This is a genomic window from Ruegeria atlantica (genome assembly GCF_001458195.1).
Lineage (GTDB): Bacteria > Pseudomonadota > Alphaproteobacteria > Rhodobacterales > Rhodobacteraceae > Ruegeria > Ruegeria atlantica.
The window spans coordinates 1-56,230 of the sequence record NZ_CYPU01000019.1; the positions used below are offsets into that span (position 1 = coordinate 1).

The following is a 56,230-nucleotide window of genomic DNA, read 5'->3' on the forward strand; positions in this document are numbered from 1 at the left end:
AGGTGCTGTCAGACTAATTCGAACCAGTCTCAGTTTGCCGCGGAAACCGCGAACCTATCCGGAACAGAGTTGACGCCACTCGCTAAGAGCGGCGGCGCGGGTCAGCTTGAAGGTGCCTCGACTGGCTAGCGATCTTTCCTGGTTGAAGTGGTTGTAGACAGAGGAATGGACGGAGGCGAATTTCTGCAAACTTCGCATGCGCCTGAAACGCTGCATCGCGCGTTCGCGTCTTCGAAACGGCAGGTGCGAATTCTCGACGCGGTTGTTGAGCCACCTGCCCGTCCTTTGTTTTTCGAGAGCACCCAATTCTCTTAGAGCAGCCTTGTAGGAAGCGAAGCGGTCGGTGACGATCTTTTCGGCATTGCCGTGCCGCTTCATCAATTTCCTGAGGAATTTCAGTGCCGCAGCTTTGTTTCGGCGTTTGGTGACGACCGCTTCCAGCACCTCGCCTTCGTGATCCACAGCCCGCCAAAGATAATGCCGCTTACCATTTACCTTCACGAAAACCTCGTCAACGTGCCACTGCCATTTGGAGAACGAGCGCAGCTGCTGAACACGCTTCCGCCTTATCTCAGCAGCAAATATCGGGCCAAACCTGTTCCACCAATATCGGACAGTTTCGTGGCTCACGTCGATGCCTCGCTCATGCAGCAGATCTTCGACATTCCGAAGCGAGAGCGGGAAACGGATGTACAGCATCACTGCAAGGCGAATGATCTCAGGGCTGGTTTTGAAATACTTGAAAGAGGCAGGATTGGTCATGGGCAAAAGCTAAGCAACACCCCTGCCCCGCTCAACCCAAGTTCTTCTGACAGGACCTCTCCAACATTTGAAATCTTGTATCGGAATATGTTTTGAGCATTGATTCAGCAAGTCTATGCGAAAAAACGCCTCTCCCGGCTGATAGCTGCGCGAAAAGGTTGCCAAGTTAAATCCGGCTAGCCACATTGGGCAGAAAACACCCTTTAGCCAGGTGGGATACTTGGGAAAGTCAGATAAGCCAACTTACGCGGAAGACGTCGCCGGGGCGATCAGGGCTGTAGGCACGTCCAGTTTTATGCCGGAATTGTTGAACCTCATGCGCGAGGCAGCTTCGTTCAAGGGCGCGTTTGTCAGCCTTTTGACCCCGGGAAAAGCGCCCGAACATGTCTATGACAATGTGCGTTCGGAGCGCCGCTCGGTTGTTGTCGACCGATGGCTTGATCGCGCCTGGCTGCTGGACCCGTTTGTTGTTCGTTTCATTGGTGAACGCCACGAACCAGTGATGGTACTAAGAGACGTTGCACCGGACAGGTTTGCCAATTCCGACTACTTTCGGATCTACTACAAATCACTGTTTCTGACGGACGAGATCGGGGTGTTCGTGGCAATAGCAAACGGCACCTTGTTTCTTTCTCTCGGTCCTTCCGAGGGAAAAACCCGGTTCACGCGGCGGGATGTCGAACGGTTGACAGACCTGCACCCGATAATGTCGGCGCTTTGCGAGCAGCACTTCCATCGCAACTCCTCGTCAGGCCGACTCGACGCGAGTGAGGTCGATTTCGACGGGGTCATCGACAAGGTTTGCAAAGGTTTGACACAGCGGGAGATCGAGGTCGTGCAGTTCCTTTTGCGCGGGCACTCGACGCGATCCATTGCGCTTTTGCTGGATGTTTCCCCGGCGACGATCAAAGTGCATCGCAAGAACATCTATAGAAAGCTGCACATATCTTCCCAGTCTGCCCTGTTTTCAATGTTTCTGCTTTCGGCAAACGATTAGTCGTACCCTTTTGGGGGTACAAATCACACTGCCCTTTGGAGGTATTCACAGGGTAGGTCTCCCGGCTCTAAGCTGATTCTACAAATCAACAAGTGCGGGTGTCCGGATCAGACCATGATCGACGTAAAGAATGTGACAAAACGCTTTGGCGAAGGTCAGGCGGCCGTGACGGCTCTGGAGGACGTGTCGCTGACCATTCCCGAAGGAAGCTTTTTCACGCTTTTGGGCCCGTCAGGTTGTGGCAAGACAACACTACTGCGGCTGATCGCCGGGTTCGAGCTTCCAAGCGAAGGCGAAATAGCGCTGGACGGCGAGTCGATTGGCCATCTGGCACCCAACAATCGGCCCGTGAACACGGTGTTTCAGAACTACGCCCTGTTTCCGCACATGAGTGTGGCCCGCAATGTCGGGTTTGGCCTTGAGATGCTGAAAAGGCCGAAAGCCGAGATCGACAGCACCATCACCGAGATGCTGGACCTGGTGCAGCTGGGCGAGTTTGCGACGCGCCGGGTTGATCAATTGTCAGGCGGGCAACAGCAACGCGTGGCTTTGGCGCGCGCACTGGCGCCGCGCCCAAAGGTTCTGCTGCTGGACGAACCCCTTTCTGCTCTGGACCTGAAACTTCGCAAAGGAATGCAGAGCGAGTTGAAGCGACTGCAGCATGAGACAGGCATTACGTTTGTGTTTGTCACGCATGACCAGGGGGAAGCACTGGCGATGTCGGACCGGATCGCTGTGATGTCGGCAGGCTCGGTACGTCAGGTCGGCACACCGGAAGAGATTTACACAGCCCCGAAAAGCAGGTTCGTCGCGGATTTTATTGGGGACACCAACATCGTAAACGCTACGTTGCTTGGCTTTGACGGAGACGCGGCAAAAATCCGGTTTGGCGAAGGCAAACCACTCACGATTCACACTGCCAGCACCTTGCTCGAACCGGGCCCCGTACATGTCGCTCTGCGCCCCGAAACGATCCGTGTGGTCGAGGAGAGTGCCGAAACAGCGCTCTTGCGTGGCGAGGTCGTGGACAGCACCTACTTCGGAGCCGGGTCGCAAATGCTTGTGCGGCTGGAAGATGGTGTCAGTGTTCACGTCCAGGTTTCCACTCCGCGCCCCGTCGGATCGCGCGTCGGGCTCGAATGTGACACCTCCATGCTGCATGTGCTGGAAGACTGATGGCCGGCGTTGCACATATCCCGCAGCCGGACGCCGCGTCGAGATTGCTTGCGGCGCAGGCCGAGCGCGCGCGTCAAAGACGCAGAACGCGGCTTTTCCTGCTGGCCCCGGGGCTCGGGATTATCGGTATCTTTGGACTGTTCCCGCTCTCTATCGCCCTGGTTTACTCGTTCCTTGAACCCGGGACCTATGGCGGCGTTGAATGGACGTTCTCTTACGACGCCTATGTGCAGTTCCTGTTCGAGCGGGATATTTTTGATGACACGCTGACCTTTAACAGCGCCTATCTTCAGATCTTCGGGCGTTCCTTTGGTCTTGCCATCACCACTATGATTGGAACCCTGATCCTTGGGTTTCCTGTGGCTTACTTCATTGCGGCCCGTCCGCAGGAACAACGAAATTTCTGGCTGTTCGCCATCACTCTGCCGTTTTGGACGAACCTGTTGATCCGTACGTACTCGATGCTTCTGATCGTACGGGACGAGGGTTTTGTGAACCTGACGCTGATGAACATCGGCCTGATCAGCGAGCCGATCGAGATGTTGTACACCGATGGCGCGGTACTGGCCGGGCTGGTCTACAGCTACCTGCCTTTCATGATCCTCCCGATCTATGCCTCGCTGGAGAAGTTCGACTTTTCGCTGCTTGAGGCAGGGCATGATCTCTATGCCACACGCACGCAGGTGTTCCGGCACATCATTATACCGATTACCCGTCCAGGCATTGCCGCGGGCTGCGTTCTTGTGCTGATCCCGGCGCTTGGGGCCTACATCACGCCGGAACTGCTCGGCGGTGGAAAGAAACTGATGATCGGCAACCTGATTGCCCTGCAGTTCGGCTCGGGCCGCAACTGGCCCTTTGGCGCCGCTGCTGCACTGATCCTCATGGCAGTCGTGTTAATCGCGCTTCTTGTCAGCTTGCGGGCAGGTGCTTCGAAGGAGGGTGGACATGGCTAAACTGTCGTCACTCTTCCGGCCGTCGACAGACGCGCGCGAACTGCGCCGGCAACCCCTGTTCACCGGCATGTCCTGGCTGGTTCTGTTGTTCCTCTACGCACCGATTGCCGTCCTGGTCGTGTTCTCGTTCAACGATAACCGCTCCGTTGTGCGCTGGACCGAGTTCAGCTTGCGCTGGTACACGGCGGCCTTGGAAAACGATGACATCCGACGGTCGGCAATGATCTCGGTACAGGTCGCTCTCACCGCGACCATGTTTTCCACCATCATTGCCACAATGGCTGCACTGGCGACAACGCGCGGCAGTGTTTATCGCGGCCGTTCTGCGGCTACTGCGCTCATAAACCAGCCCCTGATGATCCCCGAGATCGTCACGGCGATTGCGACGCTGGCCTTCTTTTCGATCCTGCGCCAGCTCACGGGTGTTACCGGGATCGGCTGGCTGATCCTCGCCCACACAGTTTTCTGCGTGCCCTTTGCTTACATGCCGATCCGCGCACGTTTATCAGATATGTCCGTGACTTACGAAGCCGCCGCCGCCGATTTGTACGCGACGAACTGGCAGACATTCCGCTATGTGACGCTGCCTCTTTTGATGCCCGGTGTTATGGCCGGGGCGATGCTGGCCTTTGTAGTCTCTCTTGACGACGTCATCATCACGCTTCTGGTGGCCGGACCGGGTGAAACCACCTTGCCCATCTATATTCTGGGCCAAATCCGTCGCGGCGTAACGCCAGAGGTCAACGCCGTTTCGACCATCCTGATCGGAGTGACCATAGCCATGGTCGCCCTGACCTTCTTTCTGCAACGCAAACGAAAATAACAAGAAACCCGCGCTGCTGCGGGACGCCATCAATCTCAACGGAGGACAAAATGAAAAACACTCTTCTCAAAGCCGCAGCCATCTCGGCCCTGGCGCTCAGCGCGGCAGGAGCGCATGCCGAAGGCAAACTGAACATCTATAACTGGGGGAACTACACCAACCCCGAGATGATCGAGAAATTCGAAGCCCAATACGATATTGAGGTCACGCTGGACAGCTATGACAGCAATGAAACCATGCTGGCCAAGGTCAAAGAGGGCAACACCGGCTATGATGTTGTTGTTCCTGGCGACTACATGATCGCGATCATGGTCGGCGAAGGCTTACTGGCCGAGATCAACGCTTCCGAAATGGACAACTTCAAGAACATGGACCCGAACTGGGTCGATGTATACTGGGATCCGGGTCGCAAGTATTCGGTCCCATATCAGTGGGGTACGACCAGCTTTACGGTCGACAGCGCGGTCTACAGCGGTGACATAGACACGCTTGGCCTGATCTTCGATACGCCCGAAGAGCTTAAGGGCCGTATCAACATGCTGAATGACATGAATGATGTGATCAACGCCGGCCTGCGCTACCTCGGCTATCCGCGCTGCAACTCTAATCCCGATCAGATGAAAGAGCTGATGGCACTGCTCGAAAATGCCAAGGGTGACTGGCGCACCATGGATTATGCGGTAATCGAAAAGCTGACGTCGAAAGATGTGGACCTGTCGCAAAGCTGGAACGGCGCGGCCATGCGCGCCCGGGCGGATCGCCCGACATTGCAGTACGCCTATCCGAAGGAGGGGTTCACCGGATGGATGGATAACGTCGCGGTTCTTGCCGACGCGCCCAACATGGAAAACGCAAAGCTCTTCGTGAACTTCATGATGGACCCGGAAAACGCTGCAATGACTTCGAACTTTGCGCGTTATGCCAACGGGATCAAAGGTTCCGAGGCATTCATGGATGCCGAGATGCTCGACGCGCCTGAAATCGTGATGCCTGCAGGGGCACCGGTACCCGACTTTGTGAAGCCTTGCGACCAAGACGTTGTGGACCTGTACAACAAGGTTTGGACCCGCCTTAAGCAATAAACTTAAAAGTCACCTGTGGTCGGCCCATCTCTGGTCGAGCCGACCCCTTCCAAAGTTTTTTTTAACCTGACTGCGGCCCCTGTTTGGGTCGCCTTGCGGGAGCATGGAAAATGCAAAACAGCAAATCCGGCACCAGGCCCAAAACAGCGCGTGAGATCGGCATCATGCAGGGTTTCCCGCCCCCGCCTGAGAAACGCCCGTCTCTCGAGAACTGGGACCTCGCCCCGTTCAACCGCTGGACCTTCCAGAACATGCGTAGTCTGTTTCCTACGGTCGATGTTCGTCCGGGCCCGAATCCCCGGGAACTGATGCAGGCGCCCCGTGACCTGCTGGATACTGAGTTTCAGGCCTTTGACGACCGCCAACTATCGGTCGGGAACTGGCTGACTGAGAGCTACACGGATGGCTTCCTAGTGTTGAAAGGCAACCGGCTTTTAACCGAGATATATGCCAACGACTTTACTCCGGACACCGCACATTTGGGGCAATCTGTCTCCAAATCCCTGATCGGCTCTCTGGCCGGTGTGCTTCACCGTGAAGGCAAGCTGGACCTCTGGGAGCCGCTTGACAATATCGTGCCGGAACTTGCTGGGACCGGCTATGCCGGATGCACTGTGGATCAGGCGCTCGATATGCAATCCGGCGTGCGCTTTACCGAGGATTATGGCCTTCCGGACAGTGACATGACACGCGTTGATGTGGCGTCGGGCTGGCGCCCGGTTCGCAAGGGAGAAATCAAACCTACCATTCGGGATGTTATTCTAACTTTGCCCCGGGAAAGACCCCATGGGCAGGCGTTTTCTTACCGCTCGATTGAGACGGATGTCATCGCCTGGGCCTTGGAACGTGTGAGCGGCGAAGACCTTGCTTCGCTCTTGTCCAACCGGATCTGGCAAAAGATTGGCTGCGTGCATTCGGGCTTTTTCACCGTAGACGACGCCAAGACAGCACTCGCTGACGGCGGGTTCAACGCAACTCTTCGGGACTATGCCCGCTTTGGCCGTATGATGGCTGATGGTGGCAAGGTCGGTGACCGACAAGTAGTGCCGGAAAGCTGGGTTTCGGGGATTTGTTCGGGTGCGGACACTTCAAAGCACGGTGACCCGTATGACGTGCTGTCCCCTCAAGGGGCATACCGAAGGTTCTGGTGGGTTCACGACCCGAGGCGCGGCGTGTTCATGGCGCGCGGAGTTTTTGGTCAACTGATCTTCATTGACCTGACCGCGGACGTGGTTATCGTCAAGCTTTCCAGCTGGCCCGACTATCTGATCCAGTCCTTTAGCCACGATGCCGTGCGTGCCTGCGAAGCAATCATTCGCGCGCTTGAGTAGTTCAAACCATTACAGACACAAGAGGCCGCATGTCGCCAACACCTGATCTGATAATCCTCAACGGTTCTCTCCTGACCTTTGACGACGCCACGCCGAAGGCTTCGGCCCTGGCCATTCAGGGCGGCATAATTGTGGCTGTTGGAAACACCGACGACATCCGTACTCTGGCTGGGAATGGAACCAAAATCATCGACGCTGCGGGCGGCACCGTCATGCCAGGCTTTATTGATAGCCATGTCCACCTTTTCGGTGGAGCGGCCGAGTTGGGCATGCTGGACCTGCGCGAAACGACGGGCGCGAATGCTCTGACAAACGTATTGCGAGCCTTTGCGGCCGAGCACCCCGACGAACCTTTGCTTATGGGGGTCGCCGCCGATTACGAAATTCTTGGCCCCGGCGTCACAACGACACGGCAAGATCTGGATCGCATCCTGTCCGAGCGCCCCGTTGCGTTAATGTCGGCCGACCACCACACCGTCTGGGCAAACACAATTGCCTTTGAAAAGGCGGGCATTCTTCACGGCGGCGTCGTTCCCCCCGGTTCGGAAATCGTGATGGCTGGGGATGGTACCGCACAAGGTCAACTGAACGAAACCGGTGCTTTTGGCCCTGTCCTGCGCCTGTCGCAACTGGGAGGGCGCGATCTTCTGGGGTATGTTACAGGAGCGGACCCCGTGCCGCCCGCAACACCAGAGGAACGCGCCTTTGACAAGGAAGTCATACTGCGTGGCCTGAAGCACTGCGCATCCCACGGGATCACGGGGTTGCACAATATGGACGGCAACTTCTATCAACTTGAGCTGCTGAGTGAACTTGAGGCCGAGGGGCGCCTTCCGATCCGTGTTCAGGTGCCCATGCACCTCAAGAACACCGACCCTCTGGATCGGTTGGAAGAGGCCGATGAAATGCGCCGTCGCTTTGCGTCGGATATGGTTTGGTCAGGGCGCGTAAAGATGTTCATGGATGGCGTGCTGGACAGCTACACAGCACTGATGCTCGCGCCATATCCGGGCAAGCCGGAAAGCCTCGGCGATGCTGTATTCAGTGCCGAACACTTTAACGAAGCCTGCATTCGCGCCGATGCAATGGGGTTGCAACTCAGCACGCACGCAATTGGCGACGGTGCCGTTCGGCGCACGCTGGACGGTTACGAGGCAGCGCGCAGTGCCAACGGCGCACGGGATTCCAGACACCGGATCGAGCATATCGAGGTGATAGACCCCTTGGATCTGCCCCGGCTGGCAGCCCTCGACGTCGTTGCCTCTCTTCAACCATTGCATTCACCCGCAGGAGGATTGTTTTCTCCCTATTCGGCCGGAGACATTCTGACAACCGAGCAAATCCCTTTTGCGTTTGCGTGGAACAAAATACGCGAGAGTGGCACCAAGATTTGTTTTTCGACGGATTGGCCAGTCGTTCCCGTCGACACAATGATGACGATTGCCGGAGCGGTAAACTGCAATGAGCTGCCATCGCCCTGGCAGGACAACCGTCAAAGCCTTATGGCCACGCTTTCCGCTTATTCGCATGACAATGCTTGGCTGGAGTTCAACGAGGATCAAAAGGGCCGTCTGAAGTCGGGATATCTGGCCGACATTGCCATTCTCGAACAGGACCTGTTTTCGATTGAGGAAAACCAATTAGCAAATGCGCGCATTGCCGTGACCGTTTGTGGAGGCGCCGTTTCGCATACAGCTTGAAATGCTAAGCAGCGATTGTATCGGTGCTTAGAGAACTTCTTTTAGGCCGCGACGATTGTCGGCATTGCGCAGCAAAGCAGACCTTGGCCTCGAGCGCAGCGAATGACCACTTCCCGCCCATGCGGCCCTGACTCATCAACACCCGTCTTGTTTGGTGAAGCGCTCTCAAACGTGATTCAGGGTGCTGTCAGACTAATTCGAACCAGTCTCAGTTTGCCGCGGAAACCGCGAACCTATCCGGAACAAAGTTGACGCCACTCGGCAAGAGCGGCGGTGCGGGTCAGCTTGAAGGTGTCTCGACTGGCTAGCGATCTTTTCTGGTTGAAGTGGTTGTTGACGGAAGAATGAACAGCGGCGAACTTCTGCAGACTTCGCATCCGCCTGAACCGCTGCATCGCGCGTTCTCGTCGTCGGAATGGGAGGTGCGAGTTCTCAACTCGATTGTTGAGCCACCTTCCCGTCTGTTGTTTTTCGAGAGCACCCAAATCTCTGAGCGCTGCTTTGTAGGATGCAAAACGGTCGGTCGCGACCTCTTCGGCGCAACCGTGCCGTTTCATCAATTTCTTAAGGAATTTCAGGGTGCTGTCAGACGAATTCGAACCAGTCTCTGTTTACCCCTAAATGCCGGAACTTATGCTGAACAAAGTTGGCGCCACTCGGAGAGAGCAGCGGCGCGGTTGAGCTTGAAATTGTCTCTGCTGTAGAGGGCGCGTTCCTGATTGAAATGGTTGTGGACGGATGAATGAACTGCGGCGAACTTCTGCAAACATCGCATTTGCCTGAAGCGGAGCATCGCACATTCTCGTCGTCGAAATGGCAGATGGGAATTCTCGGCCCGATTGTTCAGCCAGCGGCCGGTCTCTTGCCGACTACCGTTCCCGACAACTCTCATCGCCGCGCCATAAGACCGCAGTTTTTCCGTCACGATGGATTCAGGTTGACCGTAGCGTTTCATTGATTTTCTGAGGAATTTCAACGCAGCTTTGCGGTCACGGCGCTTGGTCACATAACTTTCCAGCACCTCGCCTTCGTGATCCACAGCCCGCCACAGGTAGTGCGTCTCGCCATTGATCTTCACGAAGACCTCGTCCAGATGCCACTGCCAGTTCGAATAAGATCGCATCCGATTGACCCTGTTTCTGCGGATCTCTGCCGCGAATATCGGGCCAAATCTGTTCCACCAATAACGCACAGTTTCGTGGCTGATCTCGATGCCGCGCTCGTGCAAAAGATCTTCAACATTGCGAAGCGAAAGCGGAAACCGAACATACATCATGACGGCCAGACGGATGATCTCGGGGCTCGTCTTGAAGCAGCGAAAAGGGCTGCGTTTTGTCATCCTGCGACGCTAAGTGCTCGCCCTGCCCGCCTCAATAAGTTTCTTCTGACAGTGCCGACACAAGAGATTTAGTAGGCACATACCCGACCAAACATAAGAACTGCGTTTCCAGTTGCGGGCAGTCGGCGCGCACCGAATATTCTTGAGCTGTCGAATACCCTGGTCACGGATGAAGTCTTTGGTCGCCAAAGAGCAAGAACCGATACGCGCTGCATCAAGTCTATTCTGCTTCGGCCAAGCAAACCTGTCGAAGAACGCGTGCGACCGTGCTCATATATGTCTCATCATACCCTGCGTCGTTTTCCAGAACGCTGAGGAAAGCACAGGAAGTGCCTGTGACCGTATCCACCATCAGAAACTGCCCCCCGTAGCCGGCATGGCCGACAACCCGCCCGTCGGTCATGGTTTGGTTGGAGTACCGCAGCCAGTCTTTTGGCGGCGTCAACGCAGGTGCCGCGCGGGTCAGGGTCTGGCGCAGGAATGCCGCATTGCCCGGTGGGCTTCCGAACAGATCAGCCCCTTCCCTCGCCAGCAACAGGCCGAACCGGGCAAGGTCACGCGCGCTCAGGCAACCGCCGCCGGAGAAGGCCGGATAACCATCCTTGCTGAGACTAATATGAAACGCCCCTTCATACCCCACTGCATCTGCGATCTGCTCAATCAAAGCGGCAAGAGGAACCCGAGACACCGCTGCGGCGACTAGTGTCAGCACATCAGTGTTGGCCGATTTGTACTCCGCTTCGGTGCGCGCCTCTTTCTCCCGAAACCCCGTGACCCCGGCAACAAAATCCTTGAGCGTGATTTCATCCTGCCCCTGCGCGGGCAGACGCCAGCCCAGGGCAATCTCTTCATCGTAGCAATCCGCATGCGGGTCATCATAGTCTTCGGAAAAATCATTGCTCACCGCCATATCCAGGAGGGCCTGCACGGTAGCCTCTCGGTAGCCAGTGCCGATATCGGGCAGGTATTGCGCAACCTCGGCCTCAGGCAAGACCAACCCTTGGCCGATCAACTGCCCCATGATCAGATGAATGTGCAGTTTCGTGATGGATTGGATTGAATGCGGCTGGGTCGTCGAAAAATCCGGGGCGGCCTGCTCCATGATGACCTGCCCTCCGCGCAGGCAGCAAAACGCGGAGAAGGCGGGATGCGCCAAAAGGTCCGCCAGCGCCGGAACGGTTGCGGTCAGGTCCTGATCGGCCGTTTCAAGCATCAGCACGTTACGCGAGCGCACCATCAAGCTACGCCGAAACAGCCGGTGCGCGTTGTGAAATCCATGGCGGCGGTGGGCAGGCTGGTTCCAACGCTGCTTGTTGTCTGGACCCACGGTCAGGTCCGGGTTGGGGATTACCCTCAACCTGCTCATGCGCAATTCTCGTGGATCAGCGCGTCGACGGCGACAATGTGGTCGGCATAGACAAACATCGGGTTGATCTCAATTTCGCTGATCTTTTCGCGATCCTGCAGGAAGGCACAACAAAGGCCGTACAGCGCGTCGACTACCTTGTCCATATCAGCGCGCGGACGGCCCCGAAAACCCTCCAACAGTCGGAAAACCTTAAGCGATCTCAAAGCACAGAAGATATCGTCCTCGGTGGCGGGCAGAAGTAGCGTGGCGGCATCGCCAACCAGTTCCGTCAAAACGCCACCACTGCCCAGCACCAGTGCCGCGCCAAACTGCGGATCACTGCGCAGGGTCACGATCATCTCGGCTAAGGGCGTGGGCGACATCGCCTCAATCAGATAGCGGTCTGTTATGGCCTGCCCATCATGGGCGGCCACGGACCCGTTCATCTGATCAAGCGCATGCTTCAATCCCGAAGCATCAGCAATGCCCAAAGCGACCGCGCCCGCCTCGCTTTTGTGGGCAATCCGGGGGGACATCATCTTGAGGGCCACCGGATAGCCAACCTTGTGCGCGACCGCCTCTGCATATTGGGCCGTCGTTGTCTGTCCCCGCGGCACCATGAAACCGCGCTCTGCAAGCCACGCCTTGCCTGCGTCTTCGGTCAGCATCCGCGGGATGCCAGCCGGGATTCCCGCAAAAAGAGGAGCCGGTTTTGCAGCCAAGATGCGGTTGCGCCGCTCGCCCCAGATCGCGGCGCTTTGCACGGCATTCAGCGTTTCGTGAATGCCCTGCATCGGCGCGATGCCAGTCGATATCAGATGACGGCGGGTTTCCGTGTCCAGATTCTCTGGCAAAGTCGCGCAGATCGCCGCCGGAATCCCTCGTTCGCTAGCCGCCTGTGCAAATGCCCCCGCATCGTTCTGATAATAGATCTTGGACGCATCCAGCCCCTCCGCCGGATAGTCCTGGACGAGAACCGCCGCATCTGCCGCCATCGCATCCATCGCTTTGGCAAAAACAGGATAGGTGTGTTCGGCCTGCCCCCATATTGGCGTGGTGTAGTCCAGCGGGTTTGACACGGTAGCAATGTCAGGCAGCAAGTCAGCCAGTGCCGCACGTTCATCAGCGCGCACGACCGGGAACGCTAGCCCAATCTTTTCCGCGTGATCGGCCAGCATCGTTGCCCCACCCCCGGAACAGGTGAACCCAGCCACGTTCGGTCCCTCGGGCGCCCCCACAACGCAGAGGTATTTCAGTGTTTCCAGAAACTGCGCGGGGTTCGTCACGCTGATCACACCGGTGCGCGCAAACAACCCCTCATAGAGCGCATCTGATCCCGAAAGCGAGCCTGTGTGACTGACTGTCAGCGCCGCCCCGATTGAAGAGCTGCCTGTCTTGAGTGCAACCACAGCCACGCCCCGTTCAATGGCCTTGAGGGCGGCGCGTTCAAAGGCGGGCATGTCTTGCAGGCCTTCGATGTGCAATCCGATGGCGCGCACGGCTGGATCCTCTGCAAAGGCGTCCAGAAAATCCTCCAACCCCAGCACCGCCTGATTGCCCGCTGACACCATATAAGCCAGCGGCAAGGAGCGCGCGCTCATAGTGATGTCGGATGAAAACATGCCTGACTGCGTGACAATCGCCGCGCCATACCCGGGCGACCAGCCGCCATGTTCAAAGGACCAGAGTGCGGCGTTGTCGATGTAGTTGATCAACCCGTAGCAGTTGGGCCCGATCAGAGCCATTTCTCCGGTTGCCGCGATCAGGGACTGTTCTGCCGCAGTATCGCCGGTTTCCTTGAAGCCTGCGGAAAAACAAACCACCCCACCAACGCCCATCTCAGCCAACTTGCCCAAGGCGGCGACAACACCAGCCGCCGGGATGGCCAGATAGACCGCATCGGGGGCGTCCGGCAAATCAGCGAAGGAGGGCACGCAAGGCACACCCTCCAGATCAGCCCGCTTTGGATTCACCGCCCACATTTGCCCCGCAAACCCACGCCTGCGCGCCTCGCGCACGGCAATGGTCGCATCCCGCCCACCGACAAAGGCGATGGAACGCGGCTTGAGAAGCCGCTCAAAGTTGGCGCGTCTCTTTGGGGTCATGCACCCAGCGGCCGCAGAATGGAGCGGGTGATGATGTGGCGCTGGATTTCGGAGGTGCCGTCCCAGATGCGCTCAAGTCGGCTGTCGCGCCAGAAGCGTTGGATCGGCATTTCCTCCATCAACCCCATGCCGCCAAAGATCTGAACCGCATCATCCGCAATCTTGCCCAGCATTTCTGAGCAGAAGACCTTGATCATCGCCGCATCCGCATCGCTCATCACGCCCCGTTCGGCACGCGCCACGGCGTCTTTGACCATCAGGTCGGCGGCGCGAAGCTGGATCGTGCCATCCGCAAGCCGGAACCCCGTGGCCTGAAAGGCCCCGATGGGTTTGCCAAACTGCTTGCGTGACGCGGCCCAATCGGTGGCCATCTCCAGGATACGCTCCGCCTTGCCGCAACAGGTCGCCCCCACCCAGATGCGTCCCATGCCCAGCCATTTACCCGAGAGTTCAAGGCCACAACCTTCCTCCCCCAGCACCTGCTCCGGACCAAGACGCACGTTGTCGAAATTCAGCTCAAACGTCTTGTAGCCCCGATAGCTGACACATTTGGTGCCTTCGCGGCAGTCAAAGCCCGGTGTGCCCACGTCCACCAAAAAGGCCGTCACCCGTTTGCGCGGTCCACGCGGGGTTTCGTCAGCGCCCGTCGCGGCAAAGACAATCGCAAAATCGGGCATACAGGGGCCGGAGATAAAGTGCTTCGACCCATTCAGGATCCAGTCATCCCCGTCGCGCCGGGCGTTGGTCTTCATGCCCATCACGTCGGACCCGGCATCAGGTTCCGTCAGGGCGAATAATTCGCGTTTTTCGCCGCGCACGGCGGGGAAAAGGTAACACTCGCGCTGGTCCCCTTCGCAGGCCATCAGCAATTCCGTGGGCCGCGCAGCCCAGCTTTGCAGGGCATGGCTGGTCTTGCCATACTCGCGTTCAATCAGGGACATCGGGCCATAGCCAAGGCCGCCACCCCCGACCTCTTCGGGCAGGTTGCAGGCAAACAGTCCCAACTCATGGGACTTCGCTTCAATCTGACGGCCAATCTCTTCGGGGACATAGCCCAGACGATCCACTTCCTCTTCGCGGGGATACATCTCTGTTTCCACAAAACGGCGGACGGTGCTGACCAGCAGGTCGGTTTCAACACTGGCTTCCATGTTCATTTGTTGCCTCCTTCTGGGGCTTCAGATTTGGCGCTACGGCGTGACATGATCGAAAAGATCACAAAGGCAATAAGCGTGATGGCGATCAACACCACAGCGGCTGCGGCCACCGTTGGGTCGGTGTTTTCGCGGATGCCATTCCACATGCGGCGCGGCAGGGTGTAGACGGAGTACTTGGAGATGAACAACGTCACGACAATTTCATCCCAGCTGAGAATGAAGGCAAAGAGCGCCCCGGCAAAGACCCCCGGTTTGATTGAGGGCAGAATGACCCGGCGCATGGTGGTCCAGTTCGACGCACCAAGGTTCTTGGAGGCTTGCTCAAGCCTTGGATCAAAGGTCGCCAGTGAGGCGCTGACTGTGATCAGCACCATGGGTGCTGCAAGGATCGTATGTGCGAGGATCAGCCCGGCGTAGCTGTCCAGAAGGCCAAGCGGGATCCACAGCCGATAGAACGCCATGGCAGAAATGATCTGCGGGATGATCAGCGGCAACAACAGGAACGCGCGCACCAGTTCGGAGTATTTCGAGGATACCCGCCACAGGCCAATGGCACAAAGCGTGCCAAGGAAGGTCGCCAGCAGGGATGTCGACACCGCGATCACCCCGCTTTGAAAAAAGCTCGATAGCCACTCCTCAGACGTGAACAGCTTTTCGAAATGACGCAGCGATAGCTCTCCCTTTGGCATCGAGAGGAACCGCTTGGGCGTCAGCGACACCGGGATCGCAATCAGCGCAGGTGTCACCAGAAACAGCAGCAACACCCAGGCACCCACACGGTTGAACTTGGCGAACAATCCAGGGGTCATCGCGCAGCCCCCCCGAACACGGTGCTGAGCTTCATGAAGCGCGACATGACCCAAAGCATCGCCAGCACGCCTGCCAGCATGATCGCCGCCAGCATCGCGGCTGTGCCCCACTTAAGGGTGACCAGCAACTGCACCGAAATGTACTCTGCCACCATCAGCACCTTGCCTCCGCCCAGCACGGCGGGGGTGACGTAAAACCCAAGGCTCAGGATGAACACCAGCAGGGTGGAGGCGACCAACCCCGGCAAGGTCAGCGGCAGATAGATGCGCCAGAAGGTCTGCGTGCCGCTGGCACCCAGATTGCGTGAGGCGTCCATCACGCGCGTGTCAAGCGACTGCATCGAGACCAGCAGAGGCAGCACCGCATAGGGGATCATGTAATGCACCATGCCGATCAGCACGCCCAACTCATTGCGCATAAAGGCGATGGGTTCGGCAATCAGACCGATGTTTTCCAGCGTGCCGTTCACCAGCCCCTTGCGCCCCAACAGCATAAGCCAGCTGAAGGTGCGCACCAGAATAGAGATCCAGAAGGACACAAGCAGCAGCGTCAGCATGTAGTTCTTCTGGCGCTGGTGGCAGTGCACCATGGCATAGGCGATGGAATAGCCCAGCGTCACGCTGAACACCGTGGTGATGATGCAGATGCGCACAGTGGTCCAGACAATGCGGATCAGCGCGTCGCTTTCACCCAGTTTGGCGTAATTGCCAAAGCCCGGTTCAGGATCCGTGACCGACAGCCACAAGATGTTCAGGATCGGCCCCAAATACAACGCCACCACCAGCACCAACAAGGGTGCGATGATCAACCATCCGGGATGGATATGGCGGGAGAGTGTATGCATAAGACGTCCTAAAATGCTGGCCGCGCCTCAGGAAAAACGCGACCAGCCTTGGGGTTAGCTGATCGCTTCGAGGAAAGCGTTCACTGCATCACCGCCATTTTTGCCCCACCAATCGGGATCATTGTAAACGATCTTGTCGATGTTCTTGGCTGAGGTGATGGCGTAATCCTGCTGATCCTCCGGGATTTGGCCAAAAGCTTCGGGGTTGGATGGTGTCATGCCAAGGCAATCCAGCAGCGCAAGCTGCGCCGGCACCTCCTGTGCTGTCGCGATGAATTCCATCGCGGCCGCACCCGCAGGATTGCCCGCAGGCACGATATAGGCCCCCGGCATTGCCATGGCCTGATTGTTGACCAGCTTGTAGCGGCCATCGGTGTCATTCTCGATATTGCGGCCCCGGTTCTGCCAAACCATACCCAGCGAAACCTCTCCGTTCACAACCATGGAATGCGCCTCGGACCCAGAGCCCCAGTAAAGGCTGTTGTCCTTGATGGATTTGATCTTGGCTAGCGCGCGGTCCATGTCGAGCGGGTAAAGCGCATCCCCTGCCACGCCATCTGCCATCAGCGCCGCTTCGAGCGATCCGTTGGCCCATTTATAAAGCGAACGCATGCCTGGGTACTTTTCGACATCAAAGAAATCCGCCCAGTTTTGGGGGGGATTATCCCCGTAAGCTTCGGTGTCATAGACAAAGGCATAGCCGTATAGGATCACCGAGACGCCATACTCCAGCGCATAGCCAGGCAGGGTTTTCTCTTTGGAGACAACAGAATAATCAATAGACTCCAGATGGCCGGTGGGCCCAAGCGATACCGCATTGAACAAGTCCGCATCCGCCACGTCCGCCGTGACATTGCCACTATCGACCATCTCCTTGATCTTGCCTTCCAAGGGTCCGGAGGTGTCGAATTTCAGTCCTTTTCCAGTCTTGGCGGTGAAGGCCTCGCCGATGGCAGAGCCATGGCATTCCTCGGACTGACCGCCCCAGTTCCACATCACCACGTGATCGGCAGCGGCCTGGGCGTCACCGGCCAGCACCGCGTTCATTGCCACACCCGAGGCACCGCACAGGGCCAGGAATGTGCGCCGGTCCATGCGACCGGCCTTATAGGCGTGGGCGCCTTCGGTCAGCATCTCTTTCTTGAATTGCTTGTCGTGCATTTTGGTCCTCCTATTGGGTTCGGGAGTGTCCCGGCTGTTATTCAATGGCACCTTTCGCAGCGCTCGTATTTGGGGCTCTAGCCCGTCTGTAATTCCACGGCCGCCTCGTCCTTCCAAAGCAGGTCAACGGCATCGCCAACATCAAGCGGTTCGCTGTTGCGCCAGACGTCAATATCGACCTCGATCTCGGTACCGTCGCTTGCATCCACGATCACCCGCTGCATGGAGCCGAAATAGGTAACCGAGCGTACCGTCCCGCTCATCCGTGCCTCCGAATGGCCTTCGCCTTTGCGCAGGTCGATTTTTTCGGGGCGTAGGGCGCAGGTTTTGCCGTTTTGCTGAATGAAGTTGGATTTGCCCAAGAAACTGGCCGTGAACTGGTTCACCGGCCGCTCGTACAATTCCTGAGGCGTGCCCACCTGTTCGATTGCGCCGTCCCGCATGATCACGATGCGATCCGACATGGACAGCGCCTCTTCCTGATCGTGGGTGACATAGATGAACGTCGTGCCCACGCGGCGGTGAATGTCCTTGAGTTGCTCCTGCACTTCGACCCGCAGTTTCTTGTCAAGCGCGCCAAGCGGTTCGTCGAGCAACAGAACGGGCGGCGCAAAACACAAGGCGCGCGCCAAAGCAACGCGTTGCTGTTGCCCCCCGGACAGCTGCCCGGGCTTGCGGTCCGCGAAATCCTGCAACTGCACGAGTTCCAGCATCTCATCCACGCGGCTGCGGATTTCCTCAGCGGGACGTTTGCGCACGCTCAAGGCGTATCCGATGTTGTCTCTCACGCTCATATGCGGGAACAGGGCATAACCCTGAAACACCATGCCGAAGTTGCGCTTTTCCGCGGGGGTTTGCGCGATGGAGGACCCATCCAGCGCAATGTCTCCTTCAGAGATATCGAGGAACCCTGCGATCATCATCAACAGCGTGGTCTTGCCCGATCCAGACGGGCCCAGCAGAGTCAGAAACTCGCCTTTCTGAATGTCCAAACTGATGTCATTGACCGCCCGGAATGTCCCGAACAGTTTTGAGACACTGCGGACCTGCAAACTGCCTGTATCGGCGAGGTCAGCCATCCGCGCCTCTCAAGTTCAGCTTGTTGCGCGCCTCTTGCGGGGTCAGCACACGACCGCCCATGCGTTCGATGATCTCGCGCGCGCGGGTGACCAATTGGCCGTTTGTCGCCAGTACACCGCGCTCCAGATAAATGTTGTCCTCCAGCCCCACACGCATGTTGCCGCCAAGGGCAACCGAGGCTGCTGCCATCGGCATCTGCCCGCGCCCAATACCAAAACTGGCCCAGCTGGCCCCGGCAGGCAGTTGCGCTTTCATGGCGACCATCGTCTCAACCGTCTGATCCGCGCCCCAGGGGATGCCCAGACAAAGCTGAAACATAGGAGGCGCATCAATCAGCCCCTCATCCACCATCGCCTTGGCAAAACGGATGTGGCCGAGGTCGAATACTTCCAACTCCGGCTTCACCCCCCATTCCTGAACCAATGCCGCCATGCGCCGGAGCGTGGGCGGGGTGGAGATATAGATCATATCGGTGTCGGAAAAGTTCAGCGTTCCGCAATCCAGTGAACAAATGTCGGGCAGACATTCCTTGATGTGGGCCAGCCGTTCCTCGGGGCCGATCATGTCTGTGCCGGGGCCGGGCATTGCCGGGTTGGCGGGGTCCGAAATCCAGTCGCCGCCCATCCCGGCAGTCACATTGATCACTACATCTGTGTCGCTGTCGCGAACCCGGTCGACGATTTCCTTAAAGAGTTTCGGATCGCGTGAACCTTGCCCCGTCTCTGGATCACGGGCATGGATATGGGCAGCAGATGCCCCGGCCTGAGCCGCCTCAATCGCCGCACCAGCGATCTCTTTCGGCGTGACGGGCACATGCGGACTTTTCCCCGTGGTATCGCCCGCGCCGGTCACAGCGCAGGTCAGCACAACCTCATAGTTCATCTGGCAACGCCCCCCTTTTTCATCAGCTTGACGCGGGAAAGGGTAAGAAAGTTGTCGATTATCCGACAGACTTTCAGCTAGGCTGGCGAAAAAACGTAACGAACAGCATGGACTTCTGCAGATGGAAATCGACATGACACCGCCGATGACACGTGCAGCGCATCATGCCATTTTCGTTGTGGTGCCACGGTTCAACATCACCACGTTGATCACCATGATCGAAACCATGCGAATCGCGAATTACCTTTCGCCAGAGCCTTTGTTTTCATGGGACATCGTGTCATTTGACGGTGCTGAAATCGTCGCCAGCAACGGCATGACAACACGTGTTTCGACGCAGCATGACACCCTGCCAACGGCCGATCACATCTTTGTTCTGGGCAGTTGGGGAACGGAGCATTACGACAACCGCCTCCTTACCGCGTGGTTGCGCAAGCGCGCGCGGGCAGGCAGTGGCATTTGCGGGGTGGAGCTGGGCTGCTACGTCGTCGCGCGCGCCGGTTTGTTGGAGCGCAAGCCAGCAACCATTCATTGGTCGTGGCTGAGCGGTTTCCGAGAGAGCTTTGGCCGGGTGGATGTGCAGGAGTGCCTGTTCACCATCGACGGCAAGATCATGACCTGTTCTGGTGGCCTGGCGGGGGTGGACCTGATGCTGCGTCTGATTGAGGGCACCCACGGCAGTGGCTTTTCTGGCGAAATAGCCGATCAGATGCTGCATCATCCGATCCGCAATGCTGGCGCATCCCAGCGCTCCACCATGGGGCGCAGCACGGAAACGATGTTGCCCTTGGTCCGTCAGGCGATGACACTGATCGAAGAGAACATCGAGGAACCACTAAGCGTGCCGGAGATTGCGCAGACGCTGGATGTCTCCCAGCGCCAGCTGGAGCGGAAATTCAAGAAACATGTGGGCTGCACAGTGGTGCAGTTCGGCCTGTTGCGACGGTTGCAGAACGCGCGGTTGCTGCTGATCTCCACGGATCTCAGCGTACGCGAGATTGCCACCGCGTCAGGGTTCAACACCCTGTCCCATTTCGCCTATTCCTTTGGTAAATTCTTTGGCCGGCGTCCTTCGGAGTATCGGGAGGCATGGCCTGCCAATGAAACGGCGCCCAGCTGGCCCGGATCGCTGTCAGATTTTCTCTCAACGCTTAAGGAAATTCCGGGCCGTCCCTAACCCAGCCGCGCCTCGCGCAGCGCGCGCAGCACTGCGACAATCTCCCGATCGCGCTGCGCGGCCATATCCTCAAAGTGGCGATCCCCGGCGATATCATTGCAGCCATCAACCATGCGGTCACGCAGCTCCCGGGTCAGCTCTGGTGCGTCGAGCCGGGTCCATGGCAGTTTCAGTGCGGGGCCAAACTGATCCAGATTGGTGGCCATGCCGCCTGCGCCACAGGCCACATGAAAGGCCATACACTGACCTTGAGACACCATTCGCGGCGCAGGCCCATTCATCAGGGCAATGTCGATGTCTTCAGGCGTAGCCTCACCATTGGCAACCATGTGCAAGGCCTCGCGCCAGAGCGCTTCTTGCAGCCTTGTGGCGACGAATCCGGGGATTTCTTTTTTCATCAACAGCGGCGCTTTGCCCGCTATTTCATAGAACTGCCCGGCCCACGCCACAGCGGCGGACGCGGTTTTGTTGCCGCCCACAATCTCCACCAACGGCAGCAGGTAGGGCGGGTTGAACGGGTGTCCGATCACGCAGCGTTCGGGGGTGGCGCATTTGGTCTGGATCTCGCTCATGGTCAGACCAGAAGTCGAGGAGCCGATCACCACGTCAGGGGCAAGTACCTCTCCCATATGTGCATAGAGCGCTTGCTTGATCTCCAACCGCTCCGGTGCGCTTTCCTGCACGAACTGTGCGCCCTCCAGCGCCTGTTCAAGGTCGGTAAAGATGCGAAGACGGTCCAACGATGCGCCCTTAGCCAGGCCCAGATCCGTCAGGCTGCCCCATGCGGTGTCGAGGATCGAATGGAATGCATCCGTTTCGCTCGCATCATGCAGATACGCCGTCACGTCATAGCCGCGGGCCAGAAAATGTGCGGCCCAGCCGCCGCCGATGGGGCCCGCACCAATGCTGGTCACGCGGGTCACGCTGGACGGATCAGGATACATCATTCACCTTTGAAGTTCGGTTCGCGCTTTTCCACGAAAGCCGCCACCCCTTCGGCGGCATCATCTGATTTGAGCATCTTGCGATAGACCGGCATCGGGTCCGTGCGCATCTTGTGAAAGGCCTGTTCCAGTGGCACGCATTCGATCTCGCGCTGCACCTCTTTTACGGATTGCATCGCCAGTGGCGCAGACCAGGCAATCGATGCGGCCCAGTCACGTGCGGCATCCATCAGCTGCTCTTTGGGCACCACCTTGTTCACCAGCCCGTAGTGCGCCGCCTCCTGCGCGGTCATCCGGCGGCCTAGCAGGAACATCTCCATCGCGATGTTGTGCGGAATGCGGCGCGGTAAGCGTTGCAGCGCGCCTGCGTCCGGCACGATGCCCAAGGGCATTTCCGGCAGGCCGAACTCCACATGATCGGCGGCGATCAGCAGGTCGCACCCCATCGCCATCTCGAACCCGCCACCAATCGCCAGCCCGTTTATGGCCGCGATCACGGGTTTGTTAAGCGCCCAGTTTTCAGTGAGCCCGGTAAACCCGCCAAAGCCGTAGTCATCGGTCTCCCACCAGTTGTCGAGCTGCATCTCTCCGTCGTTGAGTGCCTTGAGGTCCCAACCTGCCGAAAAGATCTTCTCTCCGCCGCCGGTCAGGATCGCGCAGCGCAAGTCCTTGTCTTCGTGCAACTCCTGAAAGGCTGCGGCCAGCGCCTGTGACGTGGGCACATCAATGGCATTCACCTTGCCGCGCTCCAGCGTGACTTCCAGAATATGGCCCTCGCGATGGACCCTAACGCCGTCTGACATGGGCTTACCCTTCTTTGAATTCTGGCATGACTTCGTCTACGAACATGCGCAGGGATTTCTGTTGTGACGCATGATCAAGCCCCAAGGAGGCGTAGTAGATGTACTCGTTTACCCCCAAAGCCTGATAGCGCTTCAGCTTTTCGATGACCCGGTCAGGCGAGCCGAACATCAGGTTCTCTTCCAGCATGACGGGGTCGTATTGTTCCCGCCCTTCCAGTTCATCCAGCGGGATGGAGGCAGGAAAGCCATCCTTCACGTCGCCGAGATTGCGATAGAGGTTTTCAAACTGGCTGAGCAGGCGGCGGATCGCCTGCATCGCGTTTTCGCCATCGGCCGCGTTGTCATAAACGCATGAATGCCGCATCAGGGCAAAGCGCGGAACCCAGCCGTTATCGGCCTTCTCAATCGCCTCATCCAGTTGTTTCTTGTAGAGTTCGGCCTCTGCAAAAGGACGGGTGAACGGCCAGCAGTTCACATGGCACTTCTCACGCATGGCATAATCGTAGGTGATGGGTGAGCGCGCGGAGACCCAGACCGGCACCTCTTTCTGAAGTGGCTTCGGCACTGAGGTCGAGGTCGGGAATTGCCAGTATTCACCGTTGTGTTCGTAGTCGCCCTTCCAAAGCTCCCGCACCGCAGGCAGCATTTCCTGCATATACCGCCAGGCGTCGGACTGTTTCAGCCCCGGTTTCATGCGGTCAAACTCGCGCTGATAGGCACCTGAACCAATGCCGAATTCCAACCGCCCGCCGGTGATCAAATCGGTGAACGCCGCTTCGCCCGCCAGATTGATCGGGTGCCAGTAGGCTGCCGTGGCAACAGCCGTGCCCAGACGGATGCGGTTGGTTTCGGCAGCCCACCACGTGAGGATCTGGAAAGGATTTGGCGCGATGGTCATCTCCAACGCGTGGTGTTCGGCAGCCCAGACGATATCAAACCCGCCCTCTTCGGCGATCTGCACCATCTCCAGCGTGTGGCGCGCGACGTCAGGCATGTCCAGACTGTCATCAATCCGTTCCATATTCACGGCAAGTTGGAATTTCATTGTTCTCTCCCTCAACGCATTACAAACGGATTGGCCATCGGTTCATCAGATGTGTTCATCCAAACCGTCTTTGGGCGGGTATAGTCGTAGATCGCCTGAAACCCGCTTTCGCGGCCATATCCCGATCCTTTGATGCCACCGAATTCCGCAATCGGAGACACCACGCGGTAGGTGTTCACCCAGACGATACCGGCGCGCACCGCGCCGGCCATGCGAAGCGACCGCGCGCTGTCGCGGGTAAAGATACCTGCTGCCAGCCCATGTTCGCTGTCATTGGCCAATGCGAGGACCTCTTCCTCGGTTTTGAAGCGCTGCACCGACAGGACCGGGCCAAACAATTCAGTGTCAACAATACGCAAATCCTGACGGGGGCATTCGATGATCGTAGGCTCATAAAAGAGACCCGACATCCCCTCCGGCTGCTTGCCGCCGACCAGGACCTTCCCGCCTTCTGTTTGGGCATGTTCCACCTCGCGCTGGATGTGCTCCAACTGTCCGGTGGTGCAAAGCGGCCCCATTTGGGTCTCTTCCGCCAGCGGATCACCAATCACGATCTGGCGCGCCTGCGCGGTCATCTGTTTAAGGAATTGATCGGCAATGTCGTCGTGCAGATACAGCCGTGACCCGGCCACACAGCTTTGCCCCGTGGCCCCGAAGATGCCCGCGATAGAGGCGTTCACAGCACTTTCGATATTGGCATCGTCAAAGACGATGAACGGGGATTTGCCCCCCAGTTCCAACGAGACTTCGGCAAAGTTGCGTTTGACGTTCTCCAACACATGACGCGCGGCATTTGGCCCGCCCGTAAAAGACACGCGGGCCACGAGCGGATGACCCGTCAGCGCACGGCCGCAAGGCTCCCCATAACCGGTGATGATGTTGACAACGCCTGGGGGAATGCCGGCTTCTTCGATCAGCTTGCCAAACTCCAGCATCGCCGCACTGGCATGTTCAGACGCTTTCAGCACCACCGTATTGCCAGCCGCAAGCGCCGGACCAATCTTGACGGCCACCAGAAACAGTTGAGAATTCCACGGCACCACGGCGGCCACCACCCCAAGCGGTTCACGTCTGGTGAAGACAAACATGTTGGGCTTGTCGATGGGCAGTGTCTCACCACTCACCTTGTCGGCACAGCCTGCGAAGAAGTGAAAGAACTCGGCGATGTAGGTCGCCTGCCAGCGGGTTTCTTTCAGCATCTTGCCGGTATCAATGGATTCCGTGCGCCCCAGCACCTCGGAGTGTTCGGCCAGCAGATCGCCCAGCTTGCGCAGGCATTTGCCCCGTTGCGTCGGTGTCATGCCCGCCCAGGGTCCGGTTGTGAAGGCCGCATGCGCGGCCTCAACCGCACGGTTCACGTCAGCCTCGGTCGCTTCGGGCACGCGGCTCCAGACCTTGCCGTCAGCGGGATTCACGCCGTCAAAGGTGCCGCCGTCCGCTGCATCACACCACTCTCCATTGATCAGCATTTGGTAGTTGGTGATCTCACCCATGAACTGCATCCCCCTCTGTTACCCTCTCATTCATCTCCGCTTTTGCGCTGCATGTGCGCGAAATTACGACAGGGGTTGTCGAAAAATCCGAAAGACCTTTTGGCGGATCAAGGCAGGCTCACCGCAAGGGAGGGGTGTGCATGGCGAAAAAAAAGCAAGTGATCGGTGGTCCGCTGGAAATTGGCGGGCGGGTCTTGTCCCTGTCGCGTGCCATACGGGTGGGTGACTTTGTGTATCTGACCGGGCAAATCCCGATAAAGGATGGCGCGCCCATGACAACAGGTACGGTAGAGGAGCAAACCCGCGCCGTGCTGGATGACATCACCGCCACGCTGGCGCTGGCGGACTGCACCCGCGATGATGTGATCAAAGCGATGGTCTGGTTGCGGGATCGCAGCGATTTCCCCGGTTTCAATGCGGTCTACGGGGAGTACTTTCCTGTAGAACCGCCCACCCGGTCGGCCGTCGTCAGCGATCTGCTGGTCGACGCGCGGGTAGAGGTCGAGGTGGTTGCTTACCGCCCGTTAGACGATGCGTAAAGCACCTGACGGCACCGCGTTTCGCTGCGCCGGGCCAGAGGTTGGGCCGGTTGTGGTCATGATCCATGGTCTGGGCCTGAACCAGGACTGTTGGCAGTGGACGGCCCCCGCGCTGAGTGATCGATACCGCGTGCTGCACTATGACCTTTTCGGGCATGGCCAAAGTACACCGCCACCCACGACGCCAAGCCTGTCTGTGTTTTCAGATCAGCTGGCCGCCTTGCTGGATCACTGCAATGTCGGCTCAGCAACGCTGGTCGGATTTTCCCTTGGCGGCATGATCACGCGGCGGTTTGCTCAGGACCGTCCCGACAGGACGGATGCGTTGGCCATCCTCCACTCCCCCCACAAACGCACCGATGCTGCGCAGGACGCCATTCTGAAACGGGTGGAGCAGGCCCGCAGCGAAGGCCCGCAGGCCACAGTCGACGCAGCGCTTGAACGATGGTTTACAACAAGTTTCCGGCGCACCAACCCAGAGATGATGGATAAGGTGCGGGGATGGGTGGTGGCAAATGACATCAGCATTTATCACACGATCTACCGCGTCCTGGCTGATGGGATCGACGAGATCGTCGCGCCCCGACCGCCCATCACCTGTCCTGCATTGGTAATTACCGCTGACGAAGACTTTGGCAACGGCCCCGAAATGACCCGCGCCATAGCGGCAGAGATTGCGCAGTCAAAGGCTGTCATCCTTCCGGGCCTGCGTCACATGGCCTTGGCCGAGAACCCCGAGGCTGTGAACACGCCCCTGCGCGACTTTCTCGATGGTCTGGAATTGACCAAATGAGCACGAAGATCCTGAAGGGCCTGCGCGTGCTGGACCTGAGCCGCATGTTGTCCGGGCCCTATTGTACCATGCACCTCGCGGATCACGGTGCGGAAGTGATCAAGATCGAAGCGGGTACGGGCGACACAAGCCGTGGCAACGGCCCTTTTCGGGACGACGACCCGGAGCACAGTTGGGCGGGCTATTTCGTAAGCCTGAACCGCGGCAAGAAGAGCATCCAGCTGGATCTGAAATCCGATGAAGGCAAGGAACAGTTTCGCGCGCTTGCCGCCACTTCAGATGTGATTGTCGAAAACTTCCGGCCCGGCGTCATGGATCGTCTGGGGCTGTCGTATGAAACACTTGCTGAGGCGAACCCCAGAATCGTCTACGCCGCGATCAGAGGATTTGGCGATCCGCGCACGGGGACAAGCCCCTATTCTGATTGGCCCTCCTACGACGTGGTGGCGCAGGCCATGGGCGGATTGATGTCCATCACCGGGCCAAATGCCAATACCCCCACCAAGACCGGTCCAGGCGTGGGAGACATATTTGCAGGAATGATGATGGCCTTCGGCATCATGGCCGCCCTGCGCGAGGCGGAGGCAACCGGCAAAGGACAGTTCGTCGACGTGGCCATGTACGACGCGATGATCTCTTTGTGCGAACGCATGGTCTATCTGCACGATTTCACCGGCAAGGTGCCCGGACCAGAGGGCAACCGGCACCCCTTTCTGAGCCCGTTCGGGTTGTACCCAGCTGCGGACGGGCATGTGGCGCTTGGCATTGTCGATGATGCGTTCTGGCGGCATCTGACCGAACTGATGGGCCAGCCTGAGCTTGGCACCGATGTGCGGTTTGCCTCGCGCGGCGCGCGGGCTACCAATGCGGTTGAGGTTGATCGTCTGGTCTCTGACTGGTTCTCAAAGCTGAGCAAGCAAGAGCTGACCGAAACACTTGGCGGTCAGGTGCCCTTTGGCCCGTTGAACACCATTGAAGACATTGCCCGCGACCCCCATGTCGCGGCCCGCAAAATGCTCGCACAGGTGAATGGCCCGGATGCTGAAACGACACCCTGGACGGTTGCCGCCAATCCGCTGCGTTTTGGTGCGCATAGGCATGGGGCGTTGAGCCCACCTCCGGCTTTGGGTGCAGACAATGCAACGCTCGATACCCTGACGCCGCCCACACCGATGGCACCAGAAACCAAGCGCACCCTGCGCGACGCCTTCGGGCGTTTCGCCACCGGGGTCACCGTCGTCACAACCCGACAGTCAGACGGTACACCGCGTGGTTTCACGGCAAATTCCTTCACCTCCGTGTCACTTGACCCGCCGCTCTTGCTGGTCTGCATCGGCAAGGCGGCGCATTCATGTGACACGTTTGCCGGTTGCGATCATTTCACCGTGAACATTCTGGCAGATGACCAAAAAGAGATTTCCGGCCTCTTTGCCTTGCAGTCGCCGGACAAATTCGAGACCGTCAAATGGCACTCAAATGCCCAGAACATGCCCGTCATCGATGGCACCATTGCCAGCTTTGGCTGCGCGCAGCATCGTCTGGTGGACGCAGGCGATCATCTCATCCTCATCGGTCGTGTGCTCGATTTCGAGACATCGGATGGGGATCCACTGGGGTACTACAAGGGCGCGTACTTTGATCTTGGGTTGGACCGTGCCGTGACCGAGGCCGCAACCAAAGGTGATGTGACAATCGCCGCGGTTTTGGCACATGAAGGCGGGTTGTTGTTGCAAGAAGAGGCTGACGGAAGCGTCACGCTGCCATCCGCGTCCTCGACGCAGGCCTTACTGAAGGTCCTTGGCGATGAAGCGATGAAGGCCGAATTGACGCAACTTTACGCGGTCTATCAAGTCACGGAAACGGGTGCACAACGCATCGTCTATCACGCGCGCCTGCAAGGCGACGCCGAGCCGGGATTGACGTATTTCACTCTCGACAATCTGCCACTTTCACGGGTTTCGGATGATGCGGAGCGATCCCTTTTGCGCAGATACGCACAAGAGCACCAGCACGGCACATTTGGCATCTATCAGGGCACAGAAGTCGAAGGCGTCGTGCACAGATTGTCCGGAAATCACAAGTACCACATCTGACAGGAGACCCCCATGATACCCGAATTGCGCAAAGTCATCACATTTGACGAAGACATCCATACCGAAGGCGGTCGTCCCTCTGACCCAGTCTTGCGCATGATCGGCGTGGCAGCCGTGGTGGAAAACCCCTGGGCCGGGCGCGGTTTTGTCGAAGACTTGCAGCCAGAAATCCAGCGCATGGCCCCCGTCTTGGGCGAAATGCTCACCAACCGCCTGATCGCGCTGGCCGGCTCCGGCGATGCAATCGAGGCCTATGGCAAGGCCTGCATCGCCGGAACCAGTTGCGAAGTCGAGCACGCCTCAGCCTTGATCCATACATTGCAATTCGGCAATTTCTACCGCGAGGCCGTTGATGCCAAAAGCTATCTTGGTTTCACCAACACGCGCGGACCGGCAAACACTCAGATCCAGATCCCGTTGATGGACAAACATGATACGGGTCGGCGCTCACATTATCTGACCGTACAGTTTTCCATCTATGACGCACCTGATGTGAACGAACTTGTCGTCGCATTGGGGGCCGCAACCAGAGGACGTCCACATCATCGTATCGGAGATCGATATTCTGATCTTGCAGCCCTTGGGCGCGACATAGAGAACCCTGCCGGTGTCTGAGCAGACGCAGTTTGCTCGCGATCAAACCAAAGCGTGCAACAACCTCGTCCAATCCACCGTGGTGGGTTCGACGTAGCTTAGGCACGGAAGTGTAACGCATTGTGCCTTCAGCGGGCGCTCATGCTGGTGGTGTCAGACCAATTCGAACCAGTCTCTACAAGGACAATGACACTGTCCTTATGCCGCGCCGAGTTGACGCCACTCAGTGAGAGCAACGGCGCGGTTGAGCTTGAAATTATCGCGGTTGTAGAGGTGGCGTTCCAGATTAAAGTGGTTGTGAACCGAAGAGTGAACAGCGGAGAATTTCTGCAGGCTTTTCATCTGCCGAAACCGCAGCATCACCCGTTCTCGTCGTCGAAACGGCTGGTGCGAATTCTCGCTTCGATTGTTCCGCCAGCGGCCGGTTTCCTGCTTCTGTGCATTGCCTATGATTTTCATGGCAGCACCGTAGGATCGAAGTTTGTCCGTCACGACGACATGTGGGCTCCCATAGCGTTTCATTGCTTTCCTGAGGAATTTCAACGCGGCTTTGCGATCTCGGCGCTTCGTAACAAAGGATTCCAGAACTTCACCCTCATGATCCACGGCACGCCAAAGATAGTTCGTCTCACCGTTGATCTTCACGAAAACTTCGTCTAGGTGCCACCGCCAATTCGAGTACTCTCGGAGATTTTGAACGCGTTTCCGACGGATTTCAGCGGCAAACAACGGGCCAAACCGATTCCACCAGAACCGGATCGTTTCATAACTGACGTCGATACCTCGTTCGTGCAGAAGGTCCTCGACGCTCCGCAATGAAAGCGGAAAGCGAACGTACATCATGACCGCCAAGCGAATGACCTCGGGGCTGCTGTGGAAACACTTGAACGGATCGCGTTTTGTCATGATCGGACGCTACAAACCCACCCGGCCCGGCTCAAGTCAAATCCTTCTGACAATGCCGTTCGAACTTTTTTGGGCCTCGGGAAAATAAATTGTTCATCTCTAATTGCGGCGGCCGTCAGCGATATTCGCTCCAAGTTAGTAGAGCCTTGCTGCACTACGACAGAGCACGGTTCGCTTCTTCTGAGCTGTAGTTTATTGGTAGTCTAAGACGCGCATCCAAATTAAAGGAGCCAGCCAGGCGGAACATTGCTGTCCCTCCTGTCCATCTGATGGACAAAAGTATTTTGTGGCATGCTTATTACCGTGAATTGGGGAAGCAATATCTTCGGGAGAAGATTAGTATGATCACCGCGCTAAGCTACATCGGTATTCGTTCCAACAAGTCAGACGATTGGCGGCAGTTCGCCGGCAATGTGCTGGGCATGCAGGTTTTGGATCACGGGGGTCGCAATACGGCGTTTCGGATGGATGATCAGCGCCAGCGGTTAATCATATCAGACGAGCCCGGCGATACTCTGGCCTACATCGGATGGGAGGTTGGCGAGAAGTCTGACCTGGAAAGGCTTGCCACCAAACTGGAGGCGGCGGGGCACAATGTGACCCCGGGGGATCGCGGACTGGCCGATCGCCGCTATGTGACGGAAATCATTACATGTGTCGATCCTGCAGGGAATCGGCTTGAGTTCGTCTGGAAGCCGGAGAAAACAACAGATCCCTTTATCCCGGGTCGACCAATTGAGGGTTTCAAGACCGGCCCATATGGCATGGGGCACGCTGTTTTACATGTGTCCGACGCCGAAGCGCTCGTGCCATTCTATCGCGACGTTCTTGGCTTTCATTTGAGCGACTACGGCTTGAAGCCAATTCCTCTCTACTTCTTTCATGTCAATGGCCGGCATCACAGCTTTGCTATCGTTGGGTCAGGGCAGGCAGGGTTTCATCACTTTATGGTGGAGTACGACAATTTGGACGACGTGGGCCAGGGATATGACCTGGCGCAAATAGGTCTTGCCGAAATCGCTTACACATTAGGGCGGCACACAAATGATTACATGACAAGCTTTTATGCCCATACGCCGTCGGGCTTTTTCGTGGAAAGCGGTTGGGGCGGGAGGATCATTGATCCATCCACCTGGGAGGCATGTGAAACAAATGTCGGGCCCAGCTTTTGGGGCCACGAACGGCTGTACCTGAACGAACAGGAACGCGCCGCCTTTCGGGATAAGCGATTGGCAACCGCAGCCGCGGGGCACCGGGCACCTAACGTTGTGAATTGCCCGTGGCTCTACGGACAAGTCCCCGAGGTCTGAACGATGTATGACGTTGCGATTATCGGGTTTGGTCCTACCGGCGCGACACTTGCCAACCTCCTGACCAAAAGCGGTGTTTCGGTTGTGGTTCTGGATCGCGAAGGCCAGATGTACCATCTGCCCCGCGCCGTGCACTTCGATGACGAAGTGATGCGCGTTTTCCAGACCGTCGGGATAGCTGACGCGCTTTTTAAGCTGGTGCACATCAACCCGGGCATGAAGTTCGTAGATGAAAACAATGAGTTGCTGCTGGACTGGCCAAGACCGCAAAACGTTACGAAACATGGGTGGCACGCAAGCTACAGATTGCATCAGCCTGATCTCGAAACGCTGTTGAGAGCCGAACTGGCGCGTTCCCCGACGGCCACCACGCTGGAACTTCACAACGTAGTAAATCTTGAACCCACAGGGAATGGCGTAGAGTTAACCGCACAGGATAAGACAAACGACTGCAAGTCCACCATTGAAGCTCGATACGTTGTTGGCTGCGACGGGGCCAATTCGTCCGTGCGTCGCTGGATCGGCAGCGAAATGGAAGATCTGGGGTTTGAAGAACGCTGGCTGGTTGTCGATTTGCATCTCAAACATCCAATGCCAGAGCTTGGCGATCATTCCATTCAATTCTGCGACCCGGACCGACCGATGACTTATTGCCGGGCCCCCGGTATTCGCCGCCGCTGGGAAATCATGGCTTTGGACGGTGAAACCGACGCCGAAATAATGGAACATTCGAGTCTCTGGGATCTGCTATCGCGGTGGATTACGCCTGACGATGCCGAGATCGAGCGCAGTGCTGTCTATACTTTCCGTTCACAGGTCGCGAAAATCTGGCGAAAGGGACCGGTTCTGATTGCCGGAGATGCCGCCCACCTGACGCCACCCTTCATGGGCCAAGGAATGTGCACCGGTATTCGAGACGCCGCGAATTTGGCATGGAAGCTCGTCAAAGCACTCAATGGCGGCGATGAAGAGATGCTCTTTGACAGCTATCAGGATGAACGAAAGCCCCACGCGCGCAGCTATGTTGAAACTGCGGTTCGTCTGGGCGGCCTGATCAACTCGCTTGATCGGGAAAGTGCCCTGCAACTTGCAGACAGTTCGCGTTCAGGTGCCATGCGATCTATTGCGCCCAAGCTTGGTCAGAGCGCACTGTTGCAGGTGCAGACAAACAACCCTTATGTCGGGCGTCCCTTTCCCCAAGTGCACCTTGATACCGACGGACAGCGGCTGGACGATGCTGTTGGACACAAGCACCTTCTTGTCAGCCGCGCCTCATTGCCGGAATGCAGCGATGATGCTGTCGCACTTAATGCGCGTGATCACCCCCAGCTGGACGCCGTGCTCTCAGATATTGGAACAAACGCCGTCTGGGTGCGACCCGACCGGTACGTCGCGGCTGTCGCGGAAACCCTCCTGGAACTTCCAGAACAAGCCCTGTCCCTTTTTAAGCCGAAAAAAACGAAAGATAGATATGAAACTGGCATCACTGAAATCCGGCGGTCGTGACGGATCACTCGTCGTCGTGTCAAAAGACCTGACCAAAATGGCATCTGCCACATCAGTTGCGCAAACGTTGCAGCAAGCGCTCGAAACTTGGGAAAGTTCAGCCACAGCGCTGAAAGAGATCTCGGACTTGGTCGAGCAAGGTGAGATTGACACGATGGCTTATGACGTGGACCAATTGGCCAGTCCGCTGCCTAGATCATATCAATGGGCTGATGGAAGTGCATATCTCAGCCATATGCGCTTGGTACGCAAAGCCCGCGGTGCTGACATGCCCCCCGGTGCTGAGACGGACCCACTGATGTATCAGGGGGGCGGTGACTATTTTCTGGCACCGACCGATGACATTCCCTGCATTGATGTAGACTGGGGATTAGATTTTGAGGGCGAGATTGCTGTGATCACCGACGATGTGCCCGTCGGGTGTTCTGCCGAGGCGGCGACCGGTCACATCAAACTGATAATGCTGTGCAATGATGTCTCATTGCGCAATATTATGAAACCGGAACTGGTTAAGGGGTTTGGCTTTTATCAGTCAAAACCTGCAAGTGCGTTTTCGCCGGTTTGCGTGACGCCGGATGAACTGGGTGAATACTGGACCGGATCGAAAGTTACATTGCCGCTCGAAACCTTCTACAACGGCAAAGTCTTTGGCAAAGTGCCAGCTGGCACCGACTTGAACTTTGATTTCGCCCAGTTAATTGCGCACGCTGCAAAGACCAGAGAATTGCGTGCAGGTACCATCATTGGATCGGGTACAGTTTCGAACACCGACCATGAAATCGTCGGATCGTCATGCCTTGCAGAAAAACGGATGATCGAGATCATCGCCACGGGTGAGGCAGAGACACGATTTATGGAACCTGGAGATACTATTCGCTTTGAGATGCGAAACCCGTCTGGCCATTCAATTTTCGGCGCTATTGACCAAAAGGTCGTCGCCACCTGAGAATGCCTAACAGAACGGCCTGAAGGATGAGAATGGCGGTAGACAACCAACCCAGCATTCGTGCCCTGCTACGCGGACTGGACTTGTTGCGGTTCGTGAACAGTCAGGGTTCGGCGAAGCCTGCCGAAATCGCCGCTGCGATTGGCGTGCCGAGACCGACTGTCTATCGGCTGCTCCACACTTTGGAAGAAGCGGGATACATTCTGATGTCGGCATCGGACGCCCGGGTCAGGGTATCGCCTCGTGCATCAGGTCTGGGCGACAACTATGCTGCTCATTCGCACATTTGCCGTGTTGCTGCCCCAGGTCTTGCGGAATTCACCGACGTGCATTCATGGCCTCTCGATCTTTCGGTTTATCGCGATCTGCACATGGTCATCGAAGAAACCACGCACTGGCGCAGCCCGTTCTCGATTGATCGGAACATGGCCGGGTTGTCCTTGCCGATACTCAGGTCTTCGGCTGGGCGCGCCTTTCTGGCATTCTTGGAAGACAAGGAAAGAAGCATTATTCTTGATCTGCTGCGCAACAAAAACGACCCCGAAGACGAGCGTTTTTTGCTGGAAAGCTGGATTGCTTCACGCCTCGATCAATACCGCAAACAAGGATACGCGACGCGCAGTCCTCGCACCTTTCGACCGGACACATCGAGTTTAGCGGTTCCAATCATATGTGAGGATCGCGTCCTAGGATGCCTATCGATCATCTGGATCGCCAGCGCGTTTTCAATGACCGAAGCTATCACCCGTTATACAGGTTCGATGAAAGACTTGGCCCATCAGATAGCAGCGCAAATGGCACAAAGCGCATCTGTCCGCCAAGCGGACAAAAAGATCTAAATCACAGTAAGGAATTCTGCGGAAGCGATAGATTTAGGAAAAACCGGGAGGAAACATGAAACATCTCATCAGATCGACTTTACTGACCTTTGGAATTTCGTTGACGGCAGGCGCAGCTCTGGCTGCGGACACTGTTCTTACAATCTCGTCATGGGCGCCGCCAACGCATGGCATGAATGCGAAACTCTGGCCCGAATTCACGAAAATGCTGGAAGAGGCCACCGAAGGCCGTATCAGCGCAGAAGTAAAGTACGGATTGGGAGCGCCACCGGCACAGTTCGACCTTATTCTGGACGGGGTAGCGGATGTCACCTGGATTTTTCACGGATACAATCCAGGACGTTTTGTGGCATCCAAGATGATCGAGTTGCCTGGTTACGAAGGCAATGCCGAGGCCGCGTCAGTGGCCTATTGGCGAGCGTATGAAAAATATCTCGCCGAAGCAAACGAGCATGACGGGGTGAAGGTTCTTGCTATGATGACCCACGGCCCCGGCATCCTGCACTCGGAGACCAAGTTGGCCTCGTTGGATGATATATCTGGCATGAAGTTGAGGCTTGGTGGTGGGGTTTCAGGAGACGTGGGTGCAGCGCTCGGTGCCACCGGTATCCGGGTGCCGGCACCAAAAGTCTATGAAACATTGGCCTCCAAGGCGGCTGACGGTGTCATGATGCCCATGGAGGCCCGCGCAGGCTTCAAGCTGTTCGAAGTTGCACCGCACAGTTACTCTGTGCCCGGTGGGTTCTATCGCGGCTCTTTTGCAATCGTGATGAACCAGGACAAATACGACGGGCTGTCAGATGAAGATCGCGCTGCTTTGGATACCATAGCTGGCGAAGCGCTTTCTCAGGTGGCCGGGCGCATGTGGGACGAGATTGACCAGATTGGCATCGAAACCATTGAAGCCAATGAGGGCAACTCGTGGACTGAAGCCAGCGAATCTGACGTCGCAACCTGGAACGAAATGACGGGCCCGATCATCGAAAGCGTTCTTGCCGAGGTGTCGGACAAAGGAATCGACTCCGCAACGGTGCAAACATTCATTGCCGAGCAGATGTCAGGCAACTGAACCGTTACGAAGAAACACTGCGGGCCCTAGTAAAGGGACCGCAGTTTTACGAGGCAGGCATGGCTAACATTCAGAAACCGAGGCTACGCAATCCCTGGTACGTTGTTCTTCATCTGCCCACATGGATCGCGGCGGGCACCTTGTTCATGCTGATGTGCATGACGTTCTTGGACGTAGTTTTGCGAAGCGCCTTCGACAATCCAATCGAAAGCGCGACCGAACTGACCCGGCTTTTTATGGCTATTATCGTATTCTCCGCCTTACCCTTGGTGTCGTGGAAGGGTGAGAACATCGTCGTGGACCTGCTTGATCCTTTCTTCAGCGAACGGCTGGCCCAAATGCGCGATAGCCTGATCGATGCAATCTGCGGGATAGTTCTCATCTGGCCGGCAATACGGGTGTGGGAACTTGCGGAACGGGCGCGTCAGTATGGCGACGTCACAGAGTATCTGAACCTGCCACAGTTTTATGTCGGATGGTTTATCTCGATCTTTGTCGCCCTCACTGCAATTGCCTTTCTGGCGCGCAGTGTCGTGCGCCAGATCGCTAATACTGAGGTCTCCGAATGACTCTGTCGTTGTTGGGGCTCGGAGCGGTCTTAATTTTCGTTTTCTTGCGCATGCCCATTGCCATAGCCATGGGGCTTGTCGGCTTTCTGGGTTTTGTGGAATTGCGCGGATTTCGCGCCGCGATCTCGATGGTGGGTCGGCTGATTATCGACACGGCTCAGGATTATGGGTTGTCGGTGGTACCTCTCTTTATCCTGATGGGCCTCTTCGTGAACAAGGGCGGCCTTTCAAAGGAGCTCTATCGCGCGTCCTACGCATTTCTCGGCCATATGCGTGGTGGATTGGCAATGGCGACGATTGTGGCCTGCGCTGGCTTCTCCGCAATCTGTGGCTCTTCCCTGGCGACAGCTGCGACAATGTCCAAGGTCGCCATGCCGGAGATGCGAAAATACAAGTATTCAGACAGTCTGGCGACGGCCTCCATTGCGGCGGGGGGCACCTTGGGCATCCTGATACCGCCCTCCGTAATCTTGGTCATCTATGGCCTGTTGACGGAAACAAGCATCGGAAAGCTCTTTATCGCCGGCGTTGCTCCAGGGTTGCTGGGCGTTTTGCTATATCTTGTGGCTGTCCGGTTTTCGGTGACCCGAGACCCGGATGCCGGACCGGCGGGCGAGCGGGTTTCATGGCGAGAGCGGCTTTTGTCGCTCAGGGATATTTGGGCAGTGCTGCTGCTGTTCTTCCTAGTGATTGGCGGGCTCTACGGTGTGTTGGATGTCTGGCCCTTCTTCATAACGTTTTCCCCGACCGAGGCTGCAGGAATGGGGGCCGCTGGCGCTTTCCTGATTGCATTGTCCAGAAGATCCTTGAGTTTTTCATCGACCATGGAGGTATTGATCGAAACTGTGCAGACAGCGGCCACGCTATTTGCGGTCTTGATCGGAGCGTGGATATTTTCGAACTTTGTCAATCTTGCGGGGCTGCCCGAGGCACTTAGCAACTTCGTTCTTTCCCAGGGGCTGTCGCCGACACTGGTCATTGTGTTGATCCTGCTGGTCTACGTTCTTCTTGGTTGCGTTTTTGAAAGCTTGTCGATGCTGCTGCTTACGGTGCCCATCTTCTTTCCGGTAGTGACCAGTCTCGGGTTTGATCCGGTTTGGTTTGGTATTGTTGTCGTCGTGGTCACCGAGATAAGCCTGATCACCCCGCCCGTCGGTTTGAATGTCTTTGTACTAAAAGGTGTCGTTAAGGATGTCCCCACATCTGTGATATTTCGAGGTGTCACTCCCTTCTGGGTAGTGGATATCCTTCGACTTTTGATTATCGTCTTTTTTCCTTGGCTTGTACTTTTCTTACCAAATTCAATGTAGGCCGGCTCTCGGTGGTTGGTTTTAAACCTGAAATTGCCTTTTCAAGTTGTCTGTTTTGGGCTCAACGCGGTCGTTCGTCGAAATTTCGTGAGTGACTGCCTTGCGGACAAAGCAGACCGTCACATTCGCACCATTTGGTGGTTTCGGGTTGTCGGTATAAACTCAAAGAAATGGGGGAGAGAACGATGAAAACACTATGCTATTTCTATGCCTTAGCATTTGCCAGTGCGGCGTTTGCGCAAGACAACACTGTCGAAGGACGGCCGATGACCGCGGCCGAGATGGGGATCATGCAAGGGACGCCTCCAACCCGAACCATCGATATTTCTGTTTGGGACAAAGGCCCGGACAATCGTTGGGCGTTTCAGCATATCAGCGAGTTCCTGCACGTCGCAAATATCAGCCGTGGTTCAAGACCGGCCGCGCCTCTCAATCTCGCGCCTCTAGACCTCTCGGGGCTTCATTTTGACGGCTTAGACGGTCAACCGATGACAGTCGCAGACATGCTGGTCCGGACGTATACCGATGGCTTCATCGTTTTGCACAACGGCGATATCGTCTTTGAAAAATATTTCAATGGAATGACTCCGCACACTAGGCACCTTCTGATGTCCGTGTCGAAGTCCGTTACAGGCACTCTGGCTGGGATACTCGTGAATGACGGACGACTGAACCCGACGGCGATGGTCACGGACTATATCCCGGAGATGGTTGGCGCGCCTGGTTTTGGTGATGCGACGGTTCGGCAAGTTCTTGATATGACAACATCTATAGTCTTCAGCGAGGACTACGCCGACCCTGAAGCAGAGGTTGTCGCACACGAGGCCTCAACAGCTTGGCGCGGTGAAAATGCGCCCATGGCCGAGGAAGGGGTCTATGCCTTTGCCGCTACCATTGAAAAAGACACGTCGCGACCGCATGGTCAGCAGTTTCAATACGCATCGATCAACACTGACGTTCTTGGCTGGTTAATCGAAAGGGCTTCGGGACAGCGGTTTGCGGACTACATGAGCGCCGCGATCTGGTCGCAGCTCGGAGCCGACCACGATGGCCAAATCACGGTCGACTACAAGGGCGCCGCCGCCGCAAACGGCGGATTCGTTCTGACTTTGCGCGACCTTGCTAGGTTCTCGCAAATGGTTCTGGACGATGGTTTCTACAATGATCGACAGATCATACCGTCTGGGTGGATCGACGATATCCGCTTTAACGGGGACAACGCGGCTTGGCAGCCGACAATCTACTCTAAGACTTGGTCCGACGGCTTCTACCGAAATCAGTGGTATGTGACCAAAGACGACCACGGTTCGTTCTTCGCCGTCGGAGTCAACGGTCAGCACATTTGGATTAACCCCACGACCAGGACGGCAATCGTTAAGTTCTCATCGCTTCCAGTGAGTGCAGACAAGGAGAATATCGCGTTGGGCTGGGCTGCAATGGACGCGATCTCCCGCTCATTTCAAGAGTAGTCGGGAATCCCGGCAATTCCCCTCTTGAAGGCACAGACAAAAAGGCACTTCGAAGGTCTGCTTCGGGCTCGGAGCGGTCATCTGACCTTTTCCGTCAGATGACCGAGATGCGGACAATGCCGCCGTTCGCGAAAAACGCCTCAATCTCGAAAGGGGCAGAGCTATTTTCCTTGTACTTCCGTGGGATACCCCAGCGACCTTCATATCAGGGGAGTTCACCCCCTTCGTAAAGCCAATTTACGGCCGCTACATCAGGAAAAATCTGACTACCCACCTCACGCATGTGCCGAGATATTTCGCCCGTCATACCGTCGGCCTTTGCTTTGCCAACTTCTCCCTTGCGGATCATTGCGCCAGAACCGAGAATCGGAACTTTGCCAGCAGTGCTCGCCTCAAATTTGTTCTCATTCTTCTTCATCCACGGAAACGATGTGTACTCAAGGATTTTTGCCCAATGATCGTGGCTCGGCTCCTCACCTAAGAATTCCGCTATCTTTCGGACAGATCCCTCGTGGTCTCGCTTCATATCCGCAAAATGGATGAACATGACGTTTGGCTCATGCCGAAGCGGCCACCACGCTGCAAGGAAACCAAAGAAGGCCCCCTGCAAGCCATGGCCATCTATAACCTCGGAATAGAATGACGGAAAGTCTGGGCGGCACATTGCTTCTCTTGGCATCTCCCAGAGGTCGAACCATTCGTCTGTGTGCTTGTCTAGGAATGTCTTAAAAGAGACGACCCCTTCTTCGGGATTGCGGAAAACGACGACGTATTTCACGTCTTTGCCTGAACCGGCTGTCTGGAATGGCACACCGGGAGGTGGGGAATGTGTCTTAAATGCGCGGCGAGTATCTGTGGGCATCGCGGCCACTCGGTCCACAACATCCTGATGGGGCTGCCCGGGGTAACCCAAGAACTCAATCCAGGGGACTTGCTCGTAGATATCGCGAAATTCAGAAGTCCCACCGGTCAGCAGTTGATGAACAATATTCATTGTCCAAGTTGTGCCGCTTTTGATGGGCACCGAAATGACGACGTCCCCATCACGCCATTCGATCATCTGCTGAATCTCAGGCTGAATCCATGGAGGTCCTGCGGGAGGAGCATCGTTTTCCACAGTATCGCTCATCTTATCGATCTCCTTACTAGCTATTCACCAAGACGTGCAAAAAACTATTTTCCGTTCAGTGAGCCGTGTCACGCATGTGAAACTCTCGTCCTTGTCAGACATTGGCAATTCCCATCGGCACGTTTTAAGAATGCAAGAGCCTTGTATAGCACAGTTGGCGCAACGAGTCCGCTTTGGGCGGCGGTCTCAATGGGTCGATGCAACACATGCATTGAAACGCTCGGCTGGTGTTTCGTAGTTGAGCGTCTTTCGAGGTCGTTCGTTGAGCTGCCTTGCGACAGCACTGAGCTTTGCCTGACTATGTATCGACAAGTCCGTGCCCTTTGGGAAGTACTGTCGCAGCAGGCGGTTGGTGTTTTCGTTTGTGCCGCGTTGCCATGGGCTGTGTGGTTCACACAAAAAGACATCGATATCCGTCGCCAGGGTGAACGTCTTATGCCCGGCCATCTCTGTTCCACGATCCCATGTCAGAGAACGATACGGTGCTGTCAGACGAATTCGAACCAGTCTCAGTTTGCCAGAAAATGTCGGAACCTAGGCGGAACAAAGCTGGCGCCACTCGGCGAGAGCAGCGGTTCGGTTGAGTTTAAAATTCACTCGTGAGTAAAGGTGGCGTTCCTGATTGAAGTGGTTGTGGACCGAAGAATGGACGGCAGAGAATTTCTGCAAACATCGCATCTGTCGGAAGCGCTGCATGGCCCGTTCTCGTCGTCGAAACGGCAGATGGGAATTCTCGGCCCGATTGTTCAACCAGCGGCCCGTTTCCTGTCTTTCAGCGTTGCCAATAACTTTCATGGCAGCGCCATAAGAGCGAAGTTTATCCGTCACAATTACTTCTGGTCGGCCATACCTCTTCATAGATTTCCTTAAGAATTTCAACGCTGCTTTACGATCTCGCCGCTTCGTAACGTAGGATTCCAGCACTTCACCTTCGTGATCAACGGCCCGCCAAAGGTAATGCATCTCTCCGTTGATCTTTACGAAAACGGTGCTGTCAGACTAATTCGAACTAGTCTCAGTTTGCCGCGGAAATCGCGAACTTATCCGGAACAAAGTTGACGCCACTCGCTAAGAGCGGCGGCGCGGGTCAGCTTGAAGGTGTCTCGACTGGCTAACGATCTTTGCTGGTTGAAGTGGTTGTAAACGGAGGAGTGGACGGAGGCGAATTTCTGCAAACTTCGCATAAGCCTGAAACGCAGCATGGCACGTTCTCTTCGTCGAAACGGCAGGTGCGAGTTCTCGACGCGGTTGTTGAGCCACCTGCCCGTCCTTTGTTTTTCGGTAGCGCCAAGCTCTCTGAGCGCGGCTCTGTATGAGGCGAAGCGATCCGTGACGACGTTTTCCGCTTTTCCGTGCCGCTTCATCAATTTCCTGAGGAATTTCAGTGCAGCCTGCTTGTTTCGGCGTTTGGTGACAATGGCTTCCAGTACCTCGCCTTCATGATCAACGGCCCGCCAAAGATAATGCCGCTTGCCATTCACCTTCACGAAAACCTCGTCAACGTGCCACTTCGATTTCGAAAAGGCTCGGAGTTGCTGAACCCGTTTTCTTCGGATCTCTGATGCAAACATCGGGCCAAACCTGTTCCACCAATATCGGACAGTTTCGTGGCTCACGTCGATGCCTCGCTCGTGCAACAGATCTTCGACATTCCGAAGCGAGAGCGGGAAACGGATGTACAGCATCACCGCAAGACGGATGATCTCTGGGCTGGTTTTGAAATACTTGAAAGAGGCAGGATTGGTCATGGGCAAAAGCTACGCAACACCCCTGCCCCGCTCAACCCAAGTTCTTCTGACAAGACCATATCGGGCTTTAGCCAAGCCAAACTCAGCGCCGTCGCTCGCCAGCTCAACGAGCGACCTCGAAAGACCTTGCATTACCAAACGCCAGCGGAGAAATTTGAAGCTTGTGTTGCAGCGATCAGTTGAAACCACAGCTCAAAACGGTCATTCGCTGCGATATGCACGGATGGCCGAGATGCGGACAGAACGGGCATTCGTCTTATTGGCGGCAATGACTGCACTGAGCCCAAAGCAGTCTTTGAATGACGGCCATCAGCGGAAATGATATCTATTGGTTCAATCGGTTCGTAGGGCCGACACAAGAACAAAAGGAGAAACACCCATGAATCGTAGATTTGTTCTGAAATCCACTGTTGCTGCAGGCCTGATGGCTCTGGTTGCCGGATGTTCGACCGGAGGTGACGACATCATCGAAGTTGCTTCGTCTAGCGACCAGTTCTCGACCCTTGTGGCGGCTGTTTCGGCTGCTGGATTGGTGGAAACATTGCAGGGTGACGGTCCATTTACCGTATTTGCTCCGACCAATGAGGCCTTTGCTGCCCTTCCAGCCGGTACTGTCGATGATCTTTTGAAGCCGGAAAACAAGGATCAGCTTGTTACTATCCTGACGTATCACGTCGTTCCTGGTAACTTCCCCGCAAGTTCGCTGGCCGGGAAGAAAGGTTCGCTTACAACTGCTCAAGGTGGCACCCTCACTGCGGATGGAACTGACGGCGTAAAAATCAATGGAGCAAACGTCATCGCTCCTGATATCTCAGCTTCCAACGGCGTAATCCACGCAATCGACACGGTGCTTCTTCCCTAGTAAGTACCCTTCATCGGGCGAAATTTATGGCCCCGGTTAATCCGGGGTCATAGGAAGAAGGTCACACCCAAGAATCTGGTAATATCCGGGTGCCCTAGCAAATCGATATCTGGAAACCATAGGCTTGCCGTAGAGTTGGGAGAGCCTAACTGAAGCAGACAGTCGCTTTGTCAGTATAGTGTTCGTTCATACCAATTGCAGCGAACGACGGCACCGAGCCCAATCTGTCTTATGCTGCGGAACAGCCGAATGTTCGCTTTTCTCCTAGGCGACCATCACGGCACACGCCATCGCAATGACCCTAAGCCAACGTGGAATAAACCTCGGCAACTCGCTGAAAGGTCCAATAGCAGGCGATAGCCGCACATCCACCGGCTAAGCCCACTCGTAAGGACATCCACAAACTGGAGTTCACGCGACGACACATTATCAAGGCAGGCCAGAGCGCAAGAATAATGGCGACCTGGCCAAGCTCGACGCCAAGATTGAATGCAAGCAGGCTTTGCCAGATGTTTGGGGATGTAACTTGCAAAATCTTGTGCAACACAAAGCTAAACCCAAGCCCGTGCAAGAGGCCAATCAGCGTCGTCAGAAGCACCATCGTGACCTCAGAGCGCGCGCTGTCCTTAAAACTCATAAACGCTGCGACAGCTGCAAATATGATAGAAAGCGCGATTCCGGTTTCGACGGCAGGAACAAACCACGCGCCCGATGGTACAAACCCGAAAAACCCCAGCGACAGCGTTACGCTATGCCCAACGGTAAAACCAGTTGCACGCAGCAATAGCGCCCTGAGTGTCTGCGCTCCAATGACCAAACACACAACAAAAAGAACATGATCCAATCCTTCGAGGATATGTCGTATACCTTCCCAGACAAAACTCAGGAATCCTCCATACCCCTTTTGCTGAACCACCAATGGTTCAGTCATTAGGCCCCGAGATCGGAATATCTGCGGTGTGTCCGACGCGTAGTCGAGATGGAGGTTGGCCGTTTGGTCCTGATCCGGCAAGCCGGGGTCCAGCACGTTGGCAATGCTGTACGATTGGACCGGGCCGTCAGTGTCATAATGCAGGACGAGATCGACAATTGTGTCACCAACAAACAGCGGTGGCGTTAAGGCCGTTTCAGCGGCCACGGCCTGTTGAGCTTCGGCCAAAGTTGCAAATCCGGGTTCATTTCCAACGCGATGCAAGCGAACGGACTTAACTGTTCCTCTTAAGCGCTGATTGTCGACAAACAGATGCAACCCAACTTCGGCGAATTGCCCCAGCCCATTGGGATCGCTCATGGCAGCTTGCAAGTCGACAAAGTGGACCAACTGACCGTCGCTCATGGCATTAGTCGTGAATGGTGCAGCTTTCGGCAAAGCATCACCATCCTGATCACCGACCTTGTCTGCAACCAGATAAGGCATGGGCGTACGGATGTAGACACGCAGACCGTCTTCGGAATGCTCGACATGCGAAATTCGAACGTTTAGGTTAAGCAAAAAATGTGCCGAGGCCGATAGCGTCAGTGACAAAAACACACCGACAAACAGAGCGCTGAAAGCAAAAACCTTTGGTCTTAAACACTTATGCATTTGGATCGCGAGCCTCGATCACAGTTAATCCATCCAGCTTCCATTGCCCTGACTCAGGTACAACCTCGGCTAGCACCCGGAACGTAACCGCGCGTATATGGGCGTGTCCCCAATGACCGCCTTGGGCTTTCACTGTCCAATTGGCCAGAGTACTAAACCCACCCGGTTTAAGGGTCGGGTCAATGTACTCCACTTTCAGCGCACTAATATCTGTAACTGTCGCAAGACTGCCTCCTGGCGTTCGGATTACGAGACCACGTTCTACCTCTGTTGCGATGTCGCCCAGAGATGCCGCCGTTACAATGTGGGCCAGCTCTGCCTTTCTTGCCGCCGGCGAAGTTTCCAGGGTCACCGTGTTCAAGTTTTCGACCATCGAGCGCAGTATATCTTCCGCAACCTGCTGCTCAGGGGGCTCGGTCTTACTCCAGGGTAATTCCGGCAAATATCCCGAAAATACAAACGTTGCCGAAGCAGCGGCAATCATAGTCGCCCAACTGGCACGCTTTGCGACTTTGCCTCTGGTTAGCAGGAGAAAACAGAGTGAGACGGCGCTGATAGTCCCGGCGATCAAAGCCACGGCCGGGTTCTGTCGTTTCTGCTGCTCTACTGGAATCTGAGTAACAGATGCTCTTTGGTATCGGAGTAGGTGGTTCTGCCAGTGAAACTGAGGGTCCGCAGGTGTAACAGCTCCAAAGAACGGCCCGGCGATATCGTTTGAAATGGTCGCAACGCGGGAAATTTCCTCGTCAAATATATCCCAAGTGACCGCCACCTGATCGGGAAGGTCTGCCGATGAGAAAGACAGGATAGCTCCAATAAACGTATTGTTCACAGACACTTCCTTTCCCGGCTCGACAACCTGAAAACCCTGCGATGTCAGCTCCAGGAGTTTTGCAGTAGCGTTTGATGGTTGCACTGACTTGCCATCAATGGTCACCGGGTTGCGAGAAGCCAAAAAAGACGCCGCCTGGTTTACGATCAAGGCGCTATGCTGTGGCGAAAGCGTTTGCCCCACTTCGAAAGTTTCACCAATCCAAGGCGCCAGTTCACGCAAGCGGATCAGTGTTTCATGCCGAACTTCACGAGGTTCGATGTAGAGAAAGGTGGATGTCCCGTCCTGAGCTTTTCGATTCAGGCTTTCAGCAGAAAAGCGGCTGTACCACGGATCAGGCCAGTGAATCTTTAACTCTGCCGGCTTTGCCAAGAAACTGAAATCCGTGACCGGAACCTCTCGGTCAAAAACCTGCATCCCGATTGTTACCAGTGGTTCGCCATCCTGCGATGGAGGCAATATGGTCAGCTCGTTGGGAACTGAGTTTTGAAACGGAAAGAACACTTCGACGAACAGAACACGCGGATCTTTTGGCGGGCTGGGAACAGTTTTGCCCGAGAATGGATCGCGCTGACCTGCAAGCGGCGAGGCCCGGTCGATGCGCGTTCGGTATTCTAACTTTCTGATTTCAGCGTGTAGGTGCTGTTCGTCCCTTGCAACAATAGACAGCGCCCGACTTACAGTTTGTTTAGAACCTTGATTGGAATCTTGCTCAACCTCCGGCTCACCCCCGACGAAATCTGATGACCACTCTATTGGAAGCATATCCGCAAACAACGGAATATCTTCGACATAGACCTCAAGGTCGACGTAAACCCCATCATCTTTGACATGAAGGACAGCAATATTGGGTGCGACTTCCGAACCGTTTGTCAAAACGACATCTGCTGAAACGGCCTGTGCACCCGAGACCATCACGCTCAGCATCAGGAATAGTCGGCACAGATACCGCCAAATTAAAATTTTGTTCACCCCTGAACGTCAATTTTCCGGCATTGGCGGTGGCGTGTAACCATCCCATTTGCCCGCGTTGACTTTGTCGGACGGCTCTTTTTCTTTTGAACGCGGGGCATTGATGTACTCGTCGCTTACAGCTGGTGGCAATGCATAGTCATCAACACTCGCTTCCCGAACAACGATCTGGTCCTTGGTTACGTTGATCACCTGAAGATCTCGCGCCAGCGTGAGCGGTCCATCGTAAGTCGAACGGACGCCTTCCAAAATCGCCTGATAATTTTCGGGTGATAGAACAGAATGATACCCGAGGGCCATACGCGGCTCGACCGCAGACATCACTTTGCCAAAAGCCGCAGGTTCGGTATGAACGCGCGTAGCTACATAGGTCGCCTGTTTCATGTCCCATCCAAAATACGGGGCCAAAGCATCAGGTGGAAGAAACGCCTCGTGAGATGCGATGTCCGCCCCTTTCGCATATTCTACATACCATTTGTTTGGGTAAGTATCTCCGCCAAAGACGTATTTAAGTCCGTTCCATTCCAGAGAATAACTCACCGAGCCATCTAAGCTGTGGATAGCAGGCCAGGAACGGATAGTTACGTCGTTCTCCTGATAAACGATCTCGTTTTCCTGCATGTAATCGAATTCAGTGACTTCAAGCTTGGCGCCATCATCCGGCAGCGCCCCCGTACGTGTCGCTAAATCCCAAGCATAGGCTTTAGATATACCCTCGACATAGGCTTTGGTGCCCAGTTCATCCTCTGACCCGGACGGGCCGAAGACGCGGAGCGGAGTATATCTGCCCGAAAGCCAACCCCCAACATGCAGACCCATAAAATCCCCAACGTGGTCTACATGTAAATGGCTGAAAAAGACCTTATCGACCTTTGCAAAGTCCGGTCGCAGCGAGAACAGGTTGCCCGTTGCGCCAGTTCCTACGTCAAACAGAAAGACGTCCCCATTCCCAAGTTCTACATAAAACGAAATCGAAACGGCTGCCTTGGTTTGGTTTGGCATACCCGTACCCAATGCCGTGATACGCAACTCATCCTCGCCGAGGATTTCAGTGTTGGGAAAGTAAGACGCGGGATATACACCGTTTTCGATTTCAGTGGCACTCCGACCCGTCGGTAAGGCGTTTTGCGCCGTGGCTGTGCCAGCCAGCGTCATGCCTAATGCCATCAATGTGCCGGCTGCGGTTTTCATTAAGTTATTCATTGATCCCCCCCTTCAAAGCGAAGCCTCGTAAGAGAACACGAAACCGTGAACCTCTTGCTCACCATAGACATCTCTACGGTAAGTCCATAGACTGCTCTATGTAAAATAAAGAATGCTGTAATTTGAATGTCAGAATCTATCGATCGAAGCTCACCAAAAAACGCCGCGACCAAGGAAGACTGGATATTGCTGGCCTACAAAGTACTCAATGAGGGCGGCGTTTCCGCGATAAAGGTCGTGCCAATGGCAAAGCGACTGAATCTAACAAGCGGCAGCTTTTACTGGCATTTCAAGAACGTCCGTGAGCTTTTGGATGAGGTTCTCAGATATTGGGAGCAGGAATTGACTGACAAAGTGATCGCAAAGGCAAAGACATTTGGCGGCCCCCCGGAACTCTGCGGACAAAGCACCAATTCGCTGCGGCTGCATCGAAGTCCGCTTACAACGCGTTGCGACGATCAATTGTTTTGCAGGTCAAATTAGCCATACAAGAGCAACGAACCGCTGCTAGCTATACGAATAGGCACCGATTTTCGACGTTCTAAGTTTGTTGTTCACCAACGCTTCTGCAAAGGTGATACCTGCAGCCACCCCATCGATAACGGGTAAGCCAAACTCCTCGCTGAGATGGGCCATTAGGTCAGCCATTCCTGCGCATCCAAGAACGATTGCTTCTGCATTGTCCTGTTCAATTGCCACACGAATTTCTGACCGGATTTTGTCCAGCGTGGCCGGGTCGCCCTCTTCAAGCTTGAGAACAGGAATTTCAGTCGCTCGAACACGCCCGCACTTTTGGGCAAGCCCATAGCGCATCAGATTGTTTTCCAGCCCCGGCACCGAGCGGGACAGAGTAGTGATAACGCTGAACTTGTTCGCAATCATACTGGCCGCATGATACGCGGCCTCACCAATGCCTAGCACAGGAACGGAAACGAGTGTACGCAAAGCGTCCAGCCCTGTATCGTCAAAACAGGCAATGACTATTGCGTCTACGTCTCTGTGCTGAACGACCTCCTTCAACAACCCTGGCACACAAGTTGCGACGTCCAGAAATCCCTGAATGCTGGCTGGGCCGTCTTGCGAACTGGCGGCCACAATCTCTGTGTCGGGACGGGCAACAGCGCGCGCCGCCGACGCGATTTTGTCAGTCATGGAAGTGGTTGTATTGGGGTTGATAACAAGAATTTTCATGTCAACTCACACCTCGCCGCCAAGATAGGCGGCTTTGATCCGGTCATCGTGCAACAGTTCTTTTGAGTTGCCTTCGATGACAAGGTTCCCGGTCGCCATCGCGTAGGCGCGGTGCGAGATGCTGAGCGCCATGCGCGAGTTTTGTTCGACCAGCAGTACCGACACACCTTCGTCGCGGTTGATCGCCACGATAGAGCGGGCGATGTCCTGTACCAGCTTTGGCGCAATGCCAAGACTTGGCTCATCCAGCAACAAAAGCTTGGGCTTAGCCATTAATGCACGACCAATCACCATCATCTGCTGCTCGCCACCTGACAACGTGCCAGCCGCCTGAGAGTAGCGCTCCTTAAGGCGCGGAAAGCGGGTGAGAATGCTGTCCAGTGTGACTTGTATTTCGGCCTTGTCGCTGCGGGTGAAGGCCCCCATCATCAGGTTGTCTTTAACTGACATGAATGGGAACACGCGCCGCCCCTCAGGCACCATCGCGATGCCGCGTTTGACGATTGCAGACGGGTCGGTGCCGTCGACACGTTCCCCGTCAAAGGTGACGGACCCTTTCACAGGTTTTGCCAAGCCCGTAATGGCGCGCAAGATGGACGACTTGCCCGCACCATTGGCCCCTATCAGGGCAACCGTTTCGCCTTGGTTAACGTTGAGCGAGACACCTTTCAGCGCATAGACATGGTCATAATAAAGTTCGACGTCTTTGAAATCCAACATGGCTGTCATGGCTTACATCCCGATTTCGTCGTCGGCGCTGCCCAGATAGGCCTCGATGACTTTTTCATTGTTCTGGATTTCGGATGGCGTGCCTTCGGCGATCTTTTCACCAAAGTTCAACACGACGATCCGGTCCGAGATATTCATGACGGCGGGCATATCGTGTTCCACCAGCATCACCGTCACGCCACGTTCGTCGCGTACAGAGCGCACGAGATTGACCATGTTCATTGTCTCATCGTGGTTCATGCCTGCAAAGGGCTCATCCAACAGCAGCACCTTGGGGTCAGTGGCTAGGCCAATAGCGATACCTAACGCGCGCAAGTTGCCTTGTGGTAGGTTACTGGCCAATTCATTCGCAATCTCAGACATGCCGAGAAACTCCAACAACTCATCCGCGTACTCGCCAAAGGCTGTCACATCTTCTTTGGCGGTTCTGGAGCCCCAGAAATACCCGGCCAGAGATGCCTTGGCCCGCAGGTGCTGCGCGACCACAACGCTTTCGCGCACGGTCATGCTTTTGAAAATCGTCGTCTCTTGAAACGTGCGCACGATACCTTTGCGAGCCACGACATACGGTTTCAGGTTGGAAATAGGCTCTCCGCGATAGAGCACTTCACCTGATGTGGTCGGTGTGAAGGATGAAATCATCTTGAACAGCGTGGATTTCCCCGCACCGTTCGGGCCGATCACCGACAAGATTTCATTTTCTGACACATCAAAACTGATGTCATTGTTTGCGATTAGGCCGCCGTATTTCTTGGTGACATTGTTGACCTGAATAAGGGCGCTCATTTGTTGTTCCCCTTTCCAAACCGAATGCTGAGTAGGCCATTGGGTAGGAAGCGGATCACGGCGATCAGGATGATCGAGTAAACAAGCATTTGGTATTTGCCGAGTTCGAACAAAAGGTCCCAACCAAAGTACAATACAAGCGTTCCAAGAATTGGACCAAAGACATAGCCAAGTCCCCCAAGGAAGCAATTCAGCATAAAGTTGACCGAATCCGCGACAACAAAGGTGGAGGGGTAGACCGACTGCGCGATTGAGCCGAACATGGCCCCACCGATGCCGCCAAAGAAACTTGAGATCGCAAAGATCACAATGCGGATGTAGGCGATGTTCACCCCGATAGAACTGGCAAGCTCTTCGTTTTGCTGCATCGAACGGCAAAGGTGCCCAAGGCGCGAATTGACCAGCCTATAAAGTGCCGCATAAGTCACGACCATCAGGATGCAGGCCGTCAGGTAGAAGGCCAGTTTGGTGTTCTCCATTGCGCCGAAATCGGGGATCAGCGGGATGCCGAAAATGGAGGCGCCGGATGGCAAGGGGATGTTCGAGATGCCTTTGGCTCCGTTTGTGATGGGCAGGGCCAATGCTGTCAGCGTCACTACTTGGGTGAGGACCAGCGTAATCATCGCAAAATAGACGCCACGCAGGCGTAAGATTGGCAAGCCAATCAGCACGGCGACCAGCCCAGCAATCAACCCGGCGGCTGGGAGTGATATCCAGAAGGACCACCCGGCTTTGACGACCAGAATGGCCGAAACATATGCACCAATCAGCGCAAACGCCCCCTGGCCAATGTTGATCCGCCCAATGTAGAATGTCAGCCAGACGCCCGCACTAGCGATGGCCAAAAGCGCTACAGAGGTCAGGGTAAAGTAGAAATCCCAACGTCCCGTCATGTTGATAAGCAGCGGCACGCCAACAAAAATGGCCACAAGGAAGACACCGACGCCAACCAGTTGTTTTTTTGAAAATCCCATCATCATCTTAACCCCACGGCTTGCCCATCAGGCCCTGAGGCCGAATGGCGAGGAAGATCATCAGCGAGATGAAAATCAGCAGGTATGTGATGTCACCATATTGAGCCAGATACGCCAGCCCGAAGGCTTCCATAAAGCCTAGGATAATACCGCCCCAGATCGCGCCAGAGATCACTCCGGCACCGCCGATCATCACCATCATGAAGGCTTTGATTGATGTAGGCCCACCCATACCAAGGTTCACACCGGTGATGGTCACCAGAAGGCCCCCAACCAAACCAGCCAACATCGCACCAAGCGCGAAGCCGATCATAGAGTAGCGGTCAACATTAACGCCCATCAACTGAGCGGCGGTTCGGTCTTGGGCCAGCGCTCGCAACGCACGACCGGTCTTGGTGTATTGCATCAGGCCGATAAACGCGACGATCGACAGGATCGCCAAGATGCAGATCAGAATGCGGTCATAAGGCATGATCAGGCGGAAATCATAGTTGAACACGCCATCGACAATCTTAGGAACGCCGCGCTGCTTTTCGCCAAAGACAATCAGGATCAGGGCATCCAGAAAGAATGCAATCCCTGCCGCTAAGAGCATCGTACTTTCTTCGCGGGCAGATCCCTTGATTACAGGGGCAAACAGGTATCGCTCAATCAGCGCCCCGAGGATCGCCAGCGTCACGCAGGACATAACCAGGGCCAATACGAACGGCACGCCCCACTGGCCGTAGAATGTATAGGTGACGAAACCGCCAATCACGTACATCTGCCCGTGGGCAAAGTTGAGGACGTTCATCAAGGCAAAGATCAGGGTCAGACCAAGCGCGATCATCGCGTATTGAGACCCCAGATAGACGCCATTGGCCAATATCTGTTCCATTTCGATTTTCTTTCGTGGAAGAGCCCTGGGCCAAAGCGACCCAGGGAAAGTTCTGCTCAGGTGAAACCTAAAAGCAGAAGGGAATTTTTAGTCGACCTCAGCGACGAACAGCGTTTCGAACTGGCCGTCCTGATAGACATTTACCACCAATGGCACTGCAACTTGACGCTTTTGGCCAAAGGACGACATGCCGACATAACGCAACTTTGCATCACCGTTCATGTAGGGGTTTGGTGCCTCAAAAGTGTCCATTGTCGTTTGGAACGCATCCACATCGGTGATAGCGGAAGGGTCGGCTTTCAGCGTTTCCAGAATATACTCCAAAGCATAAACTTTGGTGTTGGATTCGTCGTTGTACTCGCCAAACATATCTGTGTAGCGCTGTACAAACTCGTTCATCATTGGTGATGCGAGCTCGGGCGTGGATGCCCCGCCAACTGAGATGAAGCCATTTGCAAGATCCCCGGCACCTTCTGCCAGAACACCTGCATCCTGAGCGGTCTCGGTTGAAATCACACCTTCGAAACCCAGTTCCCGAGCGGAACGTATCAACTGTGGTGCATTCGCCGGTGAAACTCCGGACAAGACCAACAGATCAGGGCGTGTACGCATGATTGGCGTTAGAACGGGTGTGAAATCTGTCGTATCGACCTGATACGTGACGTTGGATGAAACAACTTCCATGCCAAGCGTTGTGGCTGCTTCAACCCCGCCGTCACGCTGGCTCAGAGGGTCAGATTCGTTGGCCGCAATAAAGGCGACCGTCTTAACGCCTTTTTCTTCCATCAGATATTTGTAGATCGCAGGGCCGGATTGATAGTTGGCAACCATACCCAATACGGCGTTGGAGGCCGGTGCTTGGTAAAGCGACTTTGGAAAGGCGTATGGGAAATACATGATCCCGTTAGCTTCAGCCACGGGGCGCACGGCTGCCGCGCCGTCGTCAACGTTTGGGCCGACGACATAGTGGATGCCTTCCTGGGCCATTTTCTCCATGCCCGCAATTGCGCGCTTGGGGTCTTTTTGATCATCAAAGGAAACGATTTCAATGTCATAGGTCGTGTCGCCGATGGTGTAACCGCCAGTCTCATTGATCCAGTTGGCACGCGCTTCCATTGAACGTTGGTTGGAAATACCCCAGGCGGCAGCAGGTCCGCTAGTCACGCCAACAAAGCCAATTTTCAGAACCGGATTTTCTGCGAAGGCAGCAGTTGCCCCAAACGCCGTCAGTGTTGCAGCCGTCAGGGCTGCTTTCATGAGTGATCTTCGCTGCATATCTTAACTCCCGTTGAATTCAAATTCGACGCGTTTCACGCCATTCTTGGCCGGCAGTTTGATGGAATCCCCATGCGTGCCGCATGGTCAGTTCACGATTGTTAACAATTTTTGTCAACATATTTGGCAATTTGGTCGACAAATTCTAATGCTTGGCCTTAGACTGATTGGAGATTATGCCTTTACAGCCAGCGAATCCGCAAAAGCAATCAACCCTGAAAGTAGTTCCGTGTCCTCCATTCCTCAGCAAAGCAGCATAGGTAAGACGGGCCCCAACCAGGGATCGGATGAGAATTTTATTGTTGAGCGCATCTACAAGGCGGTCATGGAACAACGTTTGGCACCAAACACCAAGCTGAGTGAAGCACGCTTGTGCGAAACCTTTGGCGTTGGTCGTATGCGGGTTCGACGGGCACTTCTACTACTCTCGAGTCAGGGGCTCATTGAGTTACAGTCAAATCGCGGCGCTTATGTTGCCTGTCCCGACAAGTCCGAGGCGAACGACGTATTTGCGGCTCGGATGTTGATTGAGCCACCCCTCGTTCGGCAATTGGCTCAAAGCTCTGGTGATATTGATCTGACGGTTCTTATTGATCACATTGCCCTTGAGGGCGCGGCCCGCGAAAAGGACGAGCGCACCGAGATCATTCGACTGTCCGGTGAATTCCATACAAAACTCGCCCAAGCAACGGGCAACAAGTTTATCTTCCGCATGATGCGCGAATTGGTCACGCGAACATCCCTCATCGTTGGCCTTTTCGGATCGTCGCAAAACGCGAGCTGCCCAGATGATGAGCACAGTAAGATCCTGCGCGCGATCCAGTCACAGAACCCGGAATTGGCTGAGAAACTGCTCATATCTCACCTGAACCACATTCAGAACGGCCTTGATATGGAATCGCGGCAGGAACCTCAGGACGATCTCGCAACTATTCTTGGTTCGGATTGATCAGAATATCAGCATTTTTTGAAATGAAGGACCGTTGGAAACCAGTATAAATTGGTTGGGTCGGCTAAATTTTCAATAAGCTGAGCCACTCTCCATAAACTTCCCAAGGTCGGGTGTTAGATAGCACAGCATTCCTTCATGCAGTTCGCAGCATCTGGTAGAATGGGCTCAGTGCTGTCGTTCCGGGCCCTGTGGTCTAATGACTGCTTCAAACAGCCGAATGTCTGGGCATCGGGTCACGCCGCTGAAAGCGTTGAAATTTCTGTATTTCGGGAATGGCAGCTTACGGAGCATAGTCCACACTTGCTCTGCTGCGCCGCCGCAAGTCCGCCCTGAGCCCTTCTCAGACCTTGATAGCGTGCGCAACATTCGAAACGATTGGCTAGGACTCTCGGCTGCATTCGACGACGAAGCAAAAGGATGTTCTAAGGTTGTCAGACCACTTCGCACAATGGATAACCAAATGTGTCGATCGATCCTGATGCTGCTAATGACTATAGGAATATTGGGAGGTCCAGCATCATCCCAGCCGCTCTATGAGGACTCTAAGGCATTTAATCCTTCCAGCGAAACGGCAATGGCGATTACCGGGCCAGTAATCTTGTCTACCAAGCGGATGGTCTTCGAGACCGGCAAGTTTCTTGATCTAGAAGTTCATGACCCCAAGAGTTCAGGCAATTGGGGCGCGTCCCAAGAGGTGCCTGTTGCTCAGGTTTTTCGTGTATCAGGGGAGGCAGGCCCACTGCGGCAGGGGAATACACTTTGTGGCGACCAGCCAGTCACGTACATGGCAGCCTGGAGTGAGGAAAGCTCCGGGTTCACCTACCTCGGCGTAGCGATGTTCACTGGCATGGAGCCGCCTGAAGGCGTTGCCGATCAGGCCATGTGCGCAGCGTATTTCTTCTCGATGGATGTTGCGGAGTAGCCCAGTAGGCGGTCAGACTAATTGTGGCCATGTTGTTCGCGAAGCGGATATGCCTTCAACTTCTGATTTGTCCGCATAGCGGAAAAAGATGCCCCAAATTCCGCTGCGGCATGAATGAAGAGCCGCTTTTCTTGCCGCGACGCAGCAGACAATTTCAGCCAATTCCTTGCTGCAGCTGCGAGTGTGAAGGTTAGAGCACTTCCGGTATGGGCTCAATGCGGTCGTTTGCCGAAATTTCCCGGGCGACCGCTATGCAGACGAAGCGGCTTTGCCCATTGTAGCGTATTAGTGATATAGACATAACGTCGACGTACATATCCTTCTGGCTATGCCGACCCTATTTCTGGAGGAGGTTCAAAAGCGACCAAAAATGAAGAGTTCAATATTTCGGAAAACCAGTGCCGCCTGCATTCTGGCCTTCTCCCTTTCTCAAAGTGGGGCAGCTGCCGAAAACGCCTCTAACCCACTTTCAAAAGGTCGGAACACAGATCTCAGAATTCAGCATACTGACGGAAATAGCGGTGAAAAAACAGACTATTTCATTGATGGCGCCTTCATGGCGCTAGACAATTTGAAGATCAAATACGAGCTTCACTACAACAATATATCAGCAAATGGGATGTCTTCCAGCGACTGGGAAAAGGCGCTCGTTAAATTGATATACTTCCCAACGGAGGGCTTGCTCAATGAGACTTGGGGGTACCGCGCGGCGGTGGGCCTCGACTGGATAGTTGAGTTTGGCAATGATGACCAAGGCATTGGGACAGGTTCAGATCAGCTCGGACCGTTCGTCGGGGTCGCCTTTGGAAACCAAGATACTGGTCTTTCACTTATCCCCTTGGTACAGCATTTCTTTGACTACAATGGCGATACCGACATCAGCCAGACGGCGCTCAGGTTAATCGCGCTACAACCCTTCGCAACCGACTACTGGGCCAAGTTGGATTTGAAAGTCCCATATGATTGGGAAGAAGATGCATGGTCTGGCTCTGCAGAAGTCCAGATCGGATACAACATCAACGAAGGCATCGCAGTCTACGGCGAAGCGCTTCTGGGAATTGGTGGCAACCGATCTTTTGACGAAGGATTTGGTGTAGGCCTTCGCTTCCGATACTGAACCTTTATCCTTTTCCGACTTGGTCTCAGTAAACGTTGTTTGTTTATGACCGCTCAGGGCTCAGGGCTCAGGGCTCAGGGCTCAGGGCTCAGGGCTCAGCGCTCAGTTCGGACGTTCG

51 protein-coding genes and 4 pseudogenes are annotated in these 56,230 nt (G+C 55.7%); 26 read left to right on the plus strand and 29 right to left on the minus strand.

The features are described 5' to 3' along the window. Positions 1-54: 54 nt before the first annotated feature. Entirely contained in the window at positions 55-762 is a 708-nt protein-coding gene (locus tag RUA4292_RS05560; RefSeq protein ID WP_058276709.1) for an IS6 family transposase, read from the minus strand. Between the two features lie 220 nt (positions 763-982). Here RUA4292_RS05560 and RUA4292_RS05565 point away from each other — a divergent pair, with 220 nt between their 5' ends. The 7 genes from RUA4292_RS05565 to RUA4292_RS05595 all read left to right on the plus strand — a co-directional run bounded on the left by RUA4292_RS05565 (position 983) and on the right by RUA4292_RS05595 (position 8,827). Continuing rightward, positions 983-1,759, plus strand: coding sequence for a helix-turn-helix transcriptional regulator (locus tag RUA4292_RS05565; RefSeq protein ID WP_145974879.1), 777 nt, complete (start codon positions 983-985; stop codon positions 1,757-1,759). A gap of 114 nt (positions 1,760-1,873) precedes the next feature. Next, positions 1,874-2,935 carry an ABC transporter ATP-binding protein gene (locus tag RUA4292_RS05570; protein WP_058276711.1) on the plus strand — a complete coding sequence of 354 codons (1,062 nt, stop codon included), beginning with the start codon at positions 1,874-1,876 and terminating at the stop codon, positions 2,933-2,935. Beyond that, complete coding sequence (locus RUA4292_RS05575; RefSeq protein WP_058276712.1) at positions 2,935-3,891, plus strand: ABC transporter permease; 957 nt, start codon at positions 2,935-2,937, stop codon at positions 3,889-3,891. Before RUA4292_RS05570 ends, RUA4292_RS05575 begins: the two co-directional genes overlap by 1 nt. Next, entirely contained in the window at positions 3,884-4,714 is an 831-nt protein-coding gene (locus tag RUA4292_RS05580) for an ABC transporter permease (protein ID WP_058276713.1), read from the plus strand. The genes RUA4292_RS05575 and RUA4292_RS05580 overlap by 8 nt, the downstream gene beginning before the upstream one ends. 50 nt (positions 4,715-4,764) lie before the next feature. Then, positions 4,765-5,796, plus strand: coding sequence for an extracellular solute-binding protein (locus RUA4292_RS05585; protein WP_058276714.1), 1,032 nt, complete (start codon positions 4,765-4,767; stop codon positions 5,794-5,796). Positions 5,797-5,906: 110 nt separating this feature from the next. Then, positions 5,907-7,127 (plus strand): serine hydrolase domain-containing protein, encoded by a 1,221-nt coding sequence (locus RUA4292_RS05590; protein WP_058276715.1) that lies wholly within the window; start codon positions 5,907-5,909, stop codon positions 7,125-7,127. Between the two features lie 29 nt (positions 7,128-7,156). Beyond that, positions 7,157-8,827: an amidohydrolase gene (locus tag RUA4292_RS05595; protein WP_058276716.1), complete on the plus strand. Its 1,671-nt coding sequence runs from the start codon at positions 7,157-7,159 to the stop codon at positions 8,825-8,827. Positions 8,828-9,060: 233 nt separating this feature from the next. Here RUA4292_RS05595 and RUA4292_RS05600 read toward each other — a convergent pair. The 10 genes and pseudogenes from RUA4292_RS05600 to RUA4292_RS05645 all read right to left on the minus strand — a co-directional run. After that, positions 9,061-9,408 (minus strand): annotated as a pseudogene (locus tag RUA4292_RS05600) (DDE-type integrase/transposase/recombinase); the annotation flags it as partial. Between the two features lie 50 nt (positions 9,409-9,458). Beyond that, a complete protein-coding gene (locus RUA4292_RS05605; RefSeq protein WP_058276718.1) occupies positions 9,459-10,166 on the minus strand; it encodes an IS6 family transposase in 708 nt (235 codons plus the stop codon). 220 nt (positions 10,167-10,386) lie between these two features. After that, on the minus strand, positions 10,387-11,532 hold the full coding sequence (locus tag RUA4292_RS05610; protein WP_082637011.1) for a serine hydrolase domain-containing protein: 1,146 nt from the start codon (positions 11,530-11,532) through the stop codon (positions 10,387-10,389). Then, complete coding sequence (locus tag RUA4292_RS05615) at positions 11,529-13,619, minus strand: acetate--CoA ligase family protein (protein WP_058276719.1); 2,091 nt, start codon at positions 13,617-13,619, stop codon at positions 11,529-11,531. Before RUA4292_RS05615 ends, RUA4292_RS05610 begins: the two co-directional genes overlap by 4 nt. Then, positions 13,616-14,776 (minus strand): acyl-CoA dehydrogenase family protein, encoded by a 1,161-nt coding sequence (locus RUA4292_RS05620; protein WP_058276720.1) that lies wholly within the window; start codon positions 14,774-14,776, stop codon positions 13,616-13,618. The genes RUA4292_RS05615 and RUA4292_RS05620 overlap by 4 nt, the downstream gene beginning before the upstream one ends. After that, on the minus strand, positions 14,773-15,585 hold the full coding sequence (locus RUA4292_RS05625) for an ABC transporter permease (protein WP_058276721.1): 813 nt from the start codon (positions 15,583-15,585) through the stop codon (positions 14,773-14,775). Before RUA4292_RS05625 ends, RUA4292_RS05620 begins: the two co-directional genes overlap by 4 nt. Further along, positions 15,582-16,430 (minus strand): ABC transporter permease, encoded by an 849-nt coding sequence (locus RUA4292_RS05630; RefSeq protein WP_058276722.1) that lies wholly within the window; start codon positions 16,428-16,430, stop codon positions 15,582-15,584. The genes RUA4292_RS05625 and RUA4292_RS05630 overlap by 4 nt, the downstream gene beginning before the upstream one ends. Positions 16,431-16,484: 54 nt before the next feature. Then, entirely contained in the window at positions 16,485-17,591 is a 1,107-nt protein-coding gene (locus RUA4292_RS05635; RefSeq protein WP_058276723.1) for an extracellular solute-binding protein, read from the minus strand. Positions 17,592-17,668: 77 nt separating this feature from the next. Further along, a complete protein-coding gene (locus RUA4292_RS05640) occupies positions 17,669-18,670 on the minus strand; it encodes an ABC transporter ATP-binding protein (RefSeq protein WP_082637012.1) in 1,002 nt (333 codons plus the stop codon). Next, positions 18,663-19,553, minus strand: coding sequence for a beta-keto acid cleavage family enzyme (locus RUA4292_RS05645; protein WP_058276724.1), 891 nt, complete (start codon positions 19,551-19,553; stop codon positions 18,663-18,665). The genes RUA4292_RS05640 and RUA4292_RS05645 overlap by 8 nt, the downstream gene beginning before the upstream one ends. Before the next feature lie 121 nt (positions 19,554-19,674). Here RUA4292_RS05645 and RUA4292_RS05650 point away from each other — a divergent pair, with 121 nt between their 5' ends. Beyond that, positions 19,675-20,730: a GlxA family transcriptional regulator gene (locus RUA4292_RS05650; RefSeq protein WP_058276725.1), complete on the plus strand. Its 1,056-nt coding sequence runs from the start codon at positions 19,675-19,677 to the stop codon at positions 20,728-20,730. On the opposite strand, the gene RUA4292_RS05655 is transcribed toward RUA4292_RS05650, so the two are convergent. Genes RUA4292_RS05655 through RUA4292_RS05670 form a run of 4 tightly spaced genes read right to left on the minus strand, consistent with a single transcriptional unit; the run spans position 20,727 to position 25,015 of the window. Continuing rightward, positions 20,727-21,677 carry a 3-hydroxyacyl-CoA dehydrogenase NAD-binding domain-containing protein gene (locus RUA4292_RS05655; protein ID WP_058276726.1) on the minus strand — a complete coding sequence of 317 codons (951 nt, stop codon included), beginning with the start codon at positions 21,675-21,677 and terminating at the stop codon, positions 20,727-20,729. The two genes, RUA4292_RS05650 and RUA4292_RS05655, sit on opposite strands and share 4 nt — an antisense overlap. After that, on the minus strand, positions 21,674-22,477 hold the full coding sequence (locus RUA4292_RS05660) for a carnitinyl-CoA dehydratase (RefSeq protein ID WP_058276727.1): 804 nt from the start codon (positions 22,475-22,477) through the stop codon (positions 21,674-21,676). The genes RUA4292_RS05655 and RUA4292_RS05660 overlap by 4 nt, the downstream gene beginning before the upstream one ends. 4 nt (positions 22,478-22,481) lie before the next feature. Next, on the minus strand, positions 22,482-23,522 hold the full coding sequence (locus RUA4292_RS05665) for an LLM class flavin-dependent oxidoreductase (RefSeq protein ID WP_058276728.1): 1,041 nt from the start codon (positions 23,520-23,522) through the stop codon (positions 22,482-22,484). A gap of 11 nt (positions 23,523-23,533) precedes the next feature. Beyond that, positions 23,534-25,015, minus strand: a complete 1,482-nt coding sequence (locus RUA4292_RS05670; protein WP_058276752.1) for an aldehyde dehydrogenase — start codon at positions 25,013-25,015, stop codon at positions 23,534-23,536. A gap of 140 nt (positions 25,016-25,155) precedes the next feature. On the opposite strand from RUA4292_RS05670, the gene RUA4292_RS05675 reads away from it, so the two are divergent. The 4 genes from RUA4292_RS05675 to RUA4292_RS05690 are packed head-to-tail and all read left to right on the plus strand — an operon-like array spanning position 25,156 to position 29,055. Beyond that, on the plus strand, positions 25,156-25,554 hold the full coding sequence (locus tag RUA4292_RS05675; protein ID WP_058276729.1) for a RidA family protein: 399 nt from the start codon (positions 25,156-25,158) through the stop codon (positions 25,552-25,554). Beyond that, the gene (locus RUA4292_RS05680; RefSeq protein WP_058276730.1) at positions 25,547-26,347 is read left to right on the plus strand and encodes an alpha/beta fold hydrolase; all 801 of its coding nucleotides are present in this window, start codon (positions 25,547-25,549) and stop codon (positions 26,345-26,347) included. The genes RUA4292_RS05675 and RUA4292_RS05680 overlap by 8 nt, the downstream gene beginning before the upstream one ends. Then, on the plus strand, positions 26,344-28,440 hold the full coding sequence (locus RUA4292_RS05685; protein WP_058276731.1) for a CoA transferase: 2,097 nt from the start codon (positions 26,344-26,346) through the stop codon (positions 28,438-28,440). The genes RUA4292_RS05680 and RUA4292_RS05685 overlap by 4 nt, the downstream gene beginning before the upstream one ends. A gap of 12 nt (positions 28,441-28,452) precedes the next feature. Then, positions 28,453-29,055, plus strand: coding sequence for an amino acid synthesis family protein (locus tag RUA4292_RS05690; RefSeq protein ID WP_058276732.1), 603 nt, complete (start codon positions 28,453-28,455; stop codon positions 29,053-29,055). 177 nt (positions 29,056-29,232) lie between these two features. Here RUA4292_RS05690 and RUA4292_RS05695 read toward each other — a convergent pair whose 3' ends face one another. Next, positions 29,233-29,940 carry an IS6 family transposase gene (locus RUA4292_RS05695; protein ID WP_058276733.1) on the minus strand — a complete coding sequence of 236 codons (708 nt, stop codon included), beginning with the start codon at positions 29,938-29,940 and terminating at the stop codon, positions 29,233-29,235. 341 nt (positions 29,941-30,281) lie between these two features. Here RUA4292_RS05695 and RUA4292_RS05700 point away from each other — a divergent pair, with 341 nt between their 5' ends. The 8 genes from RUA4292_RS05700 (at position 30,282) to RUA4292_RS05735 (ending at position 38,958) form a co-directional block, all read left to right on the plus strand. Continuing rightward, on the plus strand, positions 30,282-31,250 hold the full coding sequence (locus RUA4292_RS05700; protein ID WP_058276734.1) for a VOC family protein: 969 nt from the start codon (positions 30,282-30,284) through the stop codon (positions 31,248-31,250). A 3-nt stretch (positions 31,251-31,253) separates the two neighbouring features. Then, the gene (gene mhpA, locus RUA4292_RS05705) at positions 31,254-32,756 is read left to right on the plus strand and encodes a bifunctional 3-(3-hydroxy-phenyl)propionate/3-hydroxycinnamic acid hydroxylase MhpA (protein ID WP_058276735.1); all 1,503 of its coding nucleotides are present in this window, start codon (positions 31,254-31,256) and stop codon (positions 32,754-32,756) included. Continuing rightward, the gene (locus tag RUA4292_RS05710; RefSeq protein ID WP_058276736.1) at positions 32,722-33,702 is read left to right on the plus strand and encodes a fumarylacetoacetate hydrolase family protein; all 981 of its coding nucleotides are present in this window, start codon (positions 32,722-32,724) and stop codon (positions 33,700-33,702) included. The genes mhpA and RUA4292_RS05710 overlap by 35 nt, the downstream gene beginning before the upstream one ends. Before the next feature lie 32 nt (positions 33,703-33,734). Next, complete coding sequence (locus RUA4292_RS05715; RefSeq protein ID WP_058276737.1) at positions 33,735-34,541, plus strand: DNA-binding transcriptional regulator; 807 nt, start codon at positions 33,735-33,737, stop codon at positions 34,539-34,541. A gap of 55 nt (positions 34,542-34,596) precedes the next feature. Continuing rightward, positions 34,597-35,610, plus strand: coding sequence for a TRAP transporter substrate-binding protein (locus RUA4292_RS05720; protein WP_058276738.1), 1,014 nt, complete (start codon positions 34,597-34,599; stop codon positions 35,608-35,610). Positions 35,611-35,669: 59 nt separating this feature from the next. Beyond that, on the plus strand, positions 35,670-36,179 hold the full coding sequence (locus RUA4292_RS05725; RefSeq protein ID WP_058276739.1) for a TRAP transporter small permease: 510 nt from the start codon (positions 35,670-35,672) through the stop codon (positions 36,177-36,179). Continuing rightward, positions 36,176-37,489, plus strand: a complete 1,314-nt coding sequence (locus RUA4292_RS05730) for a TRAP transporter large permease (protein WP_058276740.1) — start codon at positions 36,176-36,178, stop codon at positions 37,487-37,489. Before RUA4292_RS05725 ends, RUA4292_RS05730 begins: the two co-directional genes overlap by 4 nt. A gap of 185 nt (positions 37,490-37,674) precedes the next feature. After that, complete coding sequence (locus tag RUA4292_RS05735; protein WP_058276741.1) at positions 37,675-38,958, plus strand: serine hydrolase domain-containing protein; 1,284 nt, start codon at positions 37,675-37,677, stop codon at positions 38,956-38,958. Between the two features lie 205 nt (positions 38,959-39,163). Here RUA4292_RS05735 and RUA4292_RS05740 read toward each other — a convergent pair whose 3' ends face one another. The 4 genes and pseudogenes from RUA4292_RS05740 to RUA4292_RS05750 form a co-directional block, all read right to left on the minus strand. Further along, entirely contained in the window at positions 39,164-40,087 is a 924-nt protein-coding gene (locus RUA4292_RS05740) for a sulfotransferase domain-containing protein (RefSeq protein ID WP_058276742.1), read from the minus strand. A 186-nt stretch (positions 40,088-40,273) separates the two neighbouring features. Then, positions 40,274-40,567: pseudogene (locus RUA4292_RS23885) on the minus strand (IS30 family transposase); the annotation flags it as partial. A gap of 54 nt (positions 40,568-40,621) precedes the next feature. Continuing rightward, positions 40,622-41,074, minus strand: a pseudogene (locus RUA4292_RS23890) (IS6 family transposase); the annotation flags it as partial. Between the two features lie 53 nt (positions 41,075-41,127). Further along, positions 41,128-41,835 carry an IS6 family transposase gene (locus RUA4292_RS05750; RefSeq protein WP_058276744.1) on the minus strand — a complete coding sequence of 236 codons (708 nt, stop codon included), beginning with the start codon at positions 41,833-41,835 and terminating at the stop codon, positions 41,128-41,130. A 57-nt stretch (positions 41,836-41,892) separates the two neighbouring features. Here RUA4292_RS05750 and RUA4292_RS24410 point away from each other — a divergent pair. Beyond that, a pseudogene (locus RUA4292_RS24410) lies at positions 41,893-42,018 on the plus strand (IS30 family transposase); the annotation flags it as partial. A gap of 196 nt (positions 42,019-42,214) precedes the next feature. Continuing rightward, a complete protein-coding gene (locus tag RUA4292_RS05755; RefSeq protein WP_058276753.1) occupies positions 42,215-42,697 on the plus strand; it encodes a fasciclin domain-containing protein in 483 nt (160 codons plus the stop codon). Between the two features lie 301 nt (positions 42,698-42,998). Here RUA4292_RS05755 and RUA4292_RS05760 read toward each other — a convergent pair whose 3' ends face one another. The 3 genes from RUA4292_RS05760 to gntH are packed head-to-tail and all read right to left on the minus strand — an operon-like array spanning position 42,999 to position 47,277. Then, positions 42,999-44,222, minus strand: a complete 1,224-nt coding sequence (locus RUA4292_RS05760) for a HupE/UreJ family protein (RefSeq protein WP_233493361.1) — start codon at positions 44,220-44,222, stop codon at positions 42,999-43,001. Positions 44,223-44,274: 52 nt separating this feature from the next. Next, entirely contained in the window at positions 44,275-46,086 is a 1,812-nt protein-coding gene (locus RUA4292_RS05765; protein ID WP_145974880.1) for a hypothetical protein, read from the minus strand. A 9-nt stretch (positions 46,087-46,095) separates the two neighbouring features. Continuing rightward, positions 46,096-47,277, minus strand: coding sequence for a guanitoxin biosynthesis MBL fold metallo-hydrolase GntH (gene gntH / locus RUA4292_RS05770; protein ID WP_058276747.1), 1,182 nt, complete (start codon positions 47,275-47,277; stop codon positions 46,096-46,098). 138 nt (positions 47,278-47,415) lie between these two features. Here gntH and RUA4292_RS25615 point away from each other — a divergent pair, with 138 nt between their 5' ends. Then, positions 47,416-47,772: a TetR/AcrR family transcriptional regulator gene (locus tag RUA4292_RS25615; protein WP_058276748.1), complete on the plus strand. Its 357-nt coding sequence runs from the start codon at positions 47,416-47,418 to the stop codon at positions 47,770-47,772. Positions 47,773-47,796: 24 nt separating this feature from the next. On the opposite strand, the gene RUA4292_RS05780 is transcribed toward RUA4292_RS25615, so the two are convergent. The 6 genes from RUA4292_RS05780 to RUA4292_RS05805 all read right to left on the minus strand — a co-directional run bounded on the left by RUA4292_RS05780 (position 47,797) and on the right by RUA4292_RS05805 (position 53,121). Then, positions 47,797-48,480 (minus strand): aspartate/glutamate racemase family protein, encoded by a 684-nt coding sequence (locus RUA4292_RS05780; protein WP_058271321.1) that lies wholly within the window; start codon positions 48,478-48,480, stop codon positions 47,797-47,799. A 6-nt stretch (positions 48,481-48,486) separates the two neighbouring features. Further along, entirely contained in the window at positions 48,487-49,209 is a 723-nt protein-coding gene (locus tag RUA4292_RS05785; RefSeq protein ID WP_058271322.1) for an ABC transporter ATP-binding protein, read from the minus strand. Between the two features lie 3 nt (positions 49,210-49,212). Next, a complete protein-coding gene (locus RUA4292_RS05790; RefSeq protein ID WP_058271323.1) occupies positions 49,213-49,995 on the minus strand; it encodes an ABC transporter ATP-binding protein in 783 nt (260 codons plus the stop codon). Next, positions 49,992-50,972, minus strand: a complete 981-nt coding sequence (locus RUA4292_RS05795) for a branched-chain amino acid ABC transporter permease (RefSeq protein ID WP_186437347.1) — start codon at positions 50,970-50,972, stop codon at positions 49,992-49,994. Before RUA4292_RS05795 ends, RUA4292_RS05790 begins: the two co-directional genes overlap by 4 nt. A 4-nt stretch (positions 50,973-50,976) precedes the next feature. After that, entirely contained in the window at positions 50,977-51,846 is an 870-nt protein-coding gene (locus tag RUA4292_RS05800) for a branched-chain amino acid ABC transporter permease (RefSeq protein WP_058271324.1), read from the minus strand. 87 nt (positions 51,847-51,933) lie between these two features. Continuing rightward, on the minus strand, positions 51,934-53,121 hold the full coding sequence (locus tag RUA4292_RS05805) for an ABC transporter substrate-binding protein (RefSeq protein WP_058271325.1): 1,188 nt from the start codon (positions 53,119-53,121) through the stop codon (positions 51,934-51,936). Positions 53,122-53,167: 46 nt separating this feature from the next. On the opposite strand from RUA4292_RS05805, the gene RUA4292_RS05810 reads away from it, so the two are divergent. From RUA4292_RS05810 to RUA4292_RS05820, 3 genes are all read left to right on the plus strand, one after another. Continuing rightward, positions 53,168-54,070, plus strand: a complete 903-nt coding sequence (locus tag RUA4292_RS05810) for a GntR family transcriptional regulator (RefSeq protein ID WP_233493362.1) — start codon at positions 53,168-53,170, stop codon at positions 54,068-54,070. A 577-nt stretch (positions 54,071-54,647) separates the two neighbouring features. After that, on the plus strand, positions 54,648-54,995 hold the full coding sequence (locus RUA4292_RS05815; RefSeq protein WP_145974881.1) for a hypothetical protein: 348 nt from the start codon (positions 54,648-54,650) through the stop codon (positions 54,993-54,995). 328 nt (positions 54,996-55,323) lie between these two features. Next, positions 55,324-56,112 (plus strand): hypothetical protein, encoded by a 789-nt coding sequence (locus tag RUA4292_RS05820; RefSeq protein ID WP_058271327.1) that lies wholly within the window; start codon positions 55,324-55,326, stop codon positions 56,110-56,112. Positions 56,113-56,230: the final 118 nt, after the last annotated feature.

Coding starts and splice junctions, on each gene's coding strand:
- RUA4292_RS05780 (WP_058271321.1), bottom strand. CDS start 48,480: ATGAAAATTCTTGTTATCAACCCCAATACAACCACTTCCATGACTGAC.
- RUA4292_RS05580 (WP_058276713.1), top strand. CDS start 3,884: ATGGCTAAACTGTCGTCACTCTTCCGGCCGTCGACAGACGCGCGCGAA.
- RUA4292_RS05785 (WP_058271322.1), bottom strand. CDS start 49,209: ATGACAGCCATGTTGGATTTCAAAGACGTCGAACTTTATTATGACCAT.
- RUA4292_RS05590 (WP_058276715.1), top strand. CDS start 5,907: ATGCAAAACAGCAAATCCGGCACCAGGCCCAAAACAGCGCGTGAGATC.
- RUA4292_RS05570 (WP_058276711.1), top strand. CDS start 1,874: ATGATCGACGTAAAGAATGTGACAAAACGCTTTGGCGAAGGTCAGGCG.
- RUA4292_RS05635 (WP_058276723.1), bottom strand. CDS start 17,591: ATGCACGACAAGCAATTCAAGAAAGAGATGCTGACCGAAGGCGCCCAC.
- RUA4292_RS05690 (WP_058276732.1), top strand. CDS start 28,453: ATGATACCCGAATTGCGCAAAGTCATCACATTTGACGAAGACATCCAT.
- RUA4292_RS05730 (WP_058276740.1), top strand. CDS start 36,176: ATGACTCTGTCGTTGTTGGGGCTCGGAGCGGTCTTAATTTTCGTTTTC.
- RUA4292_RS05680 (WP_058276730.1), top strand. CDS start 25,547: ATGCGTAAAGCACCTGACGGCACCGCGTTTCGCTGCGCCGGGCCAGAG.
- RUA4292_RS05735 (WP_058276741.1), top strand. CDS start 37,675: ATGAAAACACTATGCTATTTCTATGCCTTAGCATTTGCCAGTGCGGCG.
- RUA4292_RS05575 (WP_058276712.1), top strand. CDS start 2,935: ATGGCCGGCGTTGCACATATCCCGCAGCCGGACGCCGCGTCGAGATTG.
- RUA4292_RS05805 (WP_058271325.1), bottom strand. CDS start 53,121: ATGCAGCGAAGATCACTCATGAAAGCAGCCCTGACGGCTGCAACACTG.
- RUA4292_RS05790 (WP_058271323.1), bottom strand. CDS start 49,995: ATGAGCGCCCTTATTCAGGTCAACAATGTCACCAAGAAATACGGCGGC.
- RUA4292_RS05560 (WP_058276709.1), bottom strand. CDS start 762: ATGACCAATCCTGCCTCTTTCAAGTATTTCAAAACCAGCCCTGAGATC.
- RUA4292_RS05720 (WP_058276738.1), top strand. CDS start 34,597: ATGAAACATCTCATCAGATCGACTTTACTGACCTTTGGAATTTCGTTG.
- RUA4292_RS05740 (WP_058276742.1), bottom strand. CDS start 40,087: ATGAGCGATACTGTGGAAAACGATGCTCCTCCCGCAGGACCTCCATGG.
- RUA4292_RS05640 (WP_082637012.1), bottom strand. CDS start 18,670: ATGGCTGACCTCGCCGATACAGGCAGTTTGCAGGTCCGCAGTGTCTCA.
- RUA4292_RS05685 (WP_058276731.1), top strand. CDS start 26,344: ATGAGCACGAAGATCCTGAAGGGCCTGCGCGTGCTGGACCTGAGCCGC.
- RUA4292_RS05660 (WP_058276727.1), bottom strand. CDS start 22,477: ATGTCAGACGGCGTTAGGGTCCATCGCGAGGGCCATATTCTGGAAGTC.
- RUA4292_RS05715 (WP_058276737.1), top strand. CDS start 33,735: ATGGCGGTAGACAACCAACCCAGCATTCGTGCCCTGCTACGCGGACTG.
- RUA4292_RS05725 (WP_058276739.1), top strand. CDS start 35,670: ATGGCTAACATTCAGAAACCGAGGCTACGCAATCCCTGGTACGTTGTT.
- RUA4292_RS05630 (WP_058276722.1), bottom strand. CDS start 16,430: ATGCATACACTCTCCCGCCATATCCATCCCGGATGGTTGATCATCGCA.
- RUA4292_RS05800 (WP_058271324.1), bottom strand. CDS start 51,846: ATGGAACAGATATTGGCCAATGGCGTCTATCTGGGGTCTCAATACGCG.
- RUA4292_RS05625 (WP_058276721.1), bottom strand. CDS start 15,585: ATGACCCCTGGATTGTTCGCCAAGTTCAACCGTGTGGGTGCCTGGGTG.
- RUA4292_RS05815 (WP_145974881.1), top strand. CDS start 54,648: ATGGCGATTACCGGGCCAGTAATCTTGTCTACCAAGCGGATGGTCTTC.
- RUA4292_RS05795 (WP_186437347.1), bottom strand. CDS start 50,972: ATGATGGGATTTTCAAAAAAACAACTGGTTGGCGTCGGTGTCTTCCTT.
- RUA4292_RS05750 (WP_058276744.1), bottom strand. CDS start 41,835: ATGACCAATCCTGCCTCTTTCAAGTATTTCAAAACCAGCCCAGAGATC.
- RUA4292_RS05665 (WP_058276728.1), bottom strand. CDS start 23,522: ATGAAATTCCAACTTGCCGTGAATATGGAACGGATTGATGACAGTCTG.
- RUA4292_RS05755 (WP_058276753.1), top strand. CDS start 42,215: ATGAATCGTAGATTTGTTCTGAAATCCACTGTTGCTGCAGGCCTGATG.
- RUA4292_RS05605 (WP_058276718.1), bottom strand. CDS start 10,166: ATGACAAAACGCAGCCCTTTTCGCTGCTTCAAGACGAGCCCCGAGATC.
- RUA4292_RS05585 (WP_058276714.1), top strand. CDS start 4,765: ATGAAAAACACTCTTCTCAAAGCCGCAGCCATCTCGGCCCTGGCGCTC.
- RUA4292_RS05820 (WP_058271327.1), top strand. CDS start 55,324: ATGCCGACCCTATTTCTGGAGGAGGTTCAAAAGCGACCAAAAATGAAG.
- RUA4292_RS05675 (WP_058276729.1), top strand. CDS start 25,156: ATGGCGAAAAAAAAGCAAGTGATCGGTGGTCCGCTGGAAATTGGCGGG.
- RUA4292_RS25615 (WP_058276748.1), top strand. CDS start 47,416: ATGTCAGAATCTATCGATCGAAGCTCACCAAAAAACGCCGCGACCAAG.
- RUA4292_RS05700 (WP_058276734.1), top strand. CDS start 30,282: ATGATCACCGCGCTAAGCTACATCGGTATTCGTTCCAACAAGTCAGAC.
- RUA4292_RS05610 (WP_082637011.1), bottom strand. CDS start 11,532: ATGAGCAGGTTGAGGGTAATCCCCAACCCGGACCTGACCGTGGGTCCA.
- RUA4292_RS05655 (WP_058276726.1), bottom strand. CDS start 21,677: ATGATGTATCCTGATCCGTCCAGCGTGACCCGCGTGACCAGCATTGGT.
- RUA4292_RS05615 (WP_058276719.1), bottom strand. CDS start 13,619: ATGACCCCAAAGAGACGCGCCAACTTTGAGCGGCTTCTCAAGCCGCGT.
- RUA4292_RS05620 (WP_058276720.1), bottom strand. CDS start 14,776: ATGAACATGGAAGCCAGTGTTGAAACCGACCTGCTGGTCAGCACCGTC.
- RUA4292_RS05710 (WP_058276736.1), top strand. CDS start 32,722: ATGAAACTGGCATCACTGAAATCCGGCGGTCGTGACGGATCACTCGTC.
- RUA4292_RS05670 (WP_058276752.1), bottom strand. CDS start 25,015: ATGGGTGAGATCACCAACTACCAAATGCTGATCAATGGAGAGTGGTGT.
- RUA4292_RS05645 (WP_058276724.1), bottom strand. CDS start 19,553: ATGAACTATGAGGTTGTGCTGACCTGCGCTGTGACCGGCGCGGGCGAT.
- gntH (WP_058276747.1), bottom strand. CDS start 47,277: ATGAAAACCGCAGCCGGCACATTGATGGCATTAGGCATGACGCTGGCT.
- RUA4292_RS05695 (WP_058276733.1), bottom strand. CDS start 29,940: ATGACAAAACGCGATCCGTTCAAGTGTTTCCACAGCAGCCCCGAGGTC.
- RUA4292_RS05650 (WP_058276725.1), top strand. CDS start 19,675: ATGGAAATCGACATGACACCGCCGATGACACGTGCAGCGCATCATGCC.
- mhpA (WP_058276735.1), top strand. CDS start 31,254: ATGTATGACGTTGCGATTATCGGGTTTGGTCCTACCGGCGCGACACTT.
- RUA4292_RS05595 (WP_058276716.1), top strand. CDS start 7,157: ATGTCGCCAACACCTGATCTGATAATCCTCAACGGTTCTCTCCTGACC.